At 42.9% G+C, this 57,671-nt stretch carries 48 protein-coding genes and 2 tRNA genes (1 of these 50 running past the window's edge); 42 read left to right on the forward strand and 8 right to left on the reverse strand.

The genetic code is table 11. From position 1 onward, the window contains the following. Nucleotides 1-164 precede the first annotated feature (164 nt). Entirely contained in the window at nt 165-1,307 is a 1,143-nt protein-coding gene (locus C9J12_RS17225) for a Na/Pi symporter (protein WP_107243843.1), read from the reverse strand. Nucleotides 1,308-1,789: 482 nt separating this feature from the next. Here C9J12_RS17225 and nhaA point away from each other — a divergent pair, with 482 nt between their 5' ends. The 4 genes from nhaA to C9J12_RS17245 all read left to right on the forward strand — a co-directional run bounded on the left by nhaA (nt 1,790) and on the right by C9J12_RS17245 (nt 4,603). After that, a complete protein-coding gene (gene nhaA / locus C9J12_RS17230; RefSeq protein WP_107243844.1) occupies nt 1,790-2,947 on the forward strand; it encodes a Na+/H+ antiporter NhaA in 1,158 nt (385 codons plus the stop codon). 1 nt (nt 2,948) lies between these two features. After that, nucleotides 2,949-3,218 (forward strand): hypothetical protein, encoded by a 270-nt coding sequence (locus tag C9J12_RS17235; RefSeq protein WP_011217358.1) that lies wholly within the window; start codon nt 2,949-2,951, stop codon nt 3,216-3,218. Nucleotides 3,219-3,324: 106 nt separating this feature from the next. After that, on the forward strand, nt 3,325-4,212 hold the full coding sequence (gene nhaR / locus C9J12_RS17240; RefSeq protein WP_107243845.1) for a transcriptional activator NhaR: 888 nt from the start codon (nt 3,325-3,327) through the stop codon (nt 4,210-4,212). A 97-nt stretch (nt 4,213-4,309) separates the two neighbouring features. Next, nucleotides 4,310-4,603 (forward strand): ArsR/SmtB family transcription factor, encoded by a 294-nt coding sequence (locus C9J12_RS17245; RefSeq protein WP_006230668.1) that lies wholly within the window; start codon nt 4,310-4,312, stop codon nt 4,601-4,603. Nucleotides 4,604-4,712: 109 nt separating this feature from the next. On the opposite strand, the gene rpsT is transcribed toward C9J12_RS17245, so the two are convergent. Further along, a complete protein-coding gene (gene rpsT, locus C9J12_RS17250) occupies nt 4,713-4,973 on the reverse strand; it encodes a 30S ribosomal protein S20 (protein WP_006230669.1) in 261 nt (86 codons plus the stop codon). 207 nt (nt 4,974-5,180) lie between these two features. On the opposite strand from rpsT, the gene murJ reads away from it, so the two are divergent. The 10 genes from murJ (at nt 5,181) to C9J12_RS17300 (ending at nt 19,975) form a co-directional block, all read left to right on the forward strand. After that, nucleotides 5,181-6,740, forward strand: a complete 1,560-nt coding sequence (murJ, locus tag C9J12_RS17255; protein ID WP_107243846.1) for a murein biosynthesis integral membrane protein MurJ — start codon at nt 5,181-5,183, stop codon at nt 6,738-6,740. A 63-nt stretch (nt 6,741-6,803) separates the two neighbouring features. Then, complete coding sequence (ribF, locus tag C9J12_RS17260; protein WP_011217363.1) at nt 6,804-7,775, forward strand: bifunctional riboflavin kinase/FAD synthetase; 972 nt, start codon at nt 6,804-6,806, stop codon at nt 7,773-7,775. Continuing rightward, nucleotides 7,772-10,636, forward strand: coding sequence for an isoleucine--tRNA ligase (gene ileS, locus C9J12_RS17265; protein ID WP_107243847.1), 2,865 nt, complete (start codon nt 7,772-7,774; stop codon nt 10,634-10,636). Before ribF ends, ileS begins: the two co-directional genes overlap by 4 nt. Further along, nucleotides 10,636-11,160, forward strand: coding sequence for a signal peptidase II (lspA, locus tag C9J12_RS17270; protein WP_107243848.1), 525 nt, complete (start codon nt 10,636-10,638; stop codon nt 11,158-11,160). Before ileS ends, lspA begins: the two co-directional genes overlap by 1 nt. Before the next feature lie 185 nt (nt 11,161-11,345). Continuing rightward, a complete protein-coding gene (gene fkpB / locus C9J12_RS17275) occupies nt 11,346-11,780 on the forward strand; it encodes an FKBP-type peptidyl-prolyl cis-trans isomerase (RefSeq protein WP_107243849.1) in 435 nt (144 codons plus the stop codon). Nucleotides 11,781-11,792: 12 nt separating this feature from the next. Beyond that, nucleotides 11,793-12,734: a 4-hydroxy-3-methylbut-2-enyl diphosphate reductase gene (ispH, locus tag C9J12_RS17280; protein WP_107243850.1), complete on the forward strand. Its 942-nt coding sequence runs from the start codon at nt 11,793-11,795 to the stop codon at nt 12,732-12,734. 123 nt (nt 12,735-12,857) lie between these two features. Further along, nucleotides 12,858-13,667, forward strand: a complete 810-nt coding sequence (gene dapB / locus C9J12_RS17285) for a 4-hydroxy-tetrahydrodipicolinate reductase (protein ID WP_107243851.1) — start codon at nt 12,858-12,860, stop codon at nt 13,665-13,667. A 525-nt stretch (nt 13,668-14,192) separates the two neighbouring features. Beyond that, complete coding sequence (gene carA / locus C9J12_RS17290; RefSeq protein ID WP_107243921.1) at nt 14,193-15,347, forward strand: glutamine-hydrolyzing carbamoyl-phosphate synthase small subunit; 1,155 nt, start codon at nt 14,193-14,195, stop codon at nt 15,345-15,347. 16 nt (nt 15,348-15,363) lie between these two features. Next, a complete protein-coding gene (carB, locus tag C9J12_RS17295; RefSeq protein WP_107243852.1) occupies nt 15,364-18,585 on the forward strand; it encodes a carbamoyl-phosphate synthase large subunit in 3,222 nt (1,073 codons plus the stop codon). 541 nt (nt 18,586-19,126) lie between these two features. Further along, nucleotides 19,127-19,975 (forward strand): magnesium transporter, encoded by an 849-nt coding sequence (locus tag C9J12_RS17300; RefSeq protein WP_107243853.1) that lies wholly within the window; start codon nt 19,127-19,129, stop codon nt 19,973-19,975. 88 nt (nt 19,976-20,063) lie between these two features. On the opposite strand, the gene dacB is transcribed toward C9J12_RS17300, so the two are convergent. Together dacB and C9J12_RS17310 are read right to left on the reverse strand one after the other, a co-directional pair. Then, nucleotides 20,064-21,470 carry a serine-type D-Ala-D-Ala carboxypeptidase gene (dacB, locus tag C9J12_RS17305; RefSeq protein ID WP_107243854.1) on the reverse strand — a complete coding sequence of 469 codons (1,407 nt, stop codon included), beginning with the start codon at nt 21,468-21,470 and terminating at the stop codon, nt 20,064-20,066. A 179-nt stretch (nt 21,471-21,649) separates the two neighbouring features. Then, complete coding sequence (locus tag C9J12_RS17310) at nt 21,650-22,657, reverse strand: porin (protein ID WP_107243855.1); 1,008 nt, start codon at nt 22,655-22,657, stop codon at nt 21,650-21,652. 485 nt (nt 22,658-23,142) lie between these two features. Between C9J12_RS17310 and greA the strand changes: the two genes are divergently transcribed. Then, nucleotides 23,143-23,616 (forward strand): transcription elongation factor GreA, encoded by a 474-nt coding sequence (greA, locus tag C9J12_RS17315; RefSeq protein ID WP_041393886.1) that lies wholly within the window; start codon nt 23,143-23,145, stop codon nt 23,614-23,616. 136 nt (nt 23,617-23,752) lie between these two features. Here greA and yhbY read toward each other — a convergent pair whose 3' ends face one another. After that, nucleotides 23,753-24,049 (reverse strand): ribosome assembly RNA-binding protein YhbY, encoded by a 297-nt coding sequence (gene yhbY, locus C9J12_RS17320; RefSeq protein WP_107243856.1) that lies wholly within the window; start codon nt 24,047-24,049, stop codon nt 23,753-23,755. 138 nt (nt 24,050-24,187) lie between these two features. On the opposite strand from yhbY, the gene rlmE reads away from it, so the two are divergent. The 15 genes from rlmE to nlpI all read left to right on the forward strand — a co-directional run bounded on the left by rlmE (nt 24,188) and on the right by nlpI (nt 40,231). Further along, nucleotides 24,188-24,817 carry a 23S rRNA (uridine(2552)-2'-O)-methyltransferase RlmE gene (gene rlmE / locus C9J12_RS17325; protein WP_107243857.1) on the forward strand — a complete coding sequence of 210 codons (630 nt, stop codon included), beginning with the start codon at nt 24,188-24,190 and terminating at the stop codon, nt 24,815-24,817. A 40-nt stretch (nt 24,818-24,857) separates the two neighbouring features. Further along, nucleotides 24,858-26,849 carry an ATP-dependent zinc metalloprotease FtsH gene (gene ftsH, locus C9J12_RS17330; RefSeq protein WP_227876388.1) on the forward strand — a complete coding sequence of 664 codons (1,992 nt, stop codon included), beginning with the start codon at nt 24,858-24,860 and terminating at the stop codon, nt 26,847-26,849. Between the two features lie 74 nt (nt 26,850-26,923). Next, nucleotides 26,924-27,754, forward strand: coding sequence for a dihydropteroate synthase (gene folP, locus C9J12_RS17335; RefSeq protein ID WP_107243859.1), 831 nt, complete (start codon nt 26,924-26,926; stop codon nt 27,752-27,754). Nucleotides 27,755-27,852: 98 nt separating this feature from the next. Continuing rightward, nucleotides 27,853-29,190: a phosphoglucosamine mutase gene (gene glmM / locus C9J12_RS17340; RefSeq protein WP_107243860.1), complete on the forward strand. Its 1,338-nt coding sequence runs from the start codon at nt 27,853-27,855 to the stop codon at nt 29,188-29,190. A 228-nt stretch (nt 29,191-29,418) separates the two neighbouring features. Continuing rightward, nucleotides 29,419-29,754, forward strand: a complete 336-nt coding sequence (gene secG, locus C9J12_RS17345) for a preprotein translocase subunit SecG (RefSeq protein WP_107243861.1) — start codon at nt 29,419-29,421, stop codon at nt 29,752-29,754. Between the two features lie 11 nt (nt 29,755-29,765). Then, nucleotides 29,766-29,850, forward strand: a tRNA-Leu gene (locus C9J12_RS17350). 58 nt (nt 29,851-29,908) lie between these two features. Further along, a tRNA-Met gene (locus tag C9J12_RS17355) sits at nt 29,909-29,985 on the forward strand. Between the two features lie 178 nt (nt 29,986-30,163). Continuing rightward, complete coding sequence (rimP, locus tag C9J12_RS17360; RefSeq protein ID WP_006230689.1) at nt 30,164-30,619, forward strand: ribosome maturation factor RimP; 456 nt, start codon at nt 30,164-30,166, stop codon at nt 30,617-30,619. Between the two features lie 22 nt (nt 30,620-30,641). Beyond that, the gene (gene nusA / locus C9J12_RS17365) at nt 30,642-32,129 is read left to right on the forward strand and encodes a transcription termination factor NusA (protein ID WP_107243862.1); all 1,488 of its coding nucleotides are present in this window, start codon (nt 30,642-30,644) and stop codon (nt 32,127-32,129) included. 26 nt (nt 32,130-32,155) lie between these two features. Continuing rightward, nucleotides 32,156-34,891 carry a translation initiation factor IF-2 gene (infB, locus tag C9J12_RS17370; RefSeq protein ID WP_107243863.1) on the forward strand — a complete coding sequence of 912 codons (2,736 nt, stop codon included), beginning with the start codon at nt 32,156-32,158 and terminating at the stop codon, nt 34,889-34,891. A 124-nt stretch (nt 34,892-35,015) separates the two neighbouring features. After that, the gene (gene rbfA / locus C9J12_RS17375) at nt 35,016-35,420 is read left to right on the forward strand and encodes a 30S ribosome-binding factor RbfA (protein ID WP_107243864.1); all 405 of its coding nucleotides are present in this window, start codon (nt 35,016-35,018) and stop codon (nt 35,418-35,420) included. Next, nucleotides 35,420-36,370: a tRNA pseudouridine(55) synthase TruB gene (gene truB / locus C9J12_RS17380; RefSeq protein WP_107243865.1), complete on the forward strand. Its 951-nt coding sequence runs from the start codon at nt 35,420-35,422 to the stop codon at nt 36,368-36,370. Before rbfA ends, truB begins: the two co-directional genes overlap by 1 nt. 206 nt (nt 36,371-36,576) lie before the next feature. After that, nucleotides 36,577-36,846: a 30S ribosomal protein S15 gene (gene rpsO / locus C9J12_RS17385; RefSeq protein WP_045027573.1), complete on the forward strand. Its 270-nt coding sequence runs from the start codon at nt 36,577-36,579 to the stop codon at nt 36,844-36,846. A 284-nt stretch (nt 36,847-37,130) separates the two neighbouring features. Beyond that, nucleotides 37,131-39,254 (forward strand): polyribonucleotide nucleotidyltransferase, encoded by a 2,124-nt coding sequence (gene pnp, locus C9J12_RS17390; RefSeq protein WP_107243866.1) that lies wholly within the window; start codon nt 37,131-37,133, stop codon nt 39,252-39,254. A gap of 83 nt (nt 39,255-39,337) precedes the next feature. Continuing rightward, nucleotides 39,338-40,231, forward strand: a complete 894-nt coding sequence (gene nlpI / locus C9J12_RS17395; protein ID WP_107243867.1) for a lipoprotein NlpI — start codon at nt 39,338-39,340, stop codon at nt 40,229-40,231. A gap of 109 nt (nt 40,232-40,340) precedes the next feature. On the opposite strand, the gene C9J12_RS17400 is transcribed toward nlpI, so the two are convergent. The 3 genes from C9J12_RS17400 to C9J12_RS17410 form a co-directional block, all read right to left on the reverse strand. Next, a complete protein-coding gene (locus C9J12_RS17400; RefSeq protein WP_107243868.1) occupies nt 40,341-41,216 on the reverse strand; it encodes a U32 family peptidase in 876 nt (291 codons plus the stop codon). 11 nt (nt 41,217-41,227) lie between these two features. Next, nucleotides 41,228-42,235 carry a ubiquinone anaerobic biosynthesis protein UbiU gene (gene ubiU, locus C9J12_RS17405; protein ID WP_107243869.1) on the reverse strand — a complete coding sequence of 336 codons (1,008 nt, stop codon included), beginning with the start codon at nt 42,233-42,235 and terminating at the stop codon, nt 41,228-41,230. A gap of 142 nt (nt 42,236-42,377) precedes the next feature. Next, the gene (locus tag C9J12_RS17410; RefSeq protein WP_107243870.1) at nt 42,378-44,417 is read right to left on the reverse strand and encodes a putative bifunctional diguanylate cyclase/phosphodiesterase; all 2,040 of its coding nucleotides are present in this window, start codon (nt 44,415-44,417) and stop codon (nt 42,378-42,380) included. Between the two features lie 264 nt (nt 44,418-44,681). Between C9J12_RS17410 and ubiT the strand changes: the two genes are divergently transcribed. The 12 genes from ubiT to C9J12_RS17470 form a co-directional block, all read left to right on the forward strand. Further along, a complete protein-coding gene (gene ubiT, locus C9J12_RS17415) occupies nt 44,682-45,209 on the forward strand; it encodes a ubiquinone anaerobic biosynthesis accessory factor UbiT (RefSeq protein WP_107243871.1) in 528 nt (175 codons plus the stop codon). Then, nucleotides 45,193-45,696, forward strand: a complete 504-nt coding sequence (locus C9J12_RS17420) for a GNAT family N-acetyltransferase (RefSeq protein WP_011217392.1) — start codon at nt 45,193-45,195, stop codon at nt 45,694-45,696. The genes ubiT and C9J12_RS17420 overlap by 17 nt, the downstream gene beginning before the upstream one ends. A 189-nt stretch (nt 45,697-45,885) precedes the next feature. Beyond that, nucleotides 45,886-46,287 (forward strand): DNA polymerase III subunit psi, encoded by a 402-nt coding sequence (locus tag C9J12_RS17425; RefSeq protein WP_107243872.1) that lies wholly within the window; start codon nt 45,886-45,888, stop codon nt 46,285-46,287. After that, nucleotides 46,277-46,723, forward strand: coding sequence for a ribosomal protein S18-alanine N-acetyltransferase (rimI, locus tag C9J12_RS17430; RefSeq protein ID WP_107243873.1), 447 nt, complete (start codon nt 46,277-46,279; stop codon nt 46,721-46,723). The genes C9J12_RS17425 and rimI overlap by 11 nt, the downstream gene beginning before the upstream one ends. 219 nt (nt 46,724-46,942) lie before the next feature. Continuing rightward, entirely contained in the window at nt 46,943-48,523 is a 1,581-nt protein-coding gene (gene prfC, locus C9J12_RS17435) for a peptide chain release factor 3 (protein ID WP_107243874.1), read from the forward strand. Between the two features lie 177 nt (nt 48,524-48,700). Next, nucleotides 48,701-50,821: a glycogen debranching protein GlgX gene (glgX, locus tag C9J12_RS17440; protein WP_107243875.1), complete on the forward strand. Its 2,121-nt coding sequence runs from the start codon at nt 48,701-48,703 to the stop codon at nt 50,819-50,821. Between the two features lie 29 nt (nt 50,822-50,850). Continuing rightward, on the forward strand, nt 50,851-51,060 hold the full coding sequence (locus C9J12_RS31425) for a hypothetical protein (protein ID WP_107243876.1): 210 nt from the start codon (nt 50,851-50,853) through the stop codon (nt 51,058-51,060). Beyond that, nucleotides 51,050-51,844, forward strand: a complete 795-nt coding sequence (locus C9J12_RS17450) for a TatD family hydrolase (protein ID WP_107243877.1) — start codon at nt 51,050-51,052, stop codon at nt 51,842-51,844. Before C9J12_RS31425 ends, C9J12_RS17450 begins: the two co-directional genes overlap by 11 nt. Before the next feature lie 220 nt (nt 51,845-52,064). Then, nucleotides 52,065-53,318, forward strand: coding sequence for a NupC/NupG family nucleoside CNT transporter (locus tag C9J12_RS17455; RefSeq protein ID WP_107243878.1), 1,254 nt, complete (start codon nt 52,065-52,067; stop codon nt 53,316-53,318). 841 nt (nt 53,319-54,159) lie between these two features. Next, nucleotides 54,160-54,933, forward strand: coding sequence for a deoxyribose-phosphate aldolase (deoC, locus tag C9J12_RS17460; RefSeq protein ID WP_107243879.1), 774 nt, complete (start codon nt 54,160-54,162; stop codon nt 54,931-54,933). A 201-nt stretch (nt 54,934-55,134) separates the two neighbouring features. Next, nucleotides 55,135-56,466, forward strand: coding sequence for a thymidine phosphorylase (gene deoA / locus C9J12_RS17465; protein ID WP_107243880.1), 1,332 nt, complete (start codon nt 55,135-55,137; stop codon nt 56,464-56,466). Between the two features lie 10 nt (nt 56,467-56,476). After that, nucleotides 56,477-57,671, forward strand: the 5' portion of a protein-coding gene (locus tag C9J12_RS17470; RefSeq protein WP_107243881.1) for a phosphopentomutase. Its footprint extends 26 nt past the window's final position; only the first 1,195 of its 1,221 coding nucleotides appear in the window; the start codon lies at nt 56,477-56,479; its stop codon lies beyond the right edge, outside the window.

Here is a 57,671-nt window from a genome sequence, read left to right on the forward strand (position 1 = left end):
ATCTACAATAATATGAGACCGCATCTGAGTTTGGGTATGCAAACGCCAAATGAAGTGCATGAAAAAGGCCAGCAGCTAGCGCTACTGGCCGATCAATAAACCGTCAACGTATTTTAGGACGTGACAGGTATTATCAGTTAATCGATATACCAGAGCATAAGTGATTAGGCGGTAAACGCTAAGATAGAACCAGGAAGAATCAAGAATATAAAGGCAATATAACCAGCCACTGCCGCTTTACTTTTTGTTGCTAATTCACCTAAGAAGAATGCACCTTTCAATGGTAATTCTCGTAGCACCGGAATACCGAAGATAACTACTGTCGCCAGTAGATTAAAGACTAAGTGTACAAGTGCAATCTGTAGAGCAAATACCGCGTACTCACCAGAGATAGCCGTTGCAGCCAGTAGTGCTGTAATACATGTACCGATGTTAGCACCTAACGTAAACGGGTAAACATCACGCACTTTTAATACGCCTGTGCCTACTAGCGGTACCATCAAACTTGTCGTTGTTGAAGACGATTGAACAAGGATGGTAACAACTGTACCAGAAGCAATACCGTGTAGAGGACCGCGACCAATGGCACTTTTTAGAATATCACGCGCACGCCCAACCATTAGGCTGCGCATTAATTTGCCCATTGTGGTGATAGCCATAAAAATTAAAGTAATACCGATGAAGATAAGAGCAATACCACCGACGTTGCCAAATGTTTCTAATGGTCCTTTAACAATGTCGACTGCTGGTTGAGTTAATGGCTTCATAAAATTTAAGCCTTTCATGCTCATGTCGCCAGCCTCCAACATTGGCGATACTAACCACTGAGAGATTTTATCCAGTAAACCAAACATCATTTCTAAAGGAAGGAAAATAGCAACGGCAAGTAAGTTAAAGATATCATGTACGGTTGCACTCGCAAATGCACGACGAAACTCTACTTTACAGCGCGCATGACCAAGGCTAACAATTGTATTGGTTAGCGTTGTACCGATATTTGCGCCCATCACCATTGGAATCGCAGTCTCTACGGGTAGTCCGCCTGCCACTAAGCCAACAATAATTGAAGTTACTGTACTTGAAGATTGAATAAGAGCTGTTGCAATCAAGCCAATCATTAGGCCAGCTACAGGGTGCGATGCAAATTCAAATAGCGTTTTAGCTTGTTCACCGACCGACCATTTAAAGCCGCTGCTCACCATTGATACGGCAACAAGTAAAACGTAAAGCATGAACGCTAGGTTTGCCCAGCGGACCCAACGCATAGAGCTGCTTGTTGTTTCAGCAGTAGTGGCTTGGGTATTCATAATCATATCTCCATGACAGTAGTATGTCGTTTGGGTTTCATTTTGTTGAAATCTGAGGCGATGGTAATTCTGTAATATTTCAGAAATATGACACTGACTGTCATAAAGCGATTTTGTGCTTAATTTGTGAAGGGGATTGGGTAGTGAATATTGAGTTTTTAATTTTAAATGTAACTTAAGCTGTTGTTTTGTTTCTTTTTATTTCAGTTTGTATCGTTTTTTTTAATTTAAGTTTACTATGCTAAAAATACTGAAAAAAATAGTGATAATTTTCATTTTCATGGCGATTAGCCAGTGTTTTATATGACAATGATCATCGCTATTAATTCAATTGTGCGGATATCTCTCGGTTAAGGCGCTAATTGCTCGGTTTTACCGAGTAATTAGCGCTGAACAAACGATTTCACAGATAGTAAGTGTGACAGCTACACTAAATTTACAAATCGTAATATTTTTTGTTTTGTTTTAAGGAGTCACGGTCAATGACCGATGCTATACGTAAGTTTTTAAAGTTAGAGTCTGCGGGCGGTATCATTCTTATTTTTGCTGCAGCGATAGCAATGGTTATTGCAAACTCCCCATTACAATCTCTATACAGCGGTACATTGAGTTCATATATCGCGGGTCTATCTGTTGAGCATTGGATTAATGATGGCCTGATGGCTATTTTCTTCATGTTAATTGGACTTGAAGTAAAAAGAGAGTTGATTGAAGGTGCGCTAAACACGAAAGAAAAAGCTATTTTCCCTGCTATTGCCGCAGTGGGTGGCATGGTTGCGCCAGCATTAGTTTATGTAGCATTTAACTTTGCAGATCCTATTGCGCTTCAAGGTTGGGCTATTCCTGCTGCAACCGATATTGCTTTTGCATTAGGTGTAATGGCGTTACTGGGTAATCGTGTACCTGTTAGCTTGAAAGTATTTTTATTAGCGCTGGCTATTATCGATGACTTGGGCGTTATTGTGATTATTGCTCTGTTTTACAGCAGTGATTTATCAACATTGGCACTTGCCGTTGCATTTACTGCAACTGCGACGTTGTTCGTGATGAATGCGAAGAATGTTACCAAGACTTCTCTGTACTTAATTGTGGGGGCAATACTGTGGTTTAGTGTGTTGAAGTCAGGCGTACACGCAACATTGGCGGGTGTCGTACTTGGTTTTGCTATTCCACTAACCGGTAAAGACGGGCGTTCTGATAAGCATTCACCTCTGAAGCACCTAGAGCATGTTTTGCATCCTTATGTTGCTTTCTTAATTCTACCGTTATTTGCATTTGCGAATGCTGGTATCTCTTTAGATGGCGTATCGCTAGAAAGTGTTACAGGCATGCTGCCGCTAGGTATCGCTGCTGGACTATTCCTTGGTAAGCCATTGGGTATTTTCACGGCAAGCTATATCGCAGTTAAAATGGGGTTAGCCACATTACCTGATGGTATTAATCTGAAGCATATCTTTGCTGTATCAGTGTTGTGTGGTATCGGCTTTACGATGTCGATCTTTATATCGTCATTGGCATTTGTAGGTGCCCCTGCTGATTTCAATACCTATTCACGTCTAGGTATATTAATGGGTTCAACAGTTGCTGCTGTTGTGGGTTACTTCTTATTGAGTCGGACTTTGCCTAAAACGGAGGCATAAAATGAAACGTTATCTTCTAAGCGTTGTAATTCTAGCGTCATCATCAGCCTTTGCAGGTTCTGATTATGACGGCTGTATTGATAATATTCAGACTGAAATCTGTCAGGCTTACTTTGCAGGCATTAGCCATGGTAAAGAGAATGTAGATATAGCTGAAGTGGGTGAACTGGAAGATTCCTTTCGCTCTCGTGCATTAGAACAACGTGTAGGAGAGCGTTACCGTAAAACAGTACAAACAGAAAAGAAAAACGTTCAGGTGAGTAATTTGTAACGAATTTTCTGATTTGCTTCTGTTTGAATTGCAATAAATATTGAAGCCCCAAGATGCGCAGCGTAAGCTGAGTATCTGGGGTTTTTTTTTATTTATGAGTAGCAGGATGTCTCATCTCAATTATAACCATCTGTATTACTTCTGGATGGTATGCAAACAGGGCTCTGTTACCAAAGCGGCAGATGCCTTATTTCTTGCCCCTCAAACTGTGACAGGGCAGATAAGAGCGTTAGAAGAACGCTTAAAAGGCAAACTAACCAAGCGTGTTGGCCGTAATATTGAACCGACAGAACTGGGGCAGCTTGTTTTTAAATATGCCGATAAAATGTTTGATTTGAGCTACGAAATGCTCGATATCGTTAACTACACTCAGCGAGAGAATCTATTACTCGAAGTTGGGGTTGCTGATGCTTTATCAAAACGGTTAGTCAGTAAAGTATTACTGGAAGGTGTACCTGATGATGAACGAATCCAATTACGTTGTTATGAATCCACCCATGAAATGCTCCTAGAACAGTTGTCACAGCACAAACTGGATATGATCCTATCTGACTGCCCTGTCGATTCAGGAAAGAGCCCAGGGCTTTACAGTAAGAAATTAGGGGAGTCGAGTATGAGCTTCTTCTGTTCTGTTCCAGCTAAACCTGTCGATTTCCCTGCCTGTATTGAAGATTACAAACTTTTGGTACCAGGTCGTCGAACTGCCATGGGGAGAAAATTACATCAATGGTTTGATCAGCAGGGCATAACTCCTAATATACTGGGTGAGTTTGATGATGCCGCATTAATGAAAGCCTTTGGTTCATATCACCGTTCTATGTTTGTGGCGCCATCGATCTATGCTGAAGAAATTGAAGAGTCGAATACCATTCGCGAATTGAAGCGAGTGAAAGACATAAAAGAAGAATATTACGTAATTTTTGCTGAACGAATGATTATGCATCCAGCAGTAAAAAAAATATGCGAAGCAGATTTTAGTAAATTGTTTAAATAACGTTACGCAAAGTAATGTCTTTTATGGGTGTAAAACTAGTAAACCCTATAAAAGTTAAGTATATTAGCAATAACTTAAATTAATTGGCGGTTAGAGTATGGATCTGCAACAGATGGAGCAAAATGCGCCCAAAGCTGTAGTGTTGCTGAAAGCCATGGCCAATGAGCGACGTTTATTTATTCTTTGTTATTTACTAGAAGAAGAAATGTCGGTAGGGATGATGAGTGAGAAACTTGGCTTGAGCCAGTCTGCATTATCTCAACATTTGGCATGGTTAAGGCGCGATGGGTTAGTTGATACCCGTAAAGAAGCGCAAACGGTGTACTATCGTTTAAAAAGTGACGAAGTTAGAGCGATGATAAAGCTTTTACATGGTATGTATTGTGGTTAATTGGTAAGCAAACCCATGTTATTCAGTATGTAATGAGAAGCTCTTTTCAAAAGATAAAAAAAAACCGGCGTAAGCCGGTTTTTTTTATGCTAATTCGCAACTCTTTAAATTAAAGAGCTTTGATTTTAGCTGTTAGACGTGCTTTTTGACGTGCAGCTTTGTTCTTGTGGATCAAGCCTTTAGTAGACATACGATCTAGAACAGGTTGCATTTCAGCGAATGCTTTTGTTGCATTCTCTTTTTCGCCAGCTTCAATAGCAGCAATAACTTTTTTGAAGAAAGTGCGCATCATAGAACGACGGCTAGCGTTATGCTGACGACGTTTTTCTGAAGTAATAGCACGTTTCTTAGCAGATTTGATATTCGCCAAGGGTGTAACTCCCAAATCTTGGTACGGTGACAATTTTAGGGCGAGGACTATGCCTGCTTAACCAAAACTTGTCAAATGATTTGTGTGAATATCCGCCAAACCAATCTAGTTGGCACTTGCGGAATAACACGGTTAATATGGCGGCAGATTTTACCAGCATTTGGTCTGGAAGTAACCTTTCTGAGCCATCTTTATGAGGTTTTTTTTGTGAGTAAGCGTCTTTTACGCTCTGGACTGATAGTTAGCGCCATGACTTTGATCTCCAGAGTGCTCGGTTTAGTGCGAGATGTTGTCGTGGCAAACCTTATGGGAGCAGGGGCTGCGGCCGATGTTTTCTTCTTTGCCAACAAGATTCCTAACTTTTTACGTCGCCTTTTTGCCGAAGGTGCTTTTTCTCAAGCTTTTGTTCCGGTATTGACTGAATATCACTCATCTGGTGATATTGACAAGACTCGGCAGCTTATTGCTAAAGCGTCAGGCACACTTGGCGTCATCGTTACCCTTGTCACTTTAGTGGGTGTTTTATGTTCGGGGGCCGTAACGGCCATGTTTGGCGCTGGGTGGTTTATTGATTGGTTGAACGGCGGACCTGATGGTGTAAAGTTTGAATTAGCCAGCCTGTTACTGAAGATTACTTTCCCTTATTTGTGGTTTATTACTTTTGTTGCGCTGTCAGGGGCAATTCTTAATACCATTGGAAAATTTGCTGTTTCTTCTTTTACGCCTGTATTTTTGAATATCGCGATCATTGGCTGTGCTTGGTTGATCTCTCCGAATTTAGAGCAACCAGAAATTGGTTTAGCCATCGGTGTGTTTCTGGGTGGTTTTATACAGTTTGTTTTTCAGTTGCCCTTTTTGGCAAAAGCGGGATTGTTAGTCAGACCACAATGGGGCTGGAATGATCCGGGCGTAACAAAAATCCGAAAATTGATGTTGCCAGCTATTTTTGGGGTGTCTGTTAGTCAGATAAACTTACTGCTTGATACATTTATTGCCAGTTTCCTTATGACAGGATCCATTAGCTGGCTGTATTACTCTGACCGTTTATTAGAATTTCCATTAGGATTATTTGGCATTGCCATTGCCACGGTTATTCTTCCGGCGTTATCAAGAAAACATGCAGACCAACAAGGCAAGCAGTTTGCGGAAACCATGGATTGGGGAGTACGCATGGTATTGCTTCTGGGCATTCCTGCCATGCTGGGGATGCTAGTGCTTGCAAAACCGATGTTGATGGTATTGTTTATGCGTGGTGAGTTCTCGCTGTATGATGTTAATCAAGCTGCGATGTCTTTGTGGGCTTTATCTGCTGGCCTACTGAATTTTATGTTGATTAAAATTTTCGCCCCAGGTTATTACGCCCGCCAAGATACGAAAACACCTGTACGTTATGGCATTATTGCTATGGTCTCGAATATGTTTTTCAATGCTATTTTTGCGTATTTCTTTAGCTATGTTGGCTTGGCGATGGCAACCGCTTTATCTGCTTTGATTAACGCAGGGCTGCTATATCGAGGCTTACACATTGCCAATGTTTACCGCATCACGAAAAAGACCTTATTCTTCGTGTTAAGACTTGTGATTGCTGGTGTTGCTATGGTCGCTTCTCTATTGTGGTTAATGCCGAATATCGATTTATGGAGCGAATGGTCAACACTTAACCGTGCTACATGGTTAGCGGGGTTGATTGCAGTTGGTGCATTTGTGTATCTTATTTCTGTGATGATTTTAGGCATTCGACCTCATCATCTTCGTACTGATAGCTGATAGACTGCCTTTAGTAGTATATAATCCGTCAGTTTTTCACATTGCGAATAATAAAAGCGACGCATGGAATTAATTCGAGGCATACATAACATTAAACCAAGGCATCACGATTGCGTGTTGACGATTGGTAATTTTGATGGTGTTCATTTAGGGCATCAGGCGGTATTACGCCAAGTGATTACAAAAGCGCAATCATTAGGCTTACCGGCAACGGTGATGACTTTTGAGCCCCAGCCGCTTGAATTGTTTGCGGCAGATAATGCCCCAGCTCGTTTAACTCGCTTTCGTGATAAGTACACACAACTGAAAAAAACGGGCGTCGAACGTTTGCTCTGTGTCAACTTTAATGCTCAGTTTGCCAATATGTCGGCAGAAGATTTTGTTCGTCGCTTGTTGGTAGAGCAATTGGGTGTTAAATTTCTGGTAGTGGGTGATGACTTTCGCTTTGGTAAAGGCCGACGCGGAAATTTTGAAATGCTTGAAGCTGCCGGACAAGAGTTCGGTTTTGTCGTTGTAAGTACTCAAAGTTTTTGTATGTTAGAACAGCGCGTCAGTAGTACCGCTATTCGCCATGCGTTAGTGAATGATCAATTACCGTTGGCGGCCTCAATGTTAGGCCGTTCATATAGTATCAGTGGGCGAGTATCCCATGGCCGAAAACTTGGTCGAACAATTGGTTTTCCAACAGCGAATGTCCCTTTAAAACGCCGAGTATCACCCGTGTCTGGTGTGTATGCGGTTGAGGTCTTCGGTGTTGATGGCGCACCTTTACCGGGTGTTGCCAATGTTGGTCATCGACCAACAGTCAATGGTGTACGTCAGCAATTAGAAGTTCACCTCTTTGATTTTCAATCGGATTTATACGGTTGTCAGATAGAGGTAGTGCTACACCATAAGTTACGTAATGAAATAAAATTCGAATCATTCGATGCGCTAAAAGCACAAATCGAGCGTGATGCTCAAACGGCACGGGTGTGGCTGTCTGAGCGTAATAATGTCCAACTTCGCCCAAGTAACGGAATCGAGAATCAATGAGTGACTATAAAGATACCCTGAACTTACCTGAAACAGGGTTTCCGATGCGAGGTAACCTGGCACAACGTGAGCCAGTAATGCTAAAACGTTGGGATGATGAAGATCTTTACGGTGAAATCCGTAAAGCTAAGAAGGGAAAGAAATCCTTCATATTGCACGATGGCCCTCCTTACGCCAACGGTGATATTCACATTGGTCACGCGCTAAATAAAATTCTTAAAGACATTATTATTAAGTCAAAGACACTTTCTGGCTTTGATGCCCCTTACATTCCCGGTTGGGATTGCCACGGTCTACCTATCGAATTGATGGTAGAAAAAAAGTGGGGCAAGCCAGGACGTAAACTAACCGCTGCTGAATTCCGCCAAAAATGTCGTGAATACGCTGCGGGTCAAGTTGAAGGTCAAAAAGAAAGTTTCATTCGCCTAGGTGTATTAGGTCAATGGGATAAGCCTTACCGTACAATGGATTTTGCAACAGAAGCGAACATCATTCGTTCTTTGGGCAAAGTTGCAGAAAACGATCACCTATTGAAAGGTTTTAAGCCTGTTCACTGGTGTACTGATTGTGGTTCTGCATTGGCTGAAGCTGAAGTTGAATACCAAGATAAAGTATCACCTTCTATCGACGTTAAATTTAAAGCCGTTGATGAAGCGGGTGTTGTCGCTAAATTTAACTGTGCAGAAGGTCATGAAGGTCAAGGTGATGTGTCTGTAGTTATCTGGACAACCACACCTTGGACAATGCCAGCTAACCGTGCTGTTGCTGTTCGTGATGATCTTGAATATGTACTGGTTCAAGTTGAAGCTGATGCTGCTAATGATAAAGCGGCATACCGCTTAATTGTTGCCGCTGAGCTAGCAAAAGATGTAATGGATCGTGCCGGCATCGAGCATTTCCATAATCTTGGTTTCTGTAAAGGTGCAGATCTGGAGCTAATGCGCTTCAATCACCCATTCTACAGCTTTGATGTGCCAATCGTTCTTGGTGATCACGTTACGACTGAATCAGGTACTGGTTGTGTACACACTGCCCCTGGCCATGGTCAAGAAGATTTCGTGGTGGGTCAAAAATACGGTCTTGAAATTGCGAACCCAGTAGGAAGTAACGGTGTTTACTTACCTGATACAGAGTTGTTTGCAGGCCAACACGTATTTAAAGCTAACGATGTTGTTGTGGAAACATTAAAAGAGCACGGTGCGCTATTACACCATCATGCTTATGAGCACAGCTACCCACATTGCTGGCGCCATAAAACACCCATTATCTTCCGTGCGACGCCACAGTGGTTCATTTCAATGGACAAAGCAGGTCTTCGCGCTAAAGCATTGGGTGAAATCAAGAACGTTCAGTGGTTACCTGAATGGGGTCAAAGCCGTATCGAAGGTATGGTTGAAGGTCGCCCTGAATGGTGTATCTCTCGTCAACGTACTTGGGGTGTGCCAATTGCTCTGTTCGTTCATAAAGAAACACAAGAACTTCACCCTGATACGCGTGTACTGATTGAAAAAGTAGCGCAGCTTGTTGAGCAGAAAGGCATTCAAGCCTGGTGGGATCTCAATCCTGCTGAGTTAATGGGCGAAGCTGATGCCGCTAACTACGAGAAAGTACTCGATACACTAGACGTATGGTTCGATTCTGGTGTTACGCACTTCTCTGTTGTAGATAGCCGCGAAGAATATAATGGCCATTCAGCTGATCTATACCTAGAAGGTTCAGATCAGCACCGTGGTTGGTTCCAGTCTTCATTAGTTTCATCGGTAGCAATGAAAGGTAAAGCACCTTACAACCAAGTATTAACACACGGTTTCGTGGTTGATGGACAAGGTCGTAAGATGTCTAAATCTGTTGGTAACGTTGTTGCACCAAAAGATGTAACAAATAAGCTAGGTGCTGATATCTTGCGTCTATGGGTTGCATCAACGGATTATACTGGCGAAGTGGCGGTTTCTGATGAAATTCTAAAACGTTCAGCTGATGCATACCGTCGTATTCGTAACACAGCGCGTTTCTTCTTAGCTAACTTGAATGGCTTCAACCCAGAAACAGATCTAGTTGCACCAGAAGAAATGGTGGCATTGGATCGTTGGGCTGTTGGTCGTGCGATGGAAGCACAAGAAGAAATCATTAAAGCGTATGACGAATACAACCTACACGGTGTAACGCAGCGTTTGATGCAATTCTGTTCTGTTGAAATGGGTTCTTTCTACTTAGACGTAATCAAAGACCGTCAGTACACGGCGAAACAAGGTGGCCACGCACAACGTAGCTGTCAAACTGCGCTTTACTACATTGTTGAAGCATTAGTTCGTTGGATGGCTCCGATTATGTCATTCACTGCTGATGAAATCTGGAACGAAATGCCAGCTTCTCAAGGTAACGGTGAGCAGCGTGATAAGTTCGTCTTTACTGGCGAATGGTTCGAAGGTCTATTTGGTCTTGCAGACGACGAAGTACTGAATGATGAGTTCTGGGCTGAAATTCAACAAGTTCGTGGTGCGGTAAATAAACTGCTTGAACTTGCGCGTAAAGACAAAGTGATTGGTGGTTCTTTGCAAGCAGAAATCACTTTGCATGCAAATGAAGCATTAGCAGCGAAGCTGAATACGCTTGAAGATGAACTACGTTTTGTATTGTTAACATCTAAAGCGGCTGTTGCTATCGCAGACAGCATGCCTGAAGGCGCGCAAGAGACAGAGGTTGAAGGCCTATTTGTGACAGTTAACGCATCTGAAGCGGCGAAGTGTGATCGTTGTTGGCACCATGTTGTTGATGTTGGCACTATCGAAGGTCACGAAGAAGTATGTGGCCGTTGTGTGACTAACATTAGCGGTGAAGGCGAAGAGCGTAAGTTTGCCTAATGACACAGCAATCGTCTAAGCAAGGGCTATCGCTTAAACAATCTGGAATTCGCTGGCTATTGCTAGCGGTTCTGGTGTTCATCATTGATATTGGCAGTAAATTCTTGGTTATGAATACCATGGATTACGGTTGGCCCAACCGCATTGAAATTCTGCCATTTTTTAATTTGCTTTATGTACATAACTACGGTGCTGCATTTAGTTTTTTAAATGATGCTGGTGGTTGGCAGCGATGGTTGTTTGCTGCGATTGCATTAGGTGTGTCAGGTTTGTTGGCTTTTTGGATGCGTCGTACGCCACTCCAAAATAGATTGGCAAATAGTGCTTATGCATTGATCATTGGTGGTGCACTCGGTAATTTATTTGACCGTTTGTATCATGGTTTTGTGGTTGATTTTCTTGATTTTTATGCGGGAACGTATCATTGGCCAGCATTCAATATCGCAGATACCGCTATTTGTATTGGTGCTGCACTGATCATTATTGAAGGCTTCATAGCTGATAAGAAAGAAACAGTCAGTTAATCACCGAAAATCAGAGTTACGTAATAACCTTAAGCGCTGTCCGTTGATACGGGCGGCGCTTTGTTGTTAAATGGGCGTTATAAACTCAGGTTCGAGAGACGAGTCTCGACGGCAAGATGAGAAGCCTTCGATGGTGCTACATATTCGTCACTCGGCTTCTAGATACTCGATACTAGGAAGTACACATGTCGGTAATAACGGAAAAAAGTGAAGTGCTCATGCACTTCGCCATTAAATTAGAAGATGGCTCTGTGGCTGACTCAACGCAAGCTATGGGTAAGCCAGCCAAGTTTCGTATGGGTGATGGTAGCCTGACAGAAAATTTTGAAAAGTGTTTGCTGGGTCTATCTACTGGTGAGAAAAGCCAGTTTGAGCTAGAACCAGCGGATGCATTTGGGTTATCTAACCCTGACAATATTCATCATGTAGACTTAAGTAAGTTCAGTGCAGATACACCTGCAGAAGTTGGGACGATTATCGGTTTTGCCGGTCCCGACGGACATGATATACCGGGAATTATAACCAGTGTCGTTGGTGATTCAGTTACCGTCGACTTTAATCACCCTCTTGCTGGGCAGCGTGTTACTTTTGAAGTAGACGTTGTCGAAATCCAAGATTAAGAGCTGTTTGAAATGAAAATCTTATTAGCAAACCCACGTGGTTTTTGTGCCGGTGTCGACCGTGCGATCAGTATTGTAGAGCGTGCGTTAGAAATGTATCAACCGCCGATTTACGTACGTCATGAAGTTGTTCACAATCGTTTCGTTGTTGAAGGGCTAAAACAGCGTGGTGCTATTTTTGTCGAAGAACTCAGCGAAGTGCCTGATGACAATATTGTGATTTTCTCAGCTCATGGTGTCTCTCAAGCGGTAAGAAATGAAGCGAAAGAGCGTCAATTAACGGTTTTTGATGCAACTTGCCCATTGGTAACGAAAGTGCATATGGAAGTCGCACGTGCCAGCCGTCGTAATATGGAAGTGGTACTTATTGGTCACGCTGGTCACCCAGAAGTGGAAGGCACAATGGGGCAGTATGCGAGCGAAACGGGTGGCATGTACTTGGTCGAAAAGCCTGACGATGTTAAAAAGCTTCAAGTGAAAGATCCAAGTAACCTGCATTACGTAAGCCAAACTACGCTGTCAGTTGATGAAACGGCAGGTGTGATCGATCAATTACGTAAGGTTTTCCCTGAGATTCAAGGGCCGCGTAAAGATGACATCTGTTATGCCACCCAAAATCGCCAAGATGCGGTGCGTGAAATGGCTGAAAGTGTTGATGTTATGATTGTGGTGGGTTCAAAGAACTCATCAAACTCTAACCGTTTACGTGAATTATCAGAAAAACTCGGCACTCCAGGTTTTTTAACTGATTGCCCTGAAGATGTTCAACCCGTTTGGTTTGAAGGTAAGACCAAAGTGGGGGTGACAGCAGGGGCATCAGCACCAGAAGATCTCGTCAATCAGATTATTACTCGCATTCAGGCACTGATTGGTGGTGATGTTGAAGAGCTGAGTGGACGTGAAGAAAATATGTTCTTTGAAGTGCCACGAGAGCTGCAAGTAAAGAATATCTAAATTTTCTTACACTAATTAAGAGCCCTGGCGAAAGTTGGGGCTTTTTTGTATATAGATTTCATAGTCTCAACACGTTACATTGAAATGATTGGTGACATCATTTATCCAGGGAGAATAAACGCAATGGTTAGAATTGCGATTGCAGGTGCGGCAGGGCGTATGGGCCGTCAGTTATTGAAAGCAACGGTAAACTCAGAAAAAGCAGCATTAGGTGTTGCGACTGAACGTTCTGAATCAACGCTCATTGGGGTCGATGCGGGTGAATTGGCTGGTATTGGTAATGTAAGCATTGCGATTGTGGATGATCTTGCGAAGGCAGCTAACGATTTTGATGTGTTGATTGATTTCACTGCCCCCGCGGTGACCTTGGCGAATATTGAGTTGTGTAAGCAATATGGTAAGAAAATCGTTATTGGAACGACGGGTTTTTCAGAGGAAGAACGTGCGCTTATCGATTTAGCAGCCAAAGACATCGCGATTGTGATGGCACCTAACTACAGCGTGGGCGTTAATCTCGTCTTTAAGTTGCTAGAAAAAGCGGCGAAAGTCATGGGTGATTATACAGATATCGAAATTATCGAAGCACACCATCGCCATAAAGTGGATGCACCATCTGGAACTGCCATAGGTATGGGGGAAGCGATTGCGGGTGCAATGGGCAATAAGTTGAGTGATGTTGCTGTATATGCTCGTGAAGGTATTACAGGTGAACGTACACGTGATGAAATTGGCTTTGCAACCATTCGTGCTGGCGATATTGTGGGTGAGCATACCGCTATGTTTGCTGATATTGGTGAGCGAGTTGAAATTACGCACAAAGCCACCGATCGTATGACCTTTGCAAATGGCGCAGTACGTGCTGCGGTATGGCTTGCAGATAATCAATCGGGCTTTTATACCATGCAAGATGTGCTTGGGCTTGATGATCTTTAAGCGTTAGCCTGAAACTTGCGTTATTCCCTAAAGGTATTTTATAAATGTTTATGCATCATGTTTGTTTTGGTGCATAAACAGTGATTTTTATACACGCTTCCTTCCCGCCTCATTTCTTTATTAATAATTGCTTACTTTTGTGTGAATAGTTTCGCTTTATAGGTGTAATTCACATAAACCCCCCGTTAGTAAGGCTAAACTCGTAATAGCTGATCGTTTGCTTCGCATATTAATTGTTTAGTGATTCTTCTTTGGTTGCGCAAACGATAAAGTGTGACTTGCTCATAAAATTAGTCCTGTATTTTACCTTAAATCTTACTATTTCTATCGTTTGGGTGCGTTTTTTCTCTAAAGTCGATATATTTCACACTTATTTTGGATTGATTCTTGACAGTTTTAGCAGCGATCCATAGAATGCGCGGAATTTGTCAAAATTCAGTTTGACTTGGGTTTCGACTTTGTATGGAATGGGTAGTTGCAAGTTTATCTATTTTAATTGCATTTTTATTTTTTTTGGAGGTTGTCTTGAGCAAATCTGCGCTGTTAGTCCTTGAAGATGGGACTGTGTTCCGTGGTATATCCATTGGGGCAGATGGTTCGGCCATTGGTGAAGTTGTTTTTAACACCTCGATGACGGGGTATCAGGAAATTCTCACTGACCCTTCTTATTCCCAACAGATTGTAACGCTTACCTATCCCCATATTGGCAACACCGGAACAAATTCCGAAGACGAAGAATCTACTTCAATCCATGCGCAAGGTTTGGTAATTCGTGATCTACCCCTCCTAGCTTCAAACTTCCGTAATGAACGTTCCCTTTCTGATTACCTTAAATCACAAAACATTGTCGGTATTGCCGAGATTGATACGCGAAAGCTAACGCGTATTCTTCGTGAGAAAGGCGCTCAGAATGGCTGCATTATGGCGGGTGATAACCTTGATGAAGCATTGGCATTAGAAAAAGCAAAAGAATTCCCAGGCTTGAAAGGGATGGATCTTGCGAAAGTGGTAACAACGGCTGAAACATACCAGTGGAAGCAAGGTTCATGGACATTGCTTGATGGTTTGCCTGAGGCAAAAGATGACAGTGAACTGCCATACCACGTTGTTGCTTATGATTTCGGTGCTAAGCGTAATATCTTACGAATGTTAGTTGACCGTGGTTGTCGCTTAACGGTTGTGCCTGCTCAAACGTCGGCAGAAGACGTACTGGCAATGAATCCAGACGGCGTATTCTTGTCGAATGGCCCTGGTGACCCTGAACCATGTACGTATGCGATTGAAGCGACGAAAACATTCCTTGATATAGGTTTACCGATTTTTGGTATCTGCCTTGGTCACCAAATTCTTGCTCTGGCAAGTGGTGCGAAGACAGTAAAAATGAAGTTTGGTCACCACGGTGCTAACCATCCGGTTAAAGATATCGACCGTGATGTGGTAATGATCACGAGCCAAAACCACGGTTTTGCTGCTGACGAAGCAACATTGCCAGATACGCTGCGTGCAACACACAAATCCCTGTTCGATGGTTCTCTTCAAGGTATCCACCGTACAGATAAGCCAGCATTCAGCTTTCAGGGACACCCTGAAGCGAGCCCTGGTCCAACGGATGCAGCACCATTGTTTGACCACTTTATCGAGTTAATTAAGTTTTCTGTTAATGAAGCACGCAGCGCCTAAGCCGGAGTAGTAAGAAATGCCAAAACGTACTGACATAAAAAGTGTTCTGATTATAGGTGCTGGTCCGATTGTTATCGGTCAGGCATGTGAGTTTGACTATTCAGGTGCACAAGCTTGTAAAGCGCTGCGTGAAGAAGGTTACCGAGTTATTCTGGTTAACTCGAACCCTGCAACTATTATGACTGACCCAGACATGGCCGATGCAACCTACATCGAGCCAATTCACTGGGAAGTTGTGCGTAATATCATAGCGAAAGAGCGCCCTGATGCTGTATTGCCAACAATGGGTGGTCAGACTGCACTTAACTGTGCACTAGAACTTGAAAAACGCGGTGTACTAAAAGAATTCAATGTTGAAATGATTGGTGCTACAGCTGATGCAATTGATAAAGCTGAAGACCGTTCACGTTTTGACAAAGCAATGAAATCTATCGGTTTGGAGTGTCCTAATGCCGATACTGCCAAAACAATGGAAGAAGCTTACAAAGTTCTCGATATGGTGGGTTTCCCTTGTATCATTCGTCCATCGTTTACGATGGGTGGTTCCGGTGGTGGTATCGCTTATAACAAAGAAGAATTTGAAGAAATTTGTACTCGCGGTTTAGATCTTTCACCGACTAACGAATTACTTATCGATGAATCGTTAATTGGCTGGAAAGAATACGAGATGGAAGTTGTTCGTGACAAAAACGACAACTGTATCATCGTATGTGCGATTGAAAACTTTGATGCGATGGGTGTTCACACTGGTGACTCAATTACGGTTGCACCAGCACAAACACTAACAGATAAAGAATACCAGTTGATGCGTAATGCATCGCTAGCGGTACTGCGTGAAATTGGTGTTGAAACGGGTGGTTCAAACGTACAGTTTGGTATTAATCCGAAAGATGGCCGTATGGTTATCATCGAAATGAACCCACGCGTATCGCGCTCATCTGCGCTTGCTTCTAAAGCGACAGGTTTCCCAATTGCAAAAATTGCGGCGAAACTGGCGATTGGTTACACCCTTGATGAGCTAATGAACGACATCACGGGCGGTGCGACACCTGCATCATTTGAACCGACTATCGATTATGTTGTAACGAAGCTTCCTCGCTTCAATTTTGAAAAGTTTGCGGGTGCTAATGACCGTCTAACGACACAGATGAAGTCTGTGGGTGAAGTGATGGCGATTGGTCGTAATCAGCAGGAATCATTACAGAAAGCATTGCGTGGCTTAGAAGTTGGCGCAACAGGCTTTGATGAAATGGTTGACCTAGACGAACCAAACGCAATGAGCAAGATTCGTCATGAGCTGAAAGAACCAGGTGCCGAGCGTATTTGGTACATTGCTGATGCATTCCGTTCAGGTATGTCGGTTGATGGTGTATTCAACTTAACGAATGTTGACCGTTGGTTCTTGGTGCAAATAGAAGACATCGTTAAAGATGAGCAAAAAGTTAAAGATAACGGTTTTGCGGGCCTAAATGCCGTTGAACTTCGTAAGCTCAAGCGTAAAGGTTTCTCTGATGAGCGTTTAGCGAAATTGCTCGGTGTTGCACAGAGTGAAATTCGTAAATTACGTGACCAGCACGACATTCACCCAGTTTATAAGCGCGTTGATACTTGTGCGGCTGAATTCTCTTCTGACACGGCTTACATGTACTCTACATATGATGAAGAGTGTGAGGCACAGCCAACAGATAAAGATAAGATCATGATTCTGGGCGGTGGCCCTAACCGTATCGGTCAAGGTATTGAATTCGATTACTGTTGTGTACATGCATCATTAGCGTTACGTGAAGATGGTTATGAAACAATCATGGTTAACTGTAACCCTGAAACGGTTTCAACTGATTACGACACATCAGATCGTTTGTACTTTGAACCAGTAACACTAGAAGATGTGCTGGCTATTGTGCGTGTTGAAAAGCCAAAAGGCGTTATTGTTCAATACGGTGGTCAAACACCACTTAAACTGGCTCGTGAACTTGAAGCCGCTGGTGTACCGATTATTGGTACTAGCCCTGATGCTATCGACCGTGCAGAAGACCGTGAACGCTTCCAGCAAGCAGTTGATCGTTTAGGTCTGCTACAGCCAGAGAATGCCACTGTTACAACAATGGAACTGGCAATAGAGAAATCACGTGTTATTGGTTTCCCATTAGTTGTGCGTCCATCGTATGTCTTAGGTGGCCGTGCGATGGAAATTGTTTATGACGAGCAAGATCTTCGCCGTTACTTCAATGAAGCGGTAAGTGTTTCTAACGAATCACCAGTACTGCTTGACCGTTTCCTAGATGATGCAGTTGAAGTCGATGTTGATGCCATTTGTGATGGCGAGCAAGTTGTTATCGGCGGCATCATGGAACATATCGAACAAGCGGGTGTTCACTCAGGTGACTCAGCATGTTCACTGCCTGCTTACACGCTAAGTAAAGAAATCCAAGACGTAATGCGTGAGCAAGTGAAAAAGCTAGCATTCGAGCTAGGTGTTCGTGGTTTGATGAATACCCAGTTTGCAGTGAAAGATAACGAAGTTTACTTAATTGAAGTTAACCCTCGTGCTGCGCGTACTGTCCCATTTGTTTCGAAAGCAACGGGTGCACCGCTAGCGAAAATTGCTGCACGTGTAATGGCTGGTCAATCTCTTGAATCTCAAGGTTTCACCAAAGAAATCATTCCACCGTATTACTCGGTTAAAGAAGTGGTTCTGCCATTCGACAAATTCCCTGGTGTTGATCCACTGTTAGGCCCAGAAATGCGCTCAACGGGTGAGGTTATGGGCTTTGGTGATACTTTCGCAGAAGCATTTGCTAAAGCTGATCTTGGTTGTGGTAAAGAGTATGAAGATGGTGGTCGCGCACTATTATCAGTACGTAATAATGACAAGCAACGTGTTGTCGATTTAGCATCTAAGCTTATTAAGCTTGGTTACCAGCTAGATGCGACGCATGGTACCGCTGTGATTCTAGGTGAAGCGGGTATTAATCCACGCCTAGTGAACAAGGTACACGAAGGTCGTCCTCATATTCTTGACCGTATCAAGAACAATGAATACAGCTATATTGTGAACACGGCAGAAGGTCGTCAAGCGATTGAAGATTCTAAAGTACTTCGTCGCGGCGCGTTAGCTGAAAAGGTGAATTACACCACTACGCTAAATGCTGCATTTGCAACGTGTATGGCTCACACTGCCGATGACCGTGGCCACGTTACATCTTTGCAAGAGCTTCACGCTCGTATTAAGGCATAATCACTACCATTAAGATGCAATCTTAACGGTATATTGCTTATATTTTAGAAACCCACCTTTTGGTGGGTTTTTTTATATTCGCGAATTAGGCAGGTAGGCGTGGTAACCATCACAATTTGTATCACTTTTAACTCATATAGATCTTGAACTCAGAATTGAATTGCGTACAATTACCGACGTCGCAACAAGCGGCAAATTTTGGAGATTTCAATGAACGATACCGACCATCCTCCGAGTATGAAGGTGGAAAATCAAACCCTTTAATGGTGTCGGTCTCCTATGTTTCCGATCCTGCTAGGGTTCGGAATAGCTTGTCCTTATTTGTATATTTTTTTATACCCAATCTGACAATATTTCCTCGATTTTCTTCCTTTATTCTCAATGTTGAATTATGTCAATAAGTCGTAAATGACAGGCATTTTGCTGTTGTTTGTAGCGCTATTTTTTAGTATTACAGCAAAGAGTAAAAAGCACGTTTACCTTGTATCGTGGCAAAATTTTGATGGTCGTTACTGTAACTATGCCAATCGGGAGATTCGCCATGGCGGTAATGAACTATGCAGCAGATGCTGTAACGGAAAACTATGGTCAGAATGATATTCTGGCTGCACGAAATGCATTTTTAAAATACACCTTTGATGAACAAGCGAAATTATTAGTTGTGATGCCAATGACAGAGGCCACTGGTGTGCTCCATGAGTGCCCGCTACGTCATGTCCAAAACCTACTTGATCGGTTAGATGAATTGGGTGAAGAAGTGCGTATGCGCCACTTAGCGAGTGGGCTTGGTTTGCTGTGCTCTGAAGCTGAGCCTGCTGGCCATTATCTGAAAAACAGTGTGATGAGCCATGTACGTGAGCGTATCGGTTGGATTGTGGGGTTGGCTTTACTCGGTATTGTTTCCGGTTTAATTATCTCTCATTATGAAGATACATTAAGCCAGTTAGTATTACTCGCCATCTATATGCCCGTTATTGCGGCTGCTGGTGGTAATACTGGCTCGCAAGCAGCAACCCTGGTGGTAAGGGCGCTCGCGATGGAAGAGATACGGTGTAAAGACTGGCTACTCGTATTGTGGAAAGAATTTCGCGTATCAATCATCATGGCTAGCGTATTAGCCGCGGTGATTATGGGGCGTGTGATGATGTTCAGCGATAGCAGCTCGTTGCCTGCAGGTATGAACCTAGAAGATATAGCAATGGCAATTGGCATGGCAATCTCGCTTCAGGTTGTATTATCAACGAGTGTCGGTGGTGTACTGCCAATGGTGGCACGGGCATGCCGGTTAGATCCTGCTGTATTGGTTAGCCCTGTATTGGCCTCTGTGGTCGACATCACCGGTATGATGATTTACTTTACCACCGTCAATTGGATGCTTGGATTATCGTAGCATTAAGCTAGAAATCATAACGAAAGCCCTAACGTATTTGATACGTTAGGGCTTTGTTGTTTTAAACCGCAGGTTTATCTAAGTTCTCTTAATATTCGTTATAAATACTTAGATATAAGGCTTTTTCAAATTCAGTGATGGGTGGCGTGGTAGGTTTATCATTCGTCGAATTGTCTGGCGGAAAATAGTTATTTACCAATTGGACAAACAACAGTGCTTTACCTGATTGGGTCTTAATCATTCCTGCTAGATTGTAACTGCCATATAACGATCCACTTTTGGCGACTATATTGCCCTTCAGTGGCGCTTGGCGAAGACTTTGTCGGTAAAGTAACGTGCCACTTTCTCCTGATACTGGCATATTTTTCAGTAAACCCAGTGAAGGGTTGTTATAGAGGTGAGTGATCACTTGCATCAGTGAGCTTGCTTTTATGCGGTTATTACGCGATAAGCCTGAACCATCGACCATTACAGTATCGGTTAAGTCGATATTGGTTTGTTCCTGTAAAATGGCTTTGATTGCTGCCACGCCATTGTTGAATGTGCCTGCTTGTTTAAAGTATTCACGCCCTAATGTTTTGGTTAAGTTATCAGCGATTAAGTTGTCTGATTTCTTCAGCATAATATCGATCAGTTCCGACAGCGGTGCCGATTGATGACGTGCAATGCGTTTACCTTTTATATTGTCATTTCGTAGAATTTTGCCTTTTAGCTGGATCCCCGTACGTTTTAATTCCTGCTGAATCACTGCAGCGGTATAGGCTTCGGTATTTTGCACGGCAAAGTTTAACGGCAGTGGTTTCTTACTTTGTGGTAAACAGCCACTTAGCTGATAGTTGTTACTCAGATTTGCAACTAATTCTAATTCGCAGTGTTGTTGTTTTTGTTGTTCTTTTGTCACGATAAGCGCATTCGTTGTCGCTTTAATCGGCTGGTGACTGGGAATGTTAATACGCGTTTTCTGACCGATCGCTTTATTACTGTATAAAGCGCCTTGTACACAGTTGTGTTCAAGTGTAATGCTGCTTGATGGCGCACTGTAGCAAACGCCTAAAATATCCCATGGCCAGCCAGCTGCGCGCTCATAACCGGAGAAAGCATTGCCGTTTAGGTATAGGTTACCTTTGATCGTTGAAAGGTTATTTTTTTTCAGTGTTTTCAATAGCGAGGCGAGTTCAGTACGGGATAGTGTTGGATCGCCAGTAAAGCGAAGAACCACATCGTTAGTACTCACTTCAAGATCGGTATTAAAGCGGTAGTTGTCATCAAGATAGAGCTTAGCGGCAAGCGCTGTGATCACTTTTTGTGTGCTCGCTGGGGCTTGTAATTGCTCTGTACGCTGAGAATAAAGCACCTGATTGGTTGCAGGGTCAACGATCATTAACGCTAAATCGTGCCCGTTAGGCAGTTTATTGATGGCGGCTTGGGGATTGAACGCAGCCAGTGAAGGCAGACTCATAACGAGCAGTGACAGTGATAAGATTTGTTTAAACATGAGTATGCACAATTATCTGAAAAGAATAGTGCTAATCATATAGTAGATATACCCAAGTTACCTCAAGATACAGGAAACGAACATCTTGAGGTAGCTTGGGTATAAACATAAAAAAACGCAGATCTTACGATCTGCGTTTTTAAAAGTATCAGCGTTAAGCTTAACTAATCCAAGTGGGATTAGAAGTCGTAACGTGCACCAAGAACGAACTCATCTGAAGCTTGTGCTTTAGTAGTTGAGCTATTAGCATCAAGTAGGTTGAACTTGTAAGATGCGTAAGTACGGAAGTTCTTGTTGAAGTAGTAAGTACCGTCAATAGCGATAGAATCTCTAAGGTCAGATGCATCGCCTGACGCGTTAGAATCTTCTAGGAAGTTGTAAGTAGTAATGAATACTGCTTTACCGTATGTGTAAGCTGCTGCGAATTCGTAACCAGTAGATTCATCGATTAGATCGTTGTTAACTACAGTGTTACGTGAATCTTGGTAAAGACCAGAGAAGTAGAAATCGCTGATTGTGTAAGAGATAGCACCGAATGCTTGCTTACCAGTTTTGTCTTGACCATCTTGACCGTCTTGCTCGCCGTAGCCAGCACCAAAGCCTAGACCCATGTCCATAGCGTACATTGCTGCAGCAGAGTAACCTTCAGTGTCTTCGCTACCGCCAAATACGTAGTTCGCTTTAACTGTTAGGTTGTCGCCATTAAGGTCGAAAGAACCCACGTAGCTAAGGTTGTTGTCTGTACGGTCAGCAGCAGCAAGTTTGTTACCCGCTTCGTTACCGTGGTATGCCATGATATCTGTAAAGTCAGTGATCATGCCTAGAGAACCGTCAGCTTTACCGTATACTAGCTGACCGTATTGGCTGCCAACACCAGCGTATGCATAACGTGTTTCGTCGTTGTCGCTGTCAGCGCTGCTGAATTCTTTTTCAAAGAAACCAACACCGTAGAAATCTTCAGTGATGTCTGTTTTACCAGCAACGTTAATACGTACGCGGCTCTTATCAGACACTTCGCTGCTTGTTTTGTTGCTGTTGTCTTTTTCTACGTCAGCTAGTACTGCACGCGCTTCAAAACGACCGCCAACTGCTAGGCTAGATGTTTCGTCTGAGTAAACTTCTGCTGCTGTTGCTACAGAAGAGATAGATGCTGCTGCTACTGCTAAAGCAATCAGTTTCTTGTTCATTGCCGAATCCTTTTTAAAATTATTTTATTTATGTACATTTAAGTTCCAAATGCATGGCGTTCTTTTTACTTGTCTATTTTGTTTTTTGTTAGTAAAAAAAACTGAAAAATACTACATGGGGATAATCTGAGAGCTATATTTGTATTTATCCTTTTATTTATCAGTGTTTTATTTAATTGTAAAAAAGTTCGATGCTGTCGTGTTGATTTAGTTGTATTTAGAGTTTTGTTGATATCTTTTCTGATGTTTAAATCGTTACTGTTGATTAAATTGTGAGGTTTAACACATCTTTATGCTGCTTGGTTGTGTTACAGGCTGACTTTTGTAAGAGTTCAGTAATAATGACTTTCGAAGGTGATCTCTTTGCCATCTTTGTTTAAAATGACAGTAACCCTTTAAACCCTGCTGGTTCAGCCAATGCTGGTCTGGCTTTTTTTACCCTAAGAGTAACGAGCGTCTTGGGGTGCACTGAGGTAGTAATATTTATGGAAAAGGTTCCAATGACTGTGCGTGGTGAACAAACCCTACGTGAAGAACTGGAGATACTGTTAAAGCGTCGCCCTATTATTTCAAAGGCGATTGGTGAAGCTCGTGAATTGGGTGACTTAAAAGAGAATGCTGAGTATCACGCAGCGCGAGAGGAACAAGGTATTTGTGAAGCACAGATTCGAGATATCGAATATAAGCTTTCTGTATCTCAGGTTATTGATGTCACTAAAATGGAAAATACCGGCAAAGTGATTTTTGGTACGACTGTTAAGCTTATTGATATTAATACTGATGATGAACTGACGTATTGTATTGTTGGTGATGACGAAGCAGATATTAAGAAAAACCTGATTTCCGTTAACTCGCCGATTGCTCGTGGGTTAATCGGTAAGCTTGAAGGTGATGAAGTGTCTATTCATACACCGGGTGGCGTTAAAGAATTTGAAATCGAGCAAGTTCAATATCTTTGATTGATAGCGGTTTGAGCAATAAAGCGGTAATGAAATTTAACTGTTAGCAAATGTTACATTTGAACGGTTATTTTTAGCGTAGATGTTACAATTTCATAATGAGTGGATGTAAAAAAGGCCGCATTGGCGGCCTTTTTTATTTGCGAGGAAGTTCGATTTTTCGTTCTTCCGTTTGACGGTAAAGAACGAGTGTTTTACCTATTAGTTGAACTTTGTCCGCTTTCGTTTCGCGAATGATTGCATCAACAATCAATATTTTGGTTTCGCGGTCTTCAGTAGCAACCTTGATTTTGATTAGCTCATGGTGATTAAGCGCAATTTCGATTTCAGCGATTACTGCTTCAGTTAAACCGTTTGAGCCCATAAGAACAACAGGTTTTAGATTATGAGCAAGGCCTTTAAGGTGTTGCTTCTGTTTGGTGCTTAGATTCATGATGACTCTATTTTGTGAATTAGGGTTGAAAACACGACATTCTAACGCCATCTAGACTAGAAGACTAATTTGTTTAGTATACGCAGAACATTTTCAACGCAGTATACTGGATAAATACATCAACTCATTAGGTTTAGTATGAGTAGAAATAAACAATCGGCCAGCTCTGGTCGTTGGCTAAAAGAACATTTTGATGATAAATACGTCCAAGAGGCACAAAAAAGGGGCTATCGCTCTCGTGCCATCTTTAAGATTGAAGAGATTCAAAAGAAAGATAAATTATTAAAACCTGGCATGACAGTGGTTGACCTTGGTGCTGCACCTGGCGGTTGGTCACAGTACGCCGCTGAAGTGGTTGGTGATGAAGGACAAGTTATCGCATGCGATATTTTGTCGATGGATTCATTACCGGGCGTCAGCTTCTTGCAAGGGGATTTTCGCGAAGAAGCGGTGTTAAGTGCATTGTTAGAACGCATTCAACCAAACATGGTTGATGTCGTCCTTTCAGACATGGCACCAAATATGAGCGGTAACCTTGCTTCAGACCAACCTAGAGCAATGTATCTTGTTGAACTAGCATTAGATATGTGTCGACAAGTTCTTGCTCCGAATGGCAGCTTCGCTGTTAAAGTTTTCCAAGGTGAAGGCTTTGATCAGTATTTAGCTGAAATTCGTAACATGTTCAAAGTAGTAAAAATAAGAAAACCGGATTCTTCTCGAGATCGCTCTCGTGAGGTCTATATTGTGGCTACAGGTTACAAACTGTAGTACTCTACATTCATCTTTAAGTTATTGCGGGGCTAACACCTTGAGTGACATGGCAAAAAACTTGATTTTGTGGTTGGTTATCGCTGTGGTTCTGATGTCTGTCTTTCAGAGCTTCGGTCCTAGTGATAGCGCTGGCCGTCAAGTCGATTATACGACGTTTGTCCGTGAAATCGGTCAGGATCAGATAAGGGAAGCACGATTCAACGAGCGTGAAATCACCGTATTTAAGCGTGACAACACGCGATACGTCACTTATCTGCCTGTTTTTAACGATCAGAAACTACTAGACGATCTTATCAACGCTAATGTGAAAGTGTTGGGTACTCCACCTGAAGAGCCAAGCTTACTTGCTTCAATCTTCATCTCGTGGTTCCCAATGTTACTTCTTATTGGTGTTTGGGTTTTCTTCATGCGTCAGATGCAAGGCGGCGGCGGTGGCAAAGGCGCCATGTCGTTCGGCAAATCTAAAGCACGTATGATGAGTGAAGACCAAATCAAAACAACGTTTGCAGATGTTGCAGGTTGTGATGAAGCAAAAGAAGACGTTAAAGAGCTGGTTGATTATCTACGCGATCCAAGCCGTTTCCAAAAGCTAGGTGGTAAAATTCCAACAGGTATTTTGTTGGTTGGTCCTCCTGGTACGGGTAAAACGCTGTTGGCAAAAGCAATTGCCGGTGAAGCGAAAGTACCGTTCTTCACTATTTCCGGTTCTGACTTTGTTGAAATGTTCGTTGGTGTAGGTGCATCTCGTGTACGTGACATGTTCGAACAAGCCAAAAAAGCAGCGCCTTGTATTATTTTTATCGATGAAATTGATGCTGTAGGTCGTCAACGTGGTGCTGGTGTTGGTGGTGGTCACGATGAACGTGAACAGACATTGAACCAAATGCTTGTTGAAATGGATGGTTTTGAAGGCAATGAAGGTGTCATTGTTATTGCTGCGACAAACCGTCCCGATGTATTGGATCCAGCATTACTTCGACCGGGTCGTTTCGACCGTCAGGTTGTGGTTGGCTTGCCAGATGTACGTGGTCGTGAACAGATTCTTAAAGTTCACATGCGTAAAGTACCGCTTGAAGGGGATGTTGAACCATCTTTGATTGCTCGTGGTACACCTGGGTTCTCTGGTGCTGATTTGGCAAACCTTGTGAACGAAGCGGCGTTGTTCGCAGCTCGCGGTAACAAGCGTGTTGTTTCAATGAAAGAGTTCGAATTGGCGAAAGATAAAATCATGATGGGCGCAGAGCGTAAATCAATGGTTATGTCTGAAGACCAAAAAGAATCAACGGCATATCACGAAGCGGGTCACGCAATTATTGGTCGCTTGGTACCGGATCACGATCCAGTGTACAAAGTATCAATTATTCCACGTGGTCGTGCGTTGGGTGTGACAATGTACTTGCCTGAGAAGGATCGTGTTAGTCACTCTCGTGAATTCCTTGAATCTATGCTTTCAAGCCTTTACGGCGGACGTTTAGCTGAAGAGTTGATCTACGGTGTTGATAAAGTGTCTACTGGCGCTTCTAACGATATCGAACGTGCTACAGATATTGCACGTAAGATGGTTACTCAGTGGGGTTTCTCTGAAAAGATGGGACCTGTACTTTACTCTGAAGATGAAGGCGAAGTCTTCCTAGGCCGTTCAGTTACCCAGACTAAACATATGTCTGATGATACTGCTCGTGCTATTGATATGGAAGTTCGTGCTCTTATCGACCGTAACTATGAACGTGCTCGTGAAATTCTGGCTCAAAATATGGATATCATGCATGCAATGAAAGATGCATTGATGAAGTATGAGACGATTGATGCTGCTCAAATCGATGATTTGATGGCGCGTAAAACAGAAATTCGTGCACCGAAAGGTTGGGGCGATACTGACGATGTAATGAAGTCATCACCAGAGTCAGCACCTGAAGCTAAAGCAGAAGCTAAAGTTGAAACTGAAGAAAAGCCAGTTGCAACTGACAGCGAAGAGCTAAAGCCAAAAACAGAACAAGCACCAAAAGAAGACGATAAGCCTCAAGCTTAATTGCCTTTCAAATATTAAAGCCCCGAACTTGTGTCGGGGTTTTTTTTATTTAAATTATCATGGAGTAATGATTCGTGATTTTGACAAGCAAAGAAAAAACACTCGATTTGTCTTACCCCCATACGATGGGGATCTTAAATGTTACCCCTGATTCATTTTCAGATGGGGGGAAATTCAATCAATTTGATCATGCGCTGCGGCATGTCGAGGCAATGCTAGAGGCTGGAACCAGTATTCTCGATATCGGTGGTGAATCGACTCGCCCTGGTGCCGCAGATGTTTCAGAAGAGCAAGAGCTTGAACGTGTTGTACCCATTATTGAGGCAATTCGGCAGCGCTTTGATTGTTGGATATCAATAGACACGAGTAAAGCGCTTGTGATGACGGAAGCGGTTACTGCAGGTGCTGATTTGATCAATGATGTGCGCGCATTACGTGAAGAGGGGGCATTAAAGGCTGCAGCAAAAGCCAATGTTCCGATTTGCTTAATGCATATGCAAGGCCAGCCACGTACAATGCAGGCTCAACCACATTATGATGATTTATTCACAGGTGTGAGTGAATTTCTTGTTGAAAGAGTGGCGGCATGTGAAAAAGCAGGCATTGCCCGTGAACAGTTGTTATTGGATCCAGGGTACGGTTTTGGTAAAACCTTGGAGCATAATTATCAATTGCTGGCACATTTAGATAAATTTCATCAATTTGGACTCCCTCTTTTAGTGGGGATGTCTCGAAAATCAATGATTTCAAAGTTGTTGAATAAACAGCCAAGTGAGTGCCTTGTCGGCAGCTTAGCATGTGCAACAATTGCAGCAATGAAAGGCGCGCAAATAATTCGCGTTCATGATGCACAAGAAACTGTCGATGTGCTAAAAGTGTGTCGTATGACGCTGGCACAAGAATAAAATCAAGCGTGATTTCAATGTGATAACGTTGTTTTTTTAAACGCTGATATTTATAGAATCACGTTAAAAAATAAAAGAAATTGCTAGGAGCATATATAATGGCGGAACGTAAGTTTTTTGGTACCGATGGTATTCGTGGATTGGTTGGCGAAGGTCCTATTACCCCCGAGTTTGTACTGAAGTTGGGTTGGGCTGCTGGGCGTGTTTTATCTCAGCAAGGCACCAAGAAGGTATTGATTGGTAAAGATACGCGCATTTCTGGTTACATGCTTGAATCTGCATTAGAAGCCGGTCTTGCTGCGGCTGGCCTGCAAGCCGCATTTACTGGACCTATGCCAACACCTGCTGTTGCATACCTTACGCGTACCTTCCGTGCTGAAGCGGGTATTGTCATTTCAGCATCGCATAACCCGTATTATGATAACGGTATTAAATTCTTTTCATCGGAAGGCACAAAATTACCTGATGCGATTGAATTAGCGATTGAAGCTGAAATGGAAAAACCACTGACTTGCGTTGAATCAGCAATGCTAGGCAAGGCATACCGTATCAATGACGCAGCTGGTCGATACATCGAATTTTGTAAGGGTACTTTCCCTTCTCAATATGATCTTTCTGAGTATAAAATCGTTGTCGATTGTGCTCACGGTGCGACGTACCATATTGCCCCTAATGTATTCAGAGAGCTTGGCGCTGAAGTGATTACCATTGGTTGTGAGCCAAATGGTACAAACATTAATGACCAAGTTGGCGCAACCGATGTACGTGCATTACAAGCTAAAGTATTGGAAGAGAAAGCCGATTTTGGTATTGCTCTTGATGGTGACGGCGATCGCGTGATCATGGTTGATAATGAAGGCAACAAAGTGGATGGTGACCAAATCGCTTATATTGTTGCCCGCGATGCATTGCGCCGTGGTGAACTAAAAGGTGGGGTTGTTGGTACATTAATGACTAACCTTGGTATGGAAGTTGCCCTGAAAAATTTAGGTATTCCCTTTGTTCGCTCAAAAGTAGGCGACCGTTATGTAATGGAAGAACTGCAGAAGCATAATTGGTTAATTGGTGCAGAGAATTCAGGTCACGTTATCTTATTAGATAAAATCACGACAGGTGACGGCATTGTTGCTGGCTTGCAAGTGATGGCGTCAATTGTTGGTAGTAAGATGACATTGAAAGAACTTAGCGATGGCATGACACTGTTCCCGCAAGTGTTAGAAAATATTCGCTTCAAAGGCGAGGGTAATCCGTTAGAGTCTGATGCTGTTATTACAGCGCAAAAAGCGGTTGAAGCTAAGTTGGGTGATACTGGCCGTGTTCTATTACGTAAGTCTGGTACTGAGCCTTTGATTCGCGTTATGGTTGAAGGCGAAAATGCAGATTTAGTGCAGCAATACGCACTTGAAATCGCTCAAGCAGTTAAAGATAACTGTTAAGCATTGGTTTAATATCATCCGTTTTTTATTTTTAGGTGATATTTAATAGTTTGTGTCGGTTTTTGTTTAAATGTTGTACAAGTGGCTCGCCTTAATAACTATTTGATGAAATAGTGCTTGTCACATCTACATGCATTCGCTAGTATTCTCCCGCTCCTTAGTGATGGGAGTGCGCTGGCAGTACTACAACAAAAGCCGGCACAGCAAAATTGACAATAGGTGGAACCCATGTACGAAATTCTACTTGTGATTTATCTGTTGGCTGCGCTTGGTGTTATTGGCCTAGTACTGGTTCAACAAGGTAAAGGCGCGGATATGGGAGCTTCATTTGGGGCTGGTGCATCAGGAACTCTGTTTGGCGCTAGCGGCTCTGGAAACTTTCTGACCCGAATGACTACAGTTTGTGCGGCAATTTTCTTCATTATTAGTCTTGTTCTTGGCAACATGAGTGCAAAACAAGCATCTGAAAAAAGTGGCTGGGAAGATCTGAGTGGTAACGTAAACTCAGAGCAAGTTGTAGAAAAAACTGAGACTGCGCCTGCAAATAGCGACATTCCTCAGTAATAAAAGATTTAGCCGAGATGGTGAAATTGGTAGACACGCTAGCATGAGGTGCTAGTGCCGCAAGGTGTAGGGGTTCAAGTCCCCTTCTCGGCACCATTATACTGGTTACTTGTAATAGTAACATCTGAGCGATATAATACGCTTAGATTTCGGACGCGGGATGGAGCAGTTTGGTAGCTCGTCGGGCTCATAACCCGAAGGTCGTTGGTTCAAATCCAGCTCCCGCAACCACTTTCCCGAAAAGCGACTATCCTATTTAATAGAGATGTTGTTTTTCTATCACAGCTTGCTGTGGTAATCAGGGTCCAGTAATAAAAAACCCCGTATTCGGGGTTTTTTATTATCTGAAATATGACAATTCAGATATTCACTGGGCTTTTGGCCCTTTTTTTGTTTTCAGGGGGTTGTCTTGACAGCTTTAGAGATGCAATTAACCGAACTACTTGAGGCGTCTGTCAATGCTTCAGGTTATGAACTGGTAGGCTTGGAATTTATTCGCGCAGGCGAACATTCTACATTACGTGTTTTCGTGGATCATGAAAATGGTATTAATGTGGAAGATTGTGCCGAAGCAAGCCGTCAAATCAGTGCAGTTATGGACGTAGAAGATCCTATCACTGTGGCTTATCACCTGGAGGTGTCTTCCCCTGGTCTCGAGAGGCCGCTGTTCAAAGCTGCACATTACCAACAATTTGTTGGTCACGAGGTCAACTTGGTGTTGAAAATGGCGATGAATAATCGTCGTAAGTGGAAAGGTGACATTGTTGCTGTTGAGGGTGAACTTATCACTCTGAAAGTCGATGGTAATGATGAAACATTCGCACTTAGCAATATTTCCAAAGCTAACCTGATTCCAAAATTCTAACCGCTAAGCAGAGGCATTAGAAATGAACAAAGAAATCTTGGCTGTCGTTGAAGCGGTATCCAATGAAAAAGCTGTTCCTCGTGAGCGTATCTTTGAAGCACTAGAGATCGCACTGGCAACAGCTACTAAGAAAAAACACGAAGCTGAAATTGATGTTCGTGTTGCTATCGATCGTAAGACGGGCCAAGTTGTAACATTCCGTCGTTGGCTTGCTGTTGACGAAGTCACTCAACCGACATTAGAAATGACGATTGAAGCGGCACAATACGATGATGAAACCATCGAACTTGGTGGATTTGTTGAAGACGAAATCGAATCAGTAACATTCGACCGCATTACAACACAAACTGCTAAGCAAGTAATCGTACAAAAAGTACGTGAAGCTGAACGCGAGCAAATTGTTGAACAGTTTATGGATAACGAAGGTGAGCTAATCACTGGTATCGTTAAAAAAGTAAACCGTGATGCAGTAATTATCGATTTAGGTAATAATGCAGAAGCCGTAATCCAACGTGATGATCAGCTTCCTCGTGAAAACTTCCGTTCAGGTGACCGTATTCGTGGTCTTTTATACGCAGTGCGTCCTGAAGCGCGTGGTTTCCAATTGTTCATGACACGTTCTAAAGCAGAAATGTTGTTAGAACTATTCCGCATTGAAGTGCCCGAAATCGGTGAAGAGCTGATTGAACTAATGGGCGCAGCTCGCGATCCTGGTTCACGTGCGAAAATTGCAGTTAAAACGAACGACAAACGTATTGACCCAGTTGGTGCGTGTGTTGGTATGCGTGGTGCACGTGTACAAGCCGTTTCTAGTGAACTTGCTGGTGAGCGTATTGATATCGTTCTTTGGGACGAAAACGCAGCACAGTATGTTATCAACGCAATGGCACCTGCTGAAGTTGCTTCAATCATTGTTGATGAAGATAACCACACAATGGACATTGCTGTTGAGAAAGATAATCTTGCTCAAGCAATTGGTCGTAGTGGTCAGAATATCCGTTTAGCATCACAGCTTACTGGCTGGGAACTAAATGTAATGACTGTAGAAGATCTACAGAAGAAGCACAAAGAAGAAGCACAAGTATCGATTGATACGTTTACTAAACACCTAGACATTGATGAAGACTTCGCGACGCTATTGGTTCAAGAAGGCTTCACAACACTAGAAGAAATCGCTTACGTTCCAGTTAGCGAGCTTATGGATGTTGAAGGTCTTGATGAAGACGCAATTAATCAGCTACGTACTCGTGCTAAAGAAGCACTGACTACGCTTGCCCTTGCGCAAGAAGAATCATTTGAAGGTGTCGAGCCAGCTGCTGATCTTCTTGGTCTTGACGGTTTAGAGCGTGAATTGGCGTTTAAGCTAGCTGCGAAAGGTATTTGTACGCTGGAAGATCTTGCTGACCAAGGCACAGATGATTTGCTTGACCTCGAAGAGATGGATGAAGCAAAAGCGGGTGAGCTTATTATGGCTGCGCGTAACATTTGTTGGTTTAGCGACGAAGCGTAATAAAAAATTAGCAAGGGAGGAGCAGTATGTCAGAGGTTACAGTTAAAGCATTAGCGGAAGAAGTGGGAACACCAATTGACCGTTTGCTTCAACAGTTTTCCGATGCTGGTATCAGCAAGAAAGCTGAAGATAACGTAAGCCAAACCGAGAAGCAGTCTCTATTGTCACACCTGCAAAAAGAGCACGGTGGTGAGAGTACTGATGGCACTCCAACTCGCCTTACTTTACAACGTAAGACACACAGCACTTTAAGTGTGTCAGGTACGGGTGGTAAAAGTAAAAGTGTTCAAGTGGAAGTACGTAAAAAGCGTACTTTCGTGAAGCGCTCAGCTCTTGAAGAAGAGCAGCGTGCTGCTGATGACGCTAAACGTGTCGCAGAAGAAACTACACAACGTGAAGCTCAAGCTCAGCAAGATGCTGAATTGAACGCTAAGCGAGAAGTAGAGGAAGCTGCAAAACGTAAAGTAGAAGAAGCGCGTTTGGCTGAAGAAAAAGCGAAGCGTGAAGAAGAAAATAAGGCTAAATGTAACACTGAGGATACGGTGAAGCGTGAAGCTACAGATAAGCGTAAAGCCGAAGAGAAAGCTAAACGCACCGTCGCTGTCGAACAGGCTAAGAGTGAAACTGAGTTATTGCAACTTCGCCGGGAAGAGGAAGCCAAGCGTAAAGCCGAAGAAGATAGTCAGCGTCAGCTAGAAGAGGCCCGCAAAATGGCAGAAACAAATGAAAAAACCTGGTCAGCTACTGAGCAGAATGCAACAACAAGTATGGAAAAATCAGATTACCACGTAACAACATCTACTCACGCCCGTGCTGCGGAAGATGAGCAAGATCGTAAAGAAGAAACCACTGGTACTCGTCGTAAGAAAAAGCCAGCTGCTAAAAAAGCAGATGATCGTAAAGGTCGTGGTGGTCGTAACCAACGTGGTGGACGTGGTAAGCAAAAACCTCAGGTTAATGCGCCTACTTCAATGCAACAAGGTTTTGATAAAACAGCGACAGTCGCTAAATCAGATGTTGTGATTGGCGAAACAATTGTTGTTTCTGAACTGGCTAATAAAATGTCAGTAAAAGCGACTGAAGTCATCAAAGCAATGATGAAGATGGGCGCTATGGTTACCATTAATCAGGTAATCGACCAAGAAACAGCGGCACTTGTTGCTGAAGAAATGGGTCACAAAGTTATTTTCCGTAAAGAAAATGAACTTGAAGAAGCACTAATGTCTGACCGCGGTGAGACACAAGCTGTTGAGTCTCGCGCACCTGTTGTTACTATCATGGGTCACGTTGACCACGGTAAAACATCAACGCTTGATTACATTCGTAAAGCACACGTTGCTTCTGGCGAAGCTGGCGGTATTACGCAGCATATCGGTGCTTACCACGTTGAAATTGGTAGCGGTATGATTACTTTCCTTGATACTCCGGGACACGCAGCGTTTACCGCTATGCGTGCTCGTGGTGCTCAAGCGACAGATATCGTTGTACTAGTAGTCGCAGCAGATGATGGCGTTATGCCTCAAACAGTCGAAGCAATCCAGCACGCTAAAGCGGCAGGTGTTCCTTTGATCGTTGCTGTGAACAAGATCGATAAAGACGGCGCAAACCCAGACAACGTTAAGAATGAGCTAGCTCAGTACGATATTATTCCTGAAGAGTGGGGCGGTGAGAACATGTTTGTTCACATCTCTGCTAAGGAAGGTACTAACATTGACGGTTTGCTAGAAGCTATCTTACTTCAGTCTGAAATTCTTGAACTGACTGCAGTTAAAGAAGGTATGGCTAGCGGTGTTGTTGTTGAATCTCGTATTGATAAAGGTCGTGGTCCAGTAGCAACAGTACTTGTTCAATCAGGTACTTTACGTAAGGGCGATATCGTTCTTTGTGGTCTTGAGCATGGCCGTGTTCGTGCAATGCGCGATGAAAATGGTAAAGACATCGAGAGTGCAGGTCCTTCTATCCCAGTTGAGATCTTAGGTCTTTCTGGTGTGCCAGCATCGGGTGACGAAGCGACTGTTGTACGTGATGATCGTAAAGCACGTGAAGTTGCACTTTACCGTCAAGGTAAATTCCGTGATGTTAAACTAGCACGTCAGCAAAAATCTAAACTAGAAAACATGTTCTCACACATGGAAGCTGGTGAAGTTGCTGAATGTAACGTTGTACTGAAAGCAGATGTACAAGGTTCTATCGAAGCGATTGCTGATTCACTAATGAAGTTGTCTACAGACGAAGTTAAAGTGAAGGTTGTTGGTTCGGGTGTTGGTGGTATTACTGAAACTGATGCCGTACTAGCTGCAGCGTCTAATGCAATCATTCTTGGTTTCAACGTTCGTGCTGATGTTCCTGCTCGTCGTATGATTGAGAACGAAAACCTTGACCTACGTTACTACTCAATCATTTACCAATTGATTGATGAAGTTAAGGCAGCAATGGGCGGTATGCTTGCTCCTGAATTCCGTCAGGAAATCATTGGTCTAGCTGAAGTTCGTGATGTATTCAAATCTCCTAAGATTGGCGCAATTGCTGGTTGTATGGTTACTGAAGGTACTATCAAGCGTAATAACCCTATCCGTGTTCTACGTGACAACGTGGTTATCTACGAAGGTGAGCTAGAATCACTACGTCGCTTCAAAGATGATACTAACGAAGTTAAGAATGGCTACGAATGTGGTATTGGCGTTAAGAACTACAATGATGTTCGCGTTGGTGACCAGATCGAAGTGTTTGAAATCATTGAGATTCAACGTACTCTTGATTAATCATCAAGGTTGTTACTTATCTTATTAAGTAAACATACAACCCAATGGGGAGCTTAGGCTCCCCATTCTTTCAAGAGCGCTTTCTTCTTTAAGATAGCCCGTTTCTTTAAGAGAGATAGTTAAAATGGCTAAAGAATTCAGTCGTACCCAGCGTGTTGCGCAACAGCTACAAAAAGAGCTTGCTGTTATCCTTCAACGTGAGCTTAAAGATCCACGTGTTGGCATGACGACAATTTCAAGTGTCGAAGTATCTCGTGACATGTGTTACGCAAAAGTGTTTGTAACATTTTTCACTATCGGCGAACAAACACCAAAAGGCAGCCTAGCTGTTTTGCGTGAAATGGCACCGTACATTCGCTCACTGCTTGGTAAGCAAATTCGCCTACGCGTAACCCCTGAACTTACGTTCATCTTTGATGAGTCATTGACTGAAGGTATGCGCATTTCAAACTTAGTTTCTAATGCTGTTCGTGATGACGAAAAGCGTCGTGTTGATGAAGATAACACGGAAGAAGGTGAGGATAAGTAATGGCACGTCGTCGTAAGGGTCGTCCAATCGATGGAGTTATTCTTCTCGATAAACCAACCGGAATTACTTCGAATGATACGCTGCAAAAAGTAAAGCGTATCTTCTTTGCTCAAAAAGCGGGTCATACTGGAGCGCTAGATCCATTAGCAACAGGTATGCTGCCGATTTGTTTTGGTGAAGCGACGAAGTTTTCTCAATTTTTATTGGATTCAGATAAGCGCTACCGTGTAATTGCAAAATTAGGTGAGCGTACAAATACCTCTGACTCTGATGGTGAAGTTGTTGAAACGCGTGACGTGAAAGTTGACCGTGGTCAGCTTGAACGTTGTATCGCTAAGTTCCGTGGCACGACTGACCAGATCCCTTCAATGTTTTCAGCATTGAAATATCAAGGTCGCCCTCTTTATGAATATGCCCGTGAAGGTATCGAAATTCCTCGTGAATCTCGTAAAATCACCGTTCACTCTATTGAGCTTCTTCGCTTTGAAGGTCATGAAGTTGAAATGGAAGTGCATTGTTCAAAAGGGACTTACATTCGTACTATTACCGATGACCTTGGTGAAATGCTGGGTTGTGGCGCACACGTTGTATATTTACGTCGTACCGGTGTGTCTGACTACCCGATGGAAAACGTTGTTACCTTAGAACAACTTCAAGCATTGCGTGATCAAGCAATAGAGCAAGGTATTGAACCTGGCGAATTACTTGATCCACTATTGTTACCGACAGATTCTGCAGTACAAGATTTGCCTGAGGCGAATGTAACTGTTGAAGGTGGCGATGCTATTTTGCATGGTCAGCCAGTAAAAGCGAGCAAAGTGCCAGAACAAGGTACATTAGTGCGCATTACCGTTGGGGAACAACGTGACTTCATTGGTATTGGTGAAATAGACCAAAACAATATGGTTGCGCCTAAGCGTGTTATGGCTAACAAGCAAGATGAAGCATAAGCGTTAGCTAACTGTTATTTGAGCAGTTATATGCCTGCGATTCGAATAATAAATGCGATGAAAATAGTCACTATTTTCATCGCATTTTTCTTTCTATTCTTTTTTCTTGCAGCGGCTCTATGCTGCCAGTATAATCCGCGGTTCGGGTGTCGGCTGAATCAGAGATTGGCGACACAAATTAAAAACATCTAGTATTAGGAAGAGTTATGTCTCTGAATGCAGAAACTAAAGCAGCTATCGTTGCTGATTACGCACAATGCGAAAACGACACTGGTTCACCTGAAGTTCAGGTTGCGCTTTTAACAGCACAAATCAACCACCTTCAAGGTCACTTTGCTAACCACAAACACGACCACCACAGCCGTCGCGGTCTATTACGTATGGTTTCTCGCCGTCGTAAGCTTCTAGACTACCTTAAAGGTAAGAATCTTGATCGTTACCAAGATCTTATCAAGCGTCAAGGCCTACGTCGCTAAGATTGCTTTCGAGAAAGGAGCCTTATGGCTCCTTTCTTTTTATTAGGCTCTATATTTACTGAAATACACCTTTACCCTGATTATGCAGTCGTTTTCCCGACCTTAAGGTCGCGGCTAATGAATGTTATTTGACGAATAAGTGAAAATATTGATTCGATAGATAATTTTCATTAGTCGCGATATGTAAAATCATCGAAAAGTGGGTTTCATCACATGACGCCTTTCTTTGTGTCAGATATACTCAATGGCGCAAATAAAATGCGAATAATATTAAGGAAATTCACGTGAATCCTATCGTAAAGACTTTCCAGTACGGTAACCACACAGTTACCCTAGAAACTGGTGTTATGGCACGTCAAGCGACTGCTGCTGTTATGGCAAGCATGGACGATACGTCTGTGTTTGTATCTGTTGTTGGTAAGAAAGAAGCTGTTGAAGGCCAAAGTTTCTTCCCTCTAACAGTTAACTACCAAGAGCGTACATACGCTGCAGGTAAAATCCCTGGTGGTTTCTTCAAGCGTGAAGGTCGCCCTTCTGAAGGTGAAACGCTTACAGCACGTCTAATTGACCGTCCTATCCGTCCGTTATTCCCAAGTGCATTCAAAAACGAAGTACAAATAATTGCAACTGTGGTTTCTGTAAACCCAGATGTAAACCCAGACATGATCACTATGATCGCAACGTCTGCGGCACTTGCTATTTCAGGTCTACCGTTCAATGGTCCTATCGGTGCAGCACGTGTTGGTTTTGTTAACGATCAATTCGTTCTTAACCCAAGCAACAATGAGCTAGTAGAAAGCCGTCTAGATTTAGTTGTTTCTGGTACTAAAGACGCTGTTCTAATGGTTGAATCAGAAGCTGATCGCCTATCTGAAGAGACAATGCTACAAGCTGTTGTTTATGGTCACGACCAACAACAAGTTGTTATCAACGCAATCAATGAGTTTGCGGCTGAAGTAGCAACTCCTGCTTGGGATTGGACTGCACCAGTAGTTAATGCTGAACTTAAAGCGCGCGTTGCTGATAAAGCTGAAACTCGCCTTTCTGACGCATACCAAATCACTGAAAAAATGGCACGTTACGACGAAGTCGGTTCTATTAAGAACGATGTTGTTGCAAGCCTTCTTGCTGAAGACGAAACGCTTGATGAGCGTGAACTTCGTGGCATGTTAAGCTCTCTTGAGAAGCACGTTGTACGTAGCCGTATCATTGCGGGTAACCCACGTATCGATGGTCGTGAAAAAGACATGGTTCGTGCGCTAGACGTACGTACAGGTGTACTTCCACGTACTCACGGTTCTTCTTTGTTTACACGTGGTGAAACTCAGGCGCTAGTTACTGCTACGCTTGGTACACAACGTGATGCTCAAATCATCGACAGCATCATGGGTGAGAAGAAAGATAACTTCCTTCTACACTACAACTTCCCTCCATACTGTGTTGGTGAAACTGGCTTTGTCGGTTCACCTAAGCGTCGTGAAATTGGTCACGGTAAGCTTGCTAAGCGTGGTATTGCTGCTGTAATGCCTTCTGTTGAAGAATTCCCATACACAGTACGTGTTGTATCGGAAATCACTGAATCTAACGGTTCATCTTCAATGGCTTCTGTATGTGGTACTTCTCTAGCGCTTATGGATGCTGGTGTGCCAATTAAAGCGTCTGTTGCGGGTATCGCAATGGGTCTTGTTAAAGAAGGCGACGATTTCGTTGTTCTTTCTGACATCCTTGGTGACGAAGATCACCTAGGTGACATGGACTTTAAAGTAGCGGGTACTGACGACGGTATCACAGCACTTCAGATGGATATCAAAATTGAAGGTATCACTAAAGAGATCATGCAGATCGCTCTAAATCAAGCTAAAGGTGCACGTAAGCACATCCTTAGCGTGATGGACGATGCAATTGGTACTCACCGTGATGATATCTCTCAGTTTGCTCCTCGTATTCATACGATGAAGATCAGTTCTGACAAGATTAAAGATGTTATCGGTAAAGGTGGTGCAGTTATCCGTGCACTAACTGAAGAAACTGGTACTACAATTGAAATCGAAGACGACGGTACAATCAAGATTGCAGCAACTGAAGGTGCCGCAGCTAAAGAAGCTATCCGTCGTATCGAAGAAATCACTGCTGACGTTGAAGTTGGTCGCATCTATACTGGTAAAGTAATGCGTATCGTAGACTTCGGTGCATTCGTATCAGTTATCGGTGCTAAAGAAGGCTTGGTACACATTTCTCAAATCGCTCAAGAGCGTGTAGAGAAAGTATCTGACCATCTACAAATGGGTCAAGAAGTTCAAGTTAAAGTACTTGAAATCGACCGTCAGGGTCGTATTCGCCTAAGCATGAAAGAAGCTGTTGCAGATCAAAACCCTGCTCCAGTACAAGACGAACAGCCACAAGGCTAAGTCTTTCTTCACAAAGCATGTTATAAAGGGGCTAATTAGCCCCTTTTTTTATATCTAAATTGTGTACTTCAGGGAGAACAGCATTGATTGCAAACAGGTTAAAGCTCGTATGTATTGCCGCAGTGATGGTACTAACAGGATGTGCATCGTCTCAAGCGAAATGGACCCATCCTCCGATGGCTGTGCCATTTCAGCCTACGATTCAACAGCAAATACAATTGGCGCGTATTGATCAATTACTAAAGCGTGATGATCTCGATAAAGATACCGTTGCACAAATGTTTTATGAGCGTGGTTTATTGAATGACAGCCTGGGCTTACGTGATTTGGCACGCCTTGATTTTAACCAGTCTCTTTCGTTGAAGCCAAATCAGCCTGATGTTTTTAATATTCTCGGTGTGTATTTTACCCAAAGTGCCCATTTTGATGCAGCGTATGAAGCGTTTGATTCAACCCTAGAGTTAAACCCTCTGCATCCGTTTGCTCTGCGTAACCGTGGTATCGCTTTATATTATGGTGGTCGTTTAGCATTGGCTCACGATGATTTGTTGGTGCATTACCAACAAGGTGTGAATGACCCTTATCGTGTTATTTGGTTATATTTCGTTGAATTTGAACAAGATTCTGAAACGGCAGCTCAAAAATTAAAGCTACGTTATGATGCCAGTGATAAGCAAGATTGGGGATGGCAAATTGTGCGTCTGTATCTTGGTGAAATCACAGAAACTCAATTTTTAAATGAGATTGCGACAAAAAGTGAAAGCAACGATCAGTTGGCAGAGCGTTTGACTGAAGGGTACTTCTACCTTGCGAAGGCGTATCAACAACAAAATGATTTTTCTGCGGCTGTGATGCTATACAAGTTAGCCTTAGCGGGTAATGTGTATGAGTTTGTTGAGCACCGTTTCTCATTGTTAGAAATCAGCAGAATTATGGCGGCTTATGAAGCACAAAATGGACAAAAAGAGACTAACTAGTTTCTTTCTATTGATTGCCACATAACGCTATGAAGAAAAGCCGCGATTGTCGCGGCTTTTTTGTATCTGATTAAAAATGTTTGAATAACAATTATTTGAATAAAAAATGTTACTCGATATTTAGACCAGCAACGTTATGCCAATAACCATTGCAGTGATGACCCCCCACTAACGAATGGCGAGTGGTGCTTTGTTCATTTAATTTAAAGTCGTTCACTTTGCTTAGCGTATCGATACTGAGCGGGCTTAAACGTACAACGTCAACGAGGTCCTGCATGCTCTTCAAATCGTTGACCAAGTTATAACAGTAGCCAGACTGGGTTTGAATGCCATTTAGCGTAAAGACTTTTTGGTCTTCTTGGCTATTAACGGTAATGCCTGTTGGATACTTGATACAACAGGTTTCGCAATCATCTTTGGCTTTATCTTCAGCGCGAGCAGTAAAACAACGAGCTGAATAGGCCAGAGGCAGATAACCATAGCTGAAAACTTCCGTTTCAAACTTATCTCGAATACCTAATTTTTCGCATTCGACGACAACATTCTGGAGCCACTCTTTAGACAGTTCGACGGGCATACACCAGCGCGTCATGCCTTTTTTCAGAAAAAGGTTCAGCGTCTGGGCGTTGTAGCAATTAACGGCAGCGCCAACTACAAACGGCACTTTTTTCTCATGAGCGAGTTGAATTGCTGACACATCGTTAGCTTCTATAATGAAATCGCCGTTATCGATGTACTTTTTCATGATGTTGACTTCGCTAGGTGCTTCCAGCAATGCCATCGTAGACAAGACAACTTGCTTACCAGTAGATGAGATATCTTTTGCAATATCAAACCAATGAGCAGGCTTCATTTCACGACGTTTTGAACAAACAGTTTCACCAAGGTAGATGATATCGGTGTCTGTTTCTTTTGCTTGTTGATAAAAATCTTCAACGTCGGTTTTTGGCCAAAAATAAAGAAGAGGCCCCAAAGAGTATTTCATGTTTGGCTCCTTTATTGCCATTTACGGTGATAAGCACCGAGTGTTGTTTGTTTACCTTCAGAGACGTTGCCTAAGCACGTATTCCAAGCTGGCTCTACGCTATAGCCTTCAGGATTGGCTTTATAACGATCAATGGCTGCTCGCCATGTTTTGGTTACCTGCTCAACATAAGCCGGGCTACGCTGCCGACCTTCTATTTTTACCGATGCAATATTGGCGGCAAAGAGTTCCGGTAATATTTCTAACGTATTGAGGCTCGTCGGCTCTTCCAAGGCGTGGTAGCGCTTATTATCACCATCAATATTGACATCGAAGCGACCTTTACACAGGGTCGGGTAGCCTGCATTTTCGCCAGCGGCATAACGATCAATTAATACATCGTTTAAGCGAGATTCAAGCCCTTGCGCCGTTTCTTGCCAGCGAACATATTTAGCCGGTGAGCATGCACCTACCGTATTGGGCGATTCACCTGTCATGTAAGAAGATAAGTAACAACGACCTTCAGCCATAATGCACAAGCTACCAAACGCGAATACCTCTAGAGCCATATCGGTATTACGTGCGAGTTGCTTTACTTGATGAATCGACAGTACACGCGGCAATACTACGCGCTTCACATTGAAGTTCTGTTTATAGAAATCAATGGCAGCAGTATTGGTTGCTGATGCTTGAACCGATAAGTGCAGTTCAAGATCAGGATAACGCGTTGCGGCATATTCTAATACTGCAATATCAGCGACGATGAGGGCATCTACCCCCATAGCAACAGCATTGTCGACCGCTTTCGTCCAGCGGTTAAAACCGTCTGGGTGGGCGAAAGTATTAAGGGCAACGTGCAGCTTTCTGTTGTGATCTTGCACATACTGAACGGCTTTTTCTAGCTTACGACCTGTAAAGTTTAAACCAGCGAAATGGCGGGCATTTGTATCATCTTTAAAGCCGATGTATACCGCGTCAGCACCGTTATCAATCGCTGTTTTTAAGGCTGGAAGGTTACCAGCGGGGCAAAGTAGCTCCATATTATTTTTATCAACCAGTCTTTGATGGGAATAATTAATAGAGCAAATAGTAGGGGGCTTAGTGCCCCCTTGTTTTGATGTCAGGCAGGTTTTTGTTGATTTAGGACAACTTTTTAGTGGTAGATGGACATATAAAAAGTGATTAATCTTTACTTCGACTGTTTTTTACTAAAATCGCTTCGAGTTCATTTTTTGGCAACGGACGATAGAAATGGAACCCTTGGATATAGTCACAATTGAGGTTTGACAACAAGGTTGCTTGTTGACGTGTTTCGACCCCTTCGGCGACGATACTCATATTAAGGGCTTTGCCCAAGTTAATGATATTTTCAATCAGGGTTACCTGCTTGGGCACCGTATCGATGTCATTAATAAAGGCGCGGTCAATTTTTAGCTCATCAAGTGGAAAACGCGCTAAATACGATAGCGATGAATAGCCAGTACCAAAGTCATCTATCGATAATGCAAACCCGAGTTTTTTTATCGCGTTTAACATTTGTATGGTGTGTTCGCCATCACTCATTACGGCGCTTTCGGTTAATTCAAAGGTAATATCTGTGGCATTGACACCTGTGCTTTTGAGTAGCTTTTTCACGAAATCAATGAGGTTTGGGTTACCAAATTGTTGTGGTGATAAGTTGATCGCCACACGTCCAGATAAGATACCTTGTTGTTTCCAGCGTCTTACCGTTGTGAAAACTTCTCGCATAACGACCAAGCCAAGCTGCTCGATTAATCCAGAGTTTTCAGCGACGGGAATAAATTGTGCCGGGCTAATATAACCTTCAACAGGGTGCTTCCAGCGAACTAATGCTTCTGCACCATTAATAGCAAAGTCGCGAGCATTTACTTTGGGTTGATACCAGACTTCTAACCCATTATTTTGCAGTACTTTTTGAAGTTCTATTTCTAACCACAAGCGCATGCGCGCTTCTTTATTCATGGCTTCATTGAATTTAACTAAACGATTACGCCCACGATTTTTTGCTTCATACATCGCGGTATCGGCATTTTGCAGCAAAATACGTGCATCATTACCATTACCAGGGTAAGACACCATGCCAATTGAGCACGCTAAATGTTTGCTGAAATGGTGCAGATCAAAAGGTTGGTTAATTAACGAGATAACTTGCTGAGCAACGAGATCTCCCGCTCTATCGTGCTCAGGTTCAGATAAAACAATCCCAAATTCATCGCCACCCAAATGACCAATAATGGCATTTTCCGGCAATAAACGGCGTAAGCGTTGAGAGATTTCTTGCAGTACCCGATCGCCAATATGATGACCTAATGAATCATTAATATTTTTGAAGTTATCGATATCAAGGTACAGCATGACCAGTGGTGTTTCATTGGTGATTAGACTTTCTAATCGACGGCTAAAGCCATGGCGATTGTACAAACCCGTTAATGGATCGGTATGAACAAGCTGTTCAACTTGTCCTTGTTGCATCGTATGTTCAGCTGCGTCTTGTAGTTTAACCAGTTTAGCGGGTGAACCCATTAAAGTAATGTCTGATGTGGTGACCAATAATGGACGCTCGGTACAGCAGCGTGGGCTTGTGTGGCATTTACGGGGATCGCCACTCGGTATTTGAGACAGAGTTTCACCTAAGATGCGCTGACTATGGCTATCAATCAGTAAACGCCCAAGCTCTTCACCTAATAATTCTTTAGAATCATCGAATCCTAATAAATTCGCCGCAACTTGGTTGGCCGATATAATTATGTCAGCTTCAACAATACACATGCCGTCAGAGATCAATTCATTCAGCTGATTTAATTGATGCTCAAGCTCTTCAAGTGAGTTAACCAAAATTTGTCGTTCAGAGGTATCGACTGAATGCAGAACAATATGGCCAACATCCCCAGTTTTATTTCGCAGTGGTGATAGGCTGAAATGCATACTGGTTTCATGACGGCTGTCATCCAGAACGACTTCACCTTCGACGGATTCCCCTTGAAAGGCACGTTCATAAAATGGACGCAGAGAGCGATAGAAGGCTTGCCCTAGAATGTCTCTGTCATTTTGACCTACAAGATCATCACGTTGAAGACCGCTTATTTCGCAGTAACGGTTATTAACGACTAAGTAGTTATGTTGTGGATCTAATACTGCAAACAGAAACGGACTGTTATCTGTGAGCAGAGGAAACCAATAATTAAGTTGCTCTGTCGGCATTAAAGCACCGTATATCCATATTCAGATTGAAAATAGCGCGGGGTTACCGAATTGAATAACCCTAATGGGTAGCACTATAAAGGGTGACTATGATTTTAATGTTTCATCTCATGAGTCGTGTTCTGTAATATAACCCGTGAATGAGGAAGAATTCTAAATTTTGCGTTGAGAGAAGCATTTTTTTTGACTCAAGGCATGAAACTGTTTGCCAAGGTTGCAATACAATCAGGTATTAATAGCGGTAGAGATAGGAATATACATACAGTGATAACCCAACTTCGAAAGCACATTGTTCAACATGGTCCTGCGTTATTACGCGTTCCAGCAAAATTGACGCCTTTTACGGTTCAGAAAAAAATGATGTTAGAAGGCTTAACACTCGTTTTTAAGGAAGCGTTAGAAGATGGTGATTTTGAATTTCTTGATGGACGATGGTTAAAAGTCGAAGTCAGGGATTTAGAACTGCACTGGTATATTAGTTACCAAGATGACAAACTAGTCGTCGCTGAACATATCGAGCAAGAAGATGTTAGCTTCAGTGGCGAATGTAATGACTTAGTCTTAATTGCCGCACGTAAAGAAGACCCTGACACCTTATTTTTTCAACGTCGTCTTCGTATTGAAGGGGATACTGAGTTAGGACTGGAAGTAAAGAACTTGATGGACAGTATTGATCTGGATTCTTTGCCTTCGCCGCTCAAATTTTTGTTACAGCAATCGGCAGACTTCATTCAAAAAGGAATGCAAGATGCTGGTGCTGAAAAAGAGGTTATGAATGCTCATAAGAACTGAAGCGCCTGCGGATATTCTACCCATAGATCGATTGTTGAAGACGGTGTTTGAGACCGATGCTGAAGCCGATTTAGTGATGAGATTACGTGAGAATAGTCACCGTACATTATCTCTTGTTGCGTGTAGTGATGACGGCGAGGTGATTGGACATATCCTCTTTAGCCCTGTTACCGTTGATGATGTGGATGATAATTGGCAAGGCTTAGCGCCATTATCGGTAAAACCTGAATACCAACGACAAGGTATCGGAAAAGCATTAATGGAAGAAGCAAAAATAATGCTGGCTGATTTTGGTTACCCTGTTGTCGTTGTGCTTGGTCACAGTGAATATTATCCACAAGTGGGTTTCGAGAAAGCTTCTGAGCACGGTCTTGGCTGTATTTGGGAAGTACCTGATGAAGCCTTTATGGTTTTAGAAGTGATACCTGAGCATTTGGCAGGAAAATCAGGCGTCGTTAAATACAGTGAAGAATTTTCAGCTCTGTAATCTCGGTAATATCACGGAATATAGCTTGATTCTATATTCATCATAAAATACCACCTTAACGGTGGTTTTTTATTTTTGATGGTGGCTATATTAAACGCATGCTGGGTATGTCTTGGTGGTGTGGTGTGAATTTGATAGGATTGCCGCCCAAAGTGTTTATCACTACTAGAAGCTTATTGTGAGTATTGAATGAAACAGCGTGATATTCAGGTATTGCAAGAAATGGGGTTAACCTATTGGCAGGTACGCAAACCGGAGTTCTTCCCTAATATGCAAGTACCTGTCATCGATCTACCTGAAAGTTGCAAACTATTGTTTATTACTGATGATGAACTGAACGAACATGATGCTTGGCTATTTGGGCGCATTTTAGGCAGTATGAAATTGAAGCCTGAACAAGCGTTATCATTACCTTTAGAAGCGGTAGAGCAAGTTGCAGAACATCATTTAACCTGGTGTTGGTTTGCAGGTTGCCAAGGCGCACACCCAGTTGGTTGCCAAGTGTTGAATTCCAGTTCATTGCGAGCAATGCATTCAAACCCATCAAGTAAAAAAGCCTTATGGCAGCAGATTTGTTCTTATGATAAATAAAATTGTTCCACTTGAATCGCAACACCATGATGATGTTTGGCGTATAGAACGTGCCGCCAACACTTTTCCTTGGGCTGAATCGATGATTCGTAAAGAGCCTAATAATATCGCGACGAATTTTGTTTTGTTAGTCGATGATATACTCGTGGGCTATTGTTATGGTCAGCTTGTAGCTGGTGAGGCAACATTACTGAATATTGCGGTTGATCCTAATCAGCAAGGCAAGGGTTACGGTAAAGCGTTGTTAGAAGGCTTTATTGATATATTACAACAGCGGAATGCTGAAGATATTTGGTTAGAAGTGCGCGCCAGTAATGTTCGTGCTTATAAACTGTATGAAGCGACTGGCTTTAACGAGATAAACCGCCGTGAAGGGTATTACCCATCAGAAAATGGACGTGAAGATGCGTTAATTATGACGTATTTGGTTATGTAGCCTTTATATCTCCTTTGTTATCTCTGTTTCTTTTCGTGGGATTTGCGTATAATTCCGCCATTATCAGGCTCCTGAGTTCCATCTATTTCCTGCGTACGATTGAGGTCGACATGTAATTTGTTGCTATAACACAATTTTCGCAGTTCCCTGCCTACGCAGGCGATGGCACTTTTCTAGGGTCAGCCCCTATTGGAATCTCTCACAGGATTATCAACACTTATGTCTTTTTTACAAGAAGTGGGTAAACGTAGAACGTTTGCCATCATTTCTCACCCCGATGCGGGTAAAACCACCATTACTGAAAAAGTTCTTTTATTCGGAAACGCTATTCAAAAAGCGGGTACCGTAAAAGGTCGCGGTTCTAATCAACACGCGAAATCAGACTGGATGGAAATGGAAAAAGAACGTGGTATCTCAGTAACGACTTCTGTGATGCAGTTCCCATTCAATGATTGCCTCGTGAACCTTCTTGATACTCCTGGACACGAAGATTTCTCGGAAGATACGTACCGTACATTAACGGCTGTTGACTCATGTCTTATGGTTATCGATGCCGCTAAAGGTGTCGAAGATCGTACGCGTAAGTTGATGGAAGTAACCCGTTTACGTGATACGCCAATCGTTACTTTCATGAATAAAATGGACCGTGAAGTACGTGATCCAATGGAAGTATTAGATGAAGTTGAAACCGAGCTAAAGATGGCTTGTGCGCCAATTTCATGGCCGATTGGGTGTGGTAAAGAATTTAAAGGTATTTACCACATTCACCGTGATGAAACTGTTTTGTATGAATCTGGCCACGGCCACGAGATTCAAGAAGTACGTATAATTAAAGGGTTAGACAACCCTGAGTTAGATGTCGCTGTTGGTGAAGCATTAGCTGCAAGCGTACGTGAAGAACTTGAACTGGTTATTGGTGCTGCGCACGAATTTGATCTTGAGTTGTTCTTGAAAGGTGAATTAACGCCTGTATTCTTTGGTACAGCATTGGGTAACTTTGGTGTTGACCACATGCTTGAAGGCTTAACGCAGTGGGCGCCAGCACCACAAACACGTAAAGCGAATGAGCGCGATGTAGAAGCCGTCGAAGAGAAATTCTCGGGTTTCGTTTTTAAAATTCAAGCCAACATGGATCCTAAGCACCGCGACCGTATCGCCTTTATGCGTATCGTGTCAGGTACTTATAACCAAGGCATGAAAATGAACCATGTACGTACTGGTAAAAATGTCAGTATTTCTGATGCGGTAACCTTTATGGCTGGTGACCGTACTCGTGCTGAACAAGCGTATGCGGGCGACATCATTGGTTTGCATAACCACGGTACGATTCAGATTGGTGATACGTTCACCCAAGGTGAGAACCTTAAGTTTGCTGGTATTCCAAACTTTGCTCCTGAACTGTTCCGTCGTATTCGCCTAAAAGATCCATTGAGACAGAAGCAGTTGCTTAAAGGTTTGGTACAGCTTTCTGAAGAAGGTGCTGTACAGGTCTTCCGTCCTTTACAAAACAATGATTTGATTGTTGGTGCGGTGGGTGTGCTTCAGTTTGATGTGGTTGTGGCACGCTTAAAAGCAGAATACAACGTAGAAGCAATCTACGAAGGTATTAATGTCGCGACAGCACGTTGGGTTGAGTGTGATGATGTGAAAACATTTGAAGAATTCAAACGTAAAAACCAACAGAACCTCGCTCTCGATGGCGGTGATAACTTAGCATATGTTGCACCAACCATGGTCAATTTGAATTTGGCGAAAGAGCGTTTCCCTGCTGTTGAATTCCATGCCACTCGTGAACACTAAGCGTAATTAGAGTCACCAACGAGTAACATGTTCAGAAGGCCGTCACATTTGTGGCGGCTTTTTTTGTGCTTTATCTCCTGATATCAACCAACAACCTGATATCACTCTGAATCCTGCATCTTTAGGTAGCTTGGGTGTATACTCCTGTTGTGCATATGGGCAACAAGGAGCTAAACAATGGATAATGTAGTACCCACGGGTGAGCAAAAGAGTTGTGTTACAAATACTAATGTAGCAAACCGAGATATTTTCACATGGATTGGTGAAGCATCACCTCTAGGGGCGACAGCAAAAGACAACGGCGTTAACTTTAGCCTCTATTCAAAAGATGCCACGAAAGTCACTCTTCACCTGTTCCACCATCAGCACGCTGATGCACCTTTCTTTTCTTTTGATCTAGACCCTATTCTTCATAAGCGCGGCCATTATTGGTTCATGTTCGTGGGCAATATTGGTCATGGTCAGGTGTATGCTTTTCAAGTTAATGGCCCTTGGCAACCCGATAAAGGGCTGCGATTTGATAAAGACAAAGTACTAATCGATCCTTACAGCCATGCGGTTTGCTTCAGTCAAAATTACAGTCGCCAGCGGGCGATAGATCCGGGCTCAAACATGGATGCTTGTATGAAAAGCATTGTGGTTGATCATCGCCATTTTGATTGGCAAGAATCATGCACCCCCAGTCATTCTCTGACTGATACCGTTATCTATGAAATGCATGTAGGTGGGTTTACCAAACATCCATCATCTGGTGTTACCGACGCTAAGCGGGGCACATTTGCAGGCATTATTGAAAAAATACCGTACCTTAAAGAATTAGGCATAACGGCTGTTGAGTTAATGCCAGTACAGCAATTTGATATCCATGATGCACCTGAAGGGCGGCAGAACTATTGGGGCTATAGTCCTATAAACTTTTTTTCGGTACATGCTCAATACAGTGTTGAGCAAAACCCCATTGCTGCCATTGATGAATTCAAAATGCTAGTGCGCGAGTTACATAAAGCGGATATCGAAGTGATTTTGGATGTGGTGTTCAATCACACCGCTGAAGGGGATGAAAACGGTCCAACATTTTGCTTTAAAGGGCTACAGAGCAAAGCCTATTATTTGACTGAGGGTGATACTGGCAAGTTCGCTAATTACAGTGGTTGTGGCAATACCTGTAACGCGAATCACAGTGTCTTACGCCGAATGATTATTGATGCATTGCATTTTTGGGTAACTGAAATGCGGGTTGATGGCTTTCGTTTTGACTTAGCATCGGTGCTGGCTCGTGATAGCCAAGGTCACCCGATGAAAGAGCCGCCATTGCTATGGTCGATAGATTCCGATCCCATTTTGAGTGGCACTAAGATCATTGCTGAAGCTTGGGATGCCGCAGGCTTGTACCAAGTAGGATCCTTTATTGGCGATCGCTGGAATGAATGGAACGGTAAATACCGCGATGATATACGCGCATTTTGGCGTGGCGATAGTAGCAGTGTAGAAACATTTGCCTCCCGTATTTTAGGCTCGCCTGATATTTACTGTAGTCACCATCACTCGCCACATCGTTCAGTGAACTTCATCTGTGCCCATGATGGCTTCACGTTAAATGATCTTGTGAGTTACAACCAGAAGCACAATTACGCCAACGGGGAGGATAATCGCGATGGCGATAACCACAATATATCGTGTAATTACGGGGTTGAAGGGCCGACGCAGATAGCTGAAATTGATGCTATCAGGAATCGACAATGTAAAAACATGCTGGCAACGTTATTTTTGTCTTTAGGCACACCGATGATCAATATGGGGGATGAAGTTCGTCGTACCCAACAAGGTAACAATAATGCGTATTGCCAAGATAATGAGTTAAGTTGGTTTGATTGGCAACTTGTCGATCAGAATGCCGATCTTCACCGTTTTGTGAAACAGCTAAGCTTAATAAGACGCGCAGAGCCTACGATTGATTGGAACATGCACATATCATTAAACTCGGTTATCAAAAGCGTTGATATTAACTGGCATGGTGTACAGCCTAATCAACCCGATTGGTCGGAGCATTCACATTCATTGGCGCTTACGGCGAATCACCCTTTAACCAAAAATGAGTTATACGTTATTTGTAATGCGTATTGGGATCCGCTTGAATTTACCCTCCCTAATCGCGAGCATAGTGATTGGCATTTATTGATAAACACGGGGCAAGCAAGCCCATTTGATATTTATGATATTGACGATGCACCAGCTTATAACTCTGATAGCATTTTAGTCTTAGGGCGAAGCATGGTGGTGATGGCTGCTAAAAAGTGAATATAATAAAGTCGCTTAGGAGAATGAAGATGTTGGCATGGTTGAAAAAATATATCGCTCAGTATGATCAGTGGTGCGAACGTATGGGCTTTACGCCTGAAAATAGGCGCTGCTGTGCGCCTATTCGTTACGATGAAGATGACGAGCGACACCCCAAACGTCGAGCCGCACATTTTCAACAGAAAAAGTGCGATTCGACCTCTGGTTTACAGAATAAAAAGCGTTTATATGTTGATTGATAGCCATTGTCACTTTGATTTTGCACCTTTTATCGATGCCCCAGAACATTACTTAACATTGGCAAAAAATGCGGGGGTTAAGCGTATTGTTATCCCTTCAGTAGGGGAGAGGAATTGGCATGTAGTTGAGCAGTTAAGTCGCCAATTTGATGAGTTGTATTATGCACTGGGCTTACATCCTTTTTTTAGCCATGAACATTCAGAACACGCTTTACCGTTACTTAAAGAACAAATACAAAAAGTGACTCAAGATTCAGACACTGATCGAAAAAAGTGCGTTGCTATCGGGGAATGTGGACTAGACTTTGCCATTGTTAATCCAGATAAAGAGCAACAAATAGAATTGCTTAGCGAGCAGGTAGCGTTAGCCAATCAGTTTGATTTACCCGTTATTTTGCATTGCCGCAAAGCCTTTCCTGAATTAATGAAAGTTTTGAGGCAAAATCCACCCATTGCTGGTGGTGTTTATCATGCATTTAGTGGTAGCTTTCAACAAGCAAGGCAACTTATTGATCTAGGTATCAAAATTGGTGTAGGTGGAACGATTACATATAGCCGTGCCAGTAAAACTCGCCATACAATAGCATCTCTACCGTTGGTAGAACTCATATTAGAGACCGATGCACCAGATATGCCGATATCAGGGTTCCAAGGTGAGCCTAATCGCCCTGATAGGATATGTAATATATTGCGAACTTTAGCGAGTTTTAGAGTGGAATCTGAACAGGTGATAGAAGAGGTAACAACCTTAACTACCGCTGAATTATTTCGTATTTCACTGTGATGTCACTCTCAGATCGAAACGTTTGCGCGAAACGTTTGCGTGAATGAACGAGCTTAGTGTGATTGCTGTCACAATTGCCGCTAAACTTACATCTCCTTTCCTTAGAAAGTGTGATGGCCGCATTACTTTATCGTTACCCGCATGAGTATAATGCTGCCGGACTCTTAATGAGCCAAATTGTCGAGACGCCAAACTTAACTATAAAGGGATGCCATAAACTATGAGCATGTTTATGAGCCTGGTTGGGATGGTAGTATTGCTAGGTCTAGCAGTTCTATTATCTGATAACCGTAAAGCTATTAATTTACGTACTGTTGGTGGCGCATTTGCCATTCAATTTATTTTAGGTGCATTTATTCTTTATGTACCTTGGGGTAAGGACGTTCTAGGTGCTGCGAGTAGCGGTGTTCAGAGCGTTATCGATTACGGTAACACAGGTATCGAATTCCTATTCGGTAACCTAGTTAACTTTTCTGTTGAAGGTATTGGTTTTATCTTCGCATTTAAAGTGCTACCAACAGTAATCTTCTTCTCTGCACTAATCAGCGTTCTTTACTACTTGGGTGTTATGCAAGTGGTAATCAATGTTCTTGGTGGTGGTTTAAGAAAAGTACTAGGTACATCAAACGCTGAATCAATGTCTGCAACTGCTAACATTTTTGTTGGTCAAACAGAAGCACCTCTTGTTGTGCGTCCGTTTGTACCAAAGATGACGCAATCTGAGTTGTTTGCAGTTATGTGTGGTGGTCTAGCATCTGTAGCTGGTGGTGTTCTTGCTGGTTATGCTGCAATGGGTGTTCCTCTAGAATACTTGATCGCAGCATCATTCATGGCAGCCCCTGGTGGTCTACTGTTCGCTAAAATCATCAAGCCTGAAACTGAAGAGCCAATCGAGCAACTAGCGTCAGATGCTGATGCTGCTGACGATAAGCCTGCTAACGTAATTGATGCTGCAGCTGGCGGTGCGTCTTCTGGTATGCAACTAGCACTAAACATTGGTGCAATGCTATTGGCTTTCGTTGGTCTAATTGCATTAGTTAACGGTCTGCTTGGTGGTGTTGGTGGTTGGTTCGGTATGCCTGAACTAACACTAGAGCTTATTCTTGGTTATGTATTCCAACCACTAGCATTCCTAATCGGTGTGCCATGGGAAGATGCAAACATTGCTGGTTCTTTCATTGGTCAGAAATTGATCTTGAATGAATTTGTTGCTTACTTAGGTTACGTTCCGTACCTAGGCGATGCGGCTCCAGTTATTCTAGCTGAGAAGACGAAAATCATTATTTCTTTTGCACTATGTGGTTTTGCTAACTTATCTTCAGTAGCAATCCTACTGGGTGGTCTTGGTAGCATTGCTCCAAACCGTCGTCACGATATCGCTCGTTTCGGTATGCGTGCAGTTGCTGCAGGTACATTATCTAACCTAATGTCTGCAACAATCGCTGGTTTGTTCTTCTCGCTAAGCGCAATGTAATACCTGACTCTGTCAGCACAAAAACGCCACAGCTTGCTGTGGCGTTTTTTTATGCCTCTTATGCCAATCTAGACAAGTATCTGACTTTACTTATCCAGAATGGTATTACTTATCAAATCCAGTATTACCGTCATTGTTTCCAGTTCATCTTAATGATCAACAGATTTGGTAAAAACTACGTTCGCCTTGTTTCTTTCCTTCATAAAATCGATTGCGCTCCGTTTTCTGCTCTATTCTTTTGATAGCATCTTGCATATTGATTCAGACAATACTTTTATCACGACGGTCTACACTCATGAATACACTTATCGGAAGGGTAGTTTATTCATAAGTGATGAATTAATAAGTCATGTTTTAGCTGTGTTCGTTGTAGCTGAATAACCTTAACTATTATTTATTAATGACTTAGGGTTAGTTCTCAAGGTAAACACATTGTCCACGTGTGGAAACACGACTTTGATGGTGACGTGCATCGGACCTTGGTATTATTAGGGCGTACCATCATAAAAAGGCACCTGTTGTTTCAGCGTTACCTAACCATGATGGAAGTACTGTCACGGTTTTGCTGAACAACACGAACTTGCAAGGCGTTGGTTTATTCGTCTCTGTATTACAGATCAAAAGTATTACAGATGAAAAAAACATAACGTCTCGCGCGGTGAAAAGGATAGCAATCAAGTAAAACGATCTCGCGTTGTTTACTTGAGTCTTCAAGGAATCAAGTCCGCTTATCTAACTGTTCGCTGTCAGCGGGCCGTTTGGCGGTATGAAAAAACGTATCGTTAAGCGTATGGAACAGTTTCTATAAGCTTGGTAGAAAATAACTGGACTGGAGATAGTCATGAGCGATTTAAAAGCTGCTGCATTACGTGCATTAAAATTAATGGATCTTACAACTCTGAACGATGACGACACTGACGAAAAAGTGATCGCGCTTTGTAAGAATGCTAAAACAGCTGTAGGCAACACAGCAGCAGTATGTATTTACCCTCGTTTCGTTCCTGTTGCTAAGAAGCAGTTGCGTGAACAAGGTACACCAGAAGTGCGTATTGCAACCGTTACTAACTTCCCACACGGTAACGACGATATCGATATCGCAGTTGCTGAAACAAAAGCAGCTATTGCATACGGTGCAGATGAAGTTGACGTTGTATTCCCATACCGTGCATTGATTGCTGGAAATGCAGAAGTTGGTTTTGAGCTAGTTAAGCAGTGTAAAGCTGCATGTGGCGATACTCTGCTTAAAGTTATCATCGAAACGGGTGAGCTTAAAACTGAAGCGTTAATCAAGCAAGCGTCTGAGCTTTCGATTAAAGCCGGTGCAGATTTCATCAAAACATCGACGGGTAAAGTACCTGTTAACGCAACGCCAGAAGCAGCAGAAATTATGCTGACAGTAATTAAAGATATGGATGTTGCTAAAACAGTCGGTTTCAAACCTGCTGGTGGCGTTCGTACTGCAGAAGATGCTCAAGCATTCCTTGCTATGGCAGACCGCATTCTTGGCGGTGACTGGGCAGACAACATGCACTACCGTTTTGGTGCATCAAGCCTACTTGCAAACTTATTGCACACTTTAGGTGAAGGCGAAGAAGCGGCTCAAGGCGGCTACTAAGTCTGAAAAAAGAAGGTGGCATAATGCCACCTTATCTTAGCTCTACCTGTGACTATTCATTGTTTCTGTTAAAACAACACAATACTTGTGTGGATCGCTGCGCCTTAATGCCAGCGAATTATGGGGAATAACTGATATTTCTCATTTAAAAATAATCGAATAGTTATCTATCCTACGACCAACTTTTGATTGGGGAATACCATGTATTTACCGCAAGAAATAATTAGAAAAAAACGTGATAACATTGAATTAACTGCTGACGAAATTAACTTCTTCATTCAAGGCATCGCAAAAGAGACGGTGTCTGAAGGTCAAATTGCTGCGTTTGCAATGGCAATTTACTTTAATGATATGACCATGGATGAGCGTGTAGCACTGACCTGTGCAATGCGTGATTCTGGCATGGTAATCGACTGGAGCCACATGAACTTTGATGGCCCAATCGTCGACAAACATTCTACCGGTGGTGTGGGTGACGTAACATCTTTGATGCTTGGCCCTATGGTTGCAGCATGTGGTGGTTTCGTACCAATGATTTCAGGCCGAGGCTTGGGACACACTGGCGGTACGCTAGATAAATTAGAATCGATTCCTGGTTACAATATCACCCCTACCAATGACGTGTTCGGTCAAGTGACCAAAGATGCAGGTGTAGCGATTATTGGCCAGACAGGCGATCTTGCACCAGCAGATAAGCGTGTATACGCCACTCGTGACGTAACAGCAACGGTCGATAATATCTCATTGATCACCGCTTCTATCTTGTCGAAAAAACTGGCTGCGGGCTTAGGCTCTTTGGTTATGGATGTGAAAGTAGGTTCGGGCGCATTCATGCCAACTTACGAAGCATCTGAAGACTTGGCTAAATCGATCGTAGCTGTGGCAAATGGTGCAGGCACCAAAACGACAGCATTATTGACAGATATGAACCAAGTATTGGCGTCTACTGCCGGTAATGCTTTGGAAGTACGCGAAGCCGTACAATTCCTCACCGGTGAATACCGTAACCCTCGCTTATTTGAAGTGACCATGGCATTGTGTGCTGAAATGCTTGTAAACAGTGGCTTAGCCTCAGATATTGAGCAAGCACGTGAGCAGTTACAAGCGGTTCTGGATAACGGTAAAGCAGCAACATGCTTCGGCAAAATGGTTTCAGGTTTAGGTGGCCCAGTCGATTTCATGGAAAATTACGACAACTACCTAGAGAAAGCAGAGATTGCTAAGCCAGTGTTTGCTGAAACAACAGGTTACGCTTACGCCATGGATACCCGTGGTTTAGGTATGGCGGTTGTAGGCATGGGTGGCGGTCGCCGTGTGGCGAGTGACAGCATTGATTACGCTGTAGGTTTAAGCGACATGATCCGTTTGGGTGATGAAGTGAATACTGATACTGCTTTATGTGTGATTCACGCTCGTAGCGAAGCACAGTGGCAAGAAGCGGCAAATGCCGTACGTGCTAATATCACTATTGCTGATGAAAAGCCTGCGCCAACCCCTGACGTTTACCGTCGCATTCGCGCTGAAGATATTTAATGGAGTTTAAATGAAACGTTCAATTATCCTAGTTCTCGATTCTTTCGGTATCGGCGCAACAGAAGACGCTGTTGATTTTGGCGACGTAGGTTCAAATACCATGGGTCACATTGCTCAGGCATGTGCACGTGGCGAAGCTGATAACGGTGATCGTAGTGGTCCACTTCACCTACCTAACTTAAATAAACTTGGTTTAGGTAAAGCGTGTGAAGAATCTTCTGGTTACTTCCCTGAAGGCTTAGACCCAAGTGTTGAAATTACAGGCGCTTACGGTCACGCAAAAGAATTATCATCAGGCAAAGATACCCCATCGGGTCACTGGGAAATTGCAGGCGTACCCGTATTGTTTGATTGGGGTTACTTCTCTGATCACGACAACAGTTTCCCGAAAGAGCTGACAGATCGCATCCTAAAGCGAGCGAACTTATCTGGCTTCTTGGGTAACTGCCATGCATCTGGTACGCACGTATTGGATGCATTGGGTGAAGAACACATGAAGACGGGCATGCCTATCTTCTATACCTCTGCAGATTCGGTATTCCAAATTGCATGTCATGAAGAGACGTTTGGTTTAGATAACTTGCTAACACTGTGCCAAATCGCACGTGAAGAGCTGGAAGACTATAATATTGGTCGTGTAATTGCGCGTCCATTTACAGGTCCAGGTAAAGGGCAATTTGAACGTACGGGTAACCGTCGTGATTTATCTCTTGAGCCACCAGCAATAACAGTACTGCAGAAATTAGTGGATGAGAAAGGCGGCGACGTTATTTCTATCGGCAAAATTTCTGATATCTATGCAGGCTGTGGTATCACTAAAAAAGTGAAAGCGAATGGTATTCCTGCTCTGTTTGAAGCAACGCTTGAGCAAATTAAACAAGCAGGTGATAACAGCTTAGTCTTTACTAACTTTGTAGATTTCGATTCAGCTTATGGTCACCGCCGTAATGTTGCAGGTTATGCTGCAGCGCTTGAATACTTTGATAAGCGCTTACCTGAAGTTCTTGAATTGCTTCAAGAAGATGATGTGTTAATTCTGACTGCGGATCATGGTTGTGATCCAACATGGGAAGGTACAGATCATACGCGTGAGCACATTCCTGTCATCGTAACGGGTCCTAAGATTCCTGCTGGTTCTTTAGGTCGTCGCGAAACATTTGCAGATATTGGTCAAAGCCTTGCAGAGTATTACGGTACATCTGACA

The sequence above is a fragment of the Photobacterium frigidiphilum genome (assembly GCF_003025615.1).
GTDB classification, from domain to species: Bacteria; Pseudomonadota; Gammaproteobacteria; order Enterobacterales; family Vibrionaceae; genus Photobacterium; species Photobacterium frigidiphilum.

Coding starts and splice junctions, on each gene's coding strand:
- glmM (WP_107243860.1), top strand. CDS start 27,853: ATGGCGGAACGTAAGTTTTTTGGTACCGATGGTATTCGTGGATTGGTT.
- lspA (WP_107243848.1), top strand. CDS start 10,636: ATGACACAGCAATCGTCTAAGCAAGGGCTATCGCTTAAACAATCTGGA.
- ispH (WP_107243850.1), top strand. CDS start 11,793: ATGAAAATCTTATTAGCAAACCCACGTGGTTTTTGTGCCGGTGTCGAC.
- C9J12_RS17245 (WP_006230668.1), top strand. CDS start 4,310: ATGGATCTGCAACAGATGGAGCAAAATGCGCCCAAAGCTGTAGTGTTG.
- infB (WP_107243863.1), top strand. CDS start 32,156: ATGTCAGAGGTTACAGTTAAAGCATTAGCGGAAGAAGTGGGAACACCA.
- dacB (WP_107243854.1), bottom strand. CDS start 21,470: ATGTTTAAACAAATCTTATCACTGTCACTGCTCGTTATGAGTCTGCCT.
- fkpB (WP_107243849.1), top strand. CDS start 11,346: ATGTCGGTAATAACGGAAAAAAGTGAAGTGCTCATGCACTTCGCCATT.
- C9J12_RS17410 (WP_107243870.1), bottom strand. CDS start 44,417: ATGCCGACAGAGCAACTTAATTATTGGTTTCCTCTGCTCACAGATAAC.
- C9J12_RS17400 (WP_107243868.1), bottom strand. CDS start 41,216: ATGAAATACTCTTTGGGGCCTCTTCTTTATTTTTGGCCAAAAACCGAC.
- C9J12_RS17450 (WP_107243877.1), top strand. CDS start 51,050: ATGTTGATTGATAGCCATTGTCACTTTGATTTTGCACCTTTTATCGAT.
- C9J12_RS17235 (WP_011217358.1), top strand. CDS start 2,949: ATGAAACGTTATCTTCTAAGCGTTGTAATTCTAGCGTCATCATCAGCC.
- dapB (WP_107243851.1), top strand. CDS start 12,858: ATGGTTAGAATTGCGATTGCAGGTGCGGCAGGGCGTATGGGCCGTCAG.
- rbfA (WP_107243864.1), top strand. CDS start 35,016: ATGGCTAAAGAATTCAGTCGTACCCAGCGTGTTGCGCAACAGCTACAA.
- nhaA (WP_107243844.1), top strand. CDS start 1,790: ATGACCGATGCTATACGTAAGTTTTTAAAGTTAGAGTCTGCGGGCGGT.
- nusA (WP_107243862.1), top strand. CDS start 30,642: ATGAACAAAGAAATCTTGGCTGTCGTTGAAGCGGTATCCAATGAAAAA.
- rpsO (WP_045027573.1), top strand. CDS start 36,577: ATGTCTCTGAATGCAGAAACTAAAGCAGCTATCGTTGCTGATTACGCA.
- secG (WP_107243861.1), top strand. CDS start 29,419: ATGTACGAAATTCTACTTGTGATTTATCTGTTGGCTGCGCTTGGTGTT.
- C9J12_RS17420 (WP_011217392.1), top strand. CDS start 45,193: ATGCTCATAAGAACTGAAGCGCCTGCGGATATTCTACCCATAGATCGA.
- rimI (WP_107243873.1), top strand. CDS start 46,277: ATGATAAATAAAATTGTTCCACTTGAATCGCAACACCATGATGATGTT.
- C9J12_RS17225 (WP_107243843.1), bottom strand. CDS start 1,307: ATGAATACCCAAGCCACTACTGCTGAAACAACAAGCAGCTCTATGCGT.
- greA (WP_041393886.1), top strand. CDS start 23,143: ATGGAAAAGGTTCCAATGACTGTGCGTGGTGAACAAACCCTACGTGAA.
- truB (WP_107243865.1), top strand. CDS start 35,420: ATGGCACGTCGTCGTAAGGGTCGTCCAATCGATGGAGTTATTCTTCTC.
- nhaR (WP_107243845.1), top strand. CDS start 3,325: ATGTCTCATCTCAATTATAACCATCTGTATTACTTCTGGATGGTATGC.
- yhbY (WP_107243856.1), bottom strand. CDS start 24,049: ATGAATCTAAGCACCAAACAGAAGCAACACCTTAAAGGCCTTGCTCAT.
- prfC (WP_107243874.1), top strand. CDS start 46,943: ATGTCTTTTTTACAAGAAGTGGGTAAACGTAGAACGTTTGCCATCATT.
- ileS (WP_107243847.1), top strand. CDS start 7,772: ATGAGTGACTATAAAGATACCCTGAACTTACCTGAAACAGGGTTTCCG.
- C9J12_RS17300 (WP_107243853.1), top strand. CDS start 19,127: ATGGCGGTAATGAACTATGCAGCAGATGCTGTAACGGAAAACTATGGT.
- deoC (WP_107243879.1), top strand. CDS start 54,160: ATGAGCGATTTAAAAGCTGCTGCATTACGTGCATTAAAATTAATGGAT.
- C9J12_RS17310 (WP_107243855.1), bottom strand. CDS start 22,657: ATGAACAAGAAACTGATTGCTTTAGCAGTAGCAGCAGCATCTATCTCT.
- C9J12_RS31425 (WP_107243876.1), top strand. CDS start 50,851: ATGTTGGCATGGTTGAAAAAATATATCGCTCAGTATGATCAGTGGTGC.
- C9J12_RS17425 (WP_107243872.1), top strand. CDS start 45,886: ATGAAACAGCGTGATATTCAGGTATTGCAAGAAATGGGGTTAACCTAT.
- ubiU (WP_107243869.1), bottom strand. CDS start 42,235: ATGGAGCTACTTTGCCCCGCTGGTAACCTTCCAGCCTTAAAAACAGCG.
- glgX (WP_107243875.1), top strand. CDS start 48,701: ATGGATAATGTAGTACCCACGGGTGAGCAAAAGAGTTGTGTTACAAAT.
- C9J12_RS17455 (WP_107243878.1), top strand. CDS start 52,065: ATGAGCATGTTTATGAGCCTGGTTGGGATGGTAGTATTGCTAGGTCTA.
- deoA (WP_107243880.1), top strand. CDS start 55,135: ATGTATTTACCGCAAGAAATAATTAGAAAAAAACGTGATAACATTGAA.
- ribF (WP_011217363.1), top strand. CDS start 6,804: ATGGAATTAATTCGAGGCATACATAACATTAAACCAAGGCATCACGAT.
- carB (WP_107243852.1), top strand. CDS start 15,364: ATGCCAAAACGTACTGACATAAAAAGTGTTCTGATTATAGGTGCTGGT.
- rlmE (WP_107243857.1), top strand. CDS start 24,188: ATGAGTAGAAATAAACAATCGGCCAGCTCTGGTCGTTGGCTAAAAGAA.